The 57,671-nt window shown below is 37.2% G+C and carries 56 protein-coding genes, 1 pseudogene, 2 riboswitches and 1 other annotated feature; of the genes and pseudogenes, 25 read left to right on the top strand and 32 right to left on the bottom strand.

The window, feature by feature from the left end:
• The 5 genes and pseudogenes from ACEN3Z_RS03350 to mgtA form a co-directional block, all read left to right on the top strand.
• Positions 1–125, top strand: a pseudogene (locus ACEN3Z_RS03350) (IS256 family transposase); the annotation flags it as partial.
• Between the two features lie 125 nt (positions 126–250).
• On the top strand, positions 251–979 hold the full coding sequence (locus tag ACEN3Z_RS03355; RefSeq protein WP_407089616.1) for a glucosamine-6-phosphate deaminase: 729 nt from the start codon (positions 251–253) through the stop codon (positions 977–979).
• Positions 980–994: 15 nt separating this feature from the next.
• Positions 995–1,807 (top strand): helix-turn-helix transcriptional regulator, encoded by an 813-nt coding sequence (locus ACEN3Z_RS03360; RefSeq protein ID WP_407089617.1) that lies wholly within the window; start codon positions 995–997, stop codon positions 1,805–1,807.
• Positions 1,808–2,025: 218 nt separating this feature from the next.
• Positions 2,026–2,835: a helix-turn-helix domain-containing protein gene (locus ACEN3Z_RS03365; RefSeq protein ID WP_407089619.1), complete on the top strand. Its 810-nt coding sequence runs from the start codon at positions 2,026–2,028 to the stop codon at positions 2,833–2,835.
• A 114-nt stretch (positions 2,836–2,949) separates the two neighbouring features.
• A riboswitch (M-box (ykoK) riboswitch) is annotated at positions 2,950–3,116 on the top strand.
• A gap of 240 nt (positions 3,117–3,356) precedes the next feature.
• Positions 3,357–5,999 carry a magnesium-translocating P-type ATPase gene (mgtA, locus tag ACEN3Z_RS03370; RefSeq protein WP_407089620.1) on the top strand — a complete coding sequence of 881 codons (2,643 nt, stop codon included), beginning with the start codon at positions 3,357–3,359 and terminating at the stop codon, positions 5,997–5,999.
• A 90-nt stretch (positions 6,000–6,089) separates the two neighbouring features.
• On the opposite strand, the gene ACEN3Z_RS03375 is transcribed toward mgtA, so the two are convergent.
• From ACEN3Z_RS03375 to ACEN3Z_RS03410, 8 genes are all read right to left on the bottom strand, one after another.
• Entirely contained in the window at positions 6,090–6,914 is an 825-nt protein-coding gene (locus ACEN3Z_RS03375; RefSeq protein ID WP_407089621.1) for a helix-turn-helix domain-containing protein, read from the bottom strand.
• A 257-nt stretch (positions 6,915–7,171) separates the two neighbouring features.
• A complete protein-coding gene (locus ACEN3Z_RS03380) occupies positions 7,172–8,056 on the bottom strand; it encodes a methyltransferase domain-containing protein (RefSeq protein WP_407089622.1) in 885 nt (294 codons plus the stop codon).
• Positions 8,057–8,153: 97 nt separating this feature from the next.
• A complete protein-coding gene (gene glmM / locus ACEN3Z_RS03385; protein ID WP_407089623.1) occupies positions 8,154–9,506 on the bottom strand; it encodes a phosphoglucosamine mutase in 1,353 nt (450 codons plus the stop codon).
• A gap of 27 nt (positions 9,507–9,533) precedes the next feature.
• Complete coding sequence (locus ACEN3Z_RS03390; RefSeq protein WP_407089624.1) at positions 9,534–10,697, bottom strand: YbbR-like domain-containing protein; 1,164 nt, start codon at positions 10,695–10,697, stop codon at positions 9,534–9,536.
• A complete protein-coding gene (gene cdaA, locus ACEN3Z_RS03395; RefSeq protein ID WP_338490249.1) occupies positions 10,697–11,527 on the bottom strand; it encodes a diadenylate cyclase CdaA in 831 nt (276 codons plus the stop codon). The genes ACEN3Z_RS03390 and cdaA overlap by 1 nt, the downstream gene beginning before the upstream one ends.
• 252 nt (positions 11,528–11,779) lie before the next feature.
• Entirely contained in the window at positions 11,780–12,142 is a 363-nt protein-coding gene (locus ACEN3Z_RS03400; protein WP_407089625.1) for a hypothetical protein, read from the bottom strand.
• A 335-nt stretch (positions 12,143–12,477) separates the two neighbouring features.
• Positions 12,478–12,750 (bottom strand): membrane protein insertion efficiency factor YidD, encoded by a 273-nt coding sequence (gene yidD, locus ACEN3Z_RS03405; protein ID WP_138404757.1) that lies wholly within the window; start codon positions 12,748–12,750, stop codon positions 12,478–12,480.
• A 15-nt stretch (positions 12,751–12,765) separates the two neighbouring features.
• Complete coding sequence (locus ACEN3Z_RS03410) at positions 12,766–13,368, bottom strand: TVP38/TMEM64 family protein (protein ID WP_407089626.1); 603 nt, start codon at positions 13,366–13,368, stop codon at positions 12,766–12,768.
• A 113-nt stretch (positions 13,369–13,481) separates the two neighbouring features.
• Between ACEN3Z_RS03410 and ACEN3Z_RS03415 the strand changes: the two genes are divergently transcribed.
• Positions 13,482–14,558, top strand: coding sequence for a M24 family metallopeptidase (locus ACEN3Z_RS03415; RefSeq protein ID WP_407089627.1), 1,077 nt, complete (start codon positions 13,482–13,484; stop codon positions 14,556–14,558).
• A 45-nt stretch (positions 14,559–14,603) separates the two neighbouring features.
• Here the strand turns inward: ACEN3Z_RS03415 and ACEN3Z_RS03420 are convergent, their stop codons facing one another.
• The gene (locus ACEN3Z_RS03420; RefSeq protein ID WP_407089628.1) at positions 14,604–16,100 is read right to left on the bottom strand and encodes an amidase; all 1,497 of its coding nucleotides are present in this window, start codon (positions 16,098–16,100) and stop codon (positions 14,604–14,606) included.
• Between the two features lie 63 nt (positions 16,101–16,163).
• The gene (locus ACEN3Z_RS03425) at positions 16,164–16,973 is read right to left on the bottom strand and encodes an aldo/keto reductase family protein (protein ID WP_407089629.1); all 810 of its coding nucleotides are present in this window, start codon (positions 16,971–16,973) and stop codon (positions 16,164–16,166) included.
• A gap of 229 nt (positions 16,974–17,202) precedes the next feature.
• Between ACEN3Z_RS03425 and ACEN3Z_RS03430 the strand changes: the two genes are divergently transcribed.
• Positions 17,203–20,637: an LPXTG cell wall anchor domain-containing protein gene (locus ACEN3Z_RS03430; RefSeq protein ID WP_407089630.1), complete on the top strand. Its 3,435-nt coding sequence runs from the start codon at positions 17,203–17,205 to the stop codon at positions 20,635–20,637.
• Positions 20,638–20,893: 256 nt separating this feature from the next.
• Here the strand turns inward: ACEN3Z_RS03430 and ACEN3Z_RS03435 are convergent, their stop codons facing one another.
• Together ACEN3Z_RS03435 and ACEN3Z_RS03440 are read right to left on the bottom strand one after the other, a co-directional pair.
• Positions 20,894–21,766 (bottom strand): helix-turn-helix domain-containing protein, encoded by an 873-nt coding sequence (locus tag ACEN3Z_RS03435; protein ID WP_407089631.1) that lies wholly within the window; start codon positions 21,764–21,766, stop codon positions 20,894–20,896.
• 23 nt (positions 21,767–21,789) lie between these two features.
• A complete protein-coding gene (locus ACEN3Z_RS03440; protein ID WP_218930996.1) occupies positions 21,790–22,332 on the bottom strand; it encodes a cysteine hydrolase family protein in 543 nt (180 codons plus the stop codon).
• Positions 22,333–22,537: 205 nt separating this feature from the next.
• Here ACEN3Z_RS03440 and ACEN3Z_RS03445 point away from each other — a divergent pair, with 205 nt between their 5' ends.
• Positions 22,538–24,235 (top strand): aryl-sulfate sulfotransferase, encoded by a 1,698-nt coding sequence (locus ACEN3Z_RS03445; protein WP_407089632.1) that lies wholly within the window; start codon positions 22,538–22,540, stop codon positions 24,233–24,235.
• Between the two features lie 45 nt (positions 24,236–24,280).
• On the opposite strand, the gene ACEN3Z_RS03450 is transcribed toward ACEN3Z_RS03445, so the two are convergent.
• Positions 24,281–25,180 carry an acetamidase/formamidase family protein gene (locus ACEN3Z_RS03450; protein ID WP_407089633.1) on the bottom strand — a complete coding sequence of 300 codons (900 nt, stop codon included), beginning with the start codon at positions 25,178–25,180 and terminating at the stop codon, positions 24,281–24,283.
• 237 nt (positions 25,181–25,417) lie between these two features.
• On the opposite strand from ACEN3Z_RS03450, the gene ACEN3Z_RS03455 reads away from it, so the two are divergent.
• Positions 25,418–26,041: a hypothetical protein gene (locus ACEN3Z_RS03455; RefSeq protein ID WP_407089634.1), complete on the top strand. Its 624-nt coding sequence runs from the start codon at positions 25,418–25,420 to the stop codon at positions 26,039–26,041.
• Between the two features lie 108 nt (positions 26,042–26,149).
• On the opposite strand, the gene ACEN3Z_RS03460 is transcribed toward ACEN3Z_RS03455, so the two are convergent.
• The 4 genes from ACEN3Z_RS03460 to ACEN3Z_RS03475 all read right to left on the bottom strand — a co-directional run bounded on the left by ACEN3Z_RS03460 (position 26,150) and on the right by ACEN3Z_RS03475 (position 29,908).
• A complete protein-coding gene (locus ACEN3Z_RS03460) occupies positions 26,150–27,133 on the bottom strand; it encodes an ROK family glucokinase (protein ID WP_407089635.1) in 984 nt (327 codons plus the stop codon).
• Positions 27,134–27,282: 149 nt separating this feature from the next.
• Positions 27,283–27,849: a chromate transporter gene (locus ACEN3Z_RS03465; RefSeq protein ID WP_338490283.1), complete on the bottom strand. Its 567-nt coding sequence runs from the start codon at positions 27,847–27,849 to the stop codon at positions 27,283–27,285.
• A complete protein-coding gene (locus ACEN3Z_RS03470) occupies positions 27,846–28,433 on the bottom strand; it encodes a chromate transporter (protein ID WP_407089636.1) in 588 nt (195 codons plus the stop codon). Before ACEN3Z_RS03470 ends, ACEN3Z_RS03465 begins: the two co-directional genes overlap by 4 nt.
• 122 nt (positions 28,434–28,555) lie before the next feature.
• Positions 28,556–29,908: a LysM peptidoglycan-binding domain-containing protein gene (locus ACEN3Z_RS03475; protein ID WP_407089638.1), complete on the bottom strand. Its 1,353-nt coding sequence runs from the start codon at positions 29,906–29,908 to the stop codon at positions 28,556–28,558.
• 228 nt (positions 29,909–30,136) lie between these two features.
• A riboswitch (TPP riboswitch) is annotated at positions 30,137–30,239 on the top strand.
• Positions 30,240–30,315: 76 nt separating this feature from the next.
• On the opposite strand from ACEN3Z_RS03475, the gene thiW reads away from it, so the two are divergent.
• The 6 genes from thiW (at position 30,316) to ACEN3Z_RS03505 (ending at position 33,973) form a co-directional block, all read left to right on the top strand.
• The gene (gene thiW, locus ACEN3Z_RS03480; protein ID WP_407089639.1) at positions 30,316–30,846 is read left to right on the top strand and encodes an energy coupling factor transporter S component ThiW; all 531 of its coding nucleotides are present in this window, start codon (positions 30,316–30,318) and stop codon (positions 30,844–30,846) included.
• Positions 30,833–31,654, top strand: a complete 822-nt coding sequence (gene thiM, locus ACEN3Z_RS03485) for a hydroxyethylthiazole kinase (RefSeq protein ID WP_407089640.1) — start codon at positions 30,833–30,835, stop codon at positions 31,652–31,654. Before thiW ends, thiM begins: the two co-directional genes overlap by 14 nt.
• Positions 31,644–32,279: a thiamine phosphate synthase gene (thiE, locus tag ACEN3Z_RS03490; RefSeq protein WP_407089641.1), complete on the top strand. Its 636-nt coding sequence runs from the start codon at positions 31,644–31,646 to the stop codon at positions 32,277–32,279. Before thiM ends, thiE begins: the two co-directional genes overlap by 11 nt.
• Before the next feature lie 13 nt (positions 32,280–32,292).
• Positions 32,293–33,111 carry a bifunctional hydroxymethylpyrimidine kinase/phosphomethylpyrimidine kinase gene (gene thiD / locus ACEN3Z_RS03495; protein WP_407089642.1) on the top strand — a complete coding sequence of 273 codons (819 nt, stop codon included), beginning with the start codon at positions 32,293–32,295 and terminating at the stop codon, positions 33,109–33,111.
• Between the two features lie 184 nt (positions 33,112–33,295).
• Positions 33,296–33,457, top strand: a complete 162-nt coding sequence (locus tag ACEN3Z_RS03500; protein WP_407089643.1) for a hypothetical protein — start codon at positions 33,296–33,298, stop codon at positions 33,455–33,457.
• 63 nt (positions 33,458–33,520) lie between these two features.
• The gene (locus ACEN3Z_RS03505; protein ID WP_407089644.1) at positions 33,521–33,973 is read left to right on the top strand and encodes a hypothetical protein; all 453 of its coding nucleotides are present in this window, start codon (positions 33,521–33,523) and stop codon (positions 33,971–33,973) included.
• A 26-nt stretch (positions 33,974–33,999) separates the two neighbouring features.
• Here ACEN3Z_RS03505 and ACEN3Z_RS03510 read toward each other — a convergent pair whose 3' ends face one another.
• Together ACEN3Z_RS03510 and ACEN3Z_RS03515 are read right to left on the bottom strand one after the other, a co-directional pair.
• Positions 34,000–34,626 carry a TVP38/TMEM64 family protein gene (locus ACEN3Z_RS03510; RefSeq protein ID WP_407089645.1) on the bottom strand — a complete coding sequence of 209 codons (627 nt, stop codon included), beginning with the start codon at positions 34,624–34,626 and terminating at the stop codon, positions 34,000–34,002.
• Positions 34,627–34,862: 236 nt separating this feature from the next.
• On the bottom strand, positions 34,863–35,414 hold the full coding sequence (locus ACEN3Z_RS03515) for a 3'-5' exonuclease (RefSeq protein ID WP_407089646.1): 552 nt from the start codon (positions 35,412–35,414) through the stop codon (positions 34,863–34,865).
• A 150-nt stretch (positions 35,415–35,564) separates the two neighbouring features.
• On the opposite strand from ACEN3Z_RS03515, the gene ACEN3Z_RS03520 reads away from it, so the two are divergent.
• The 4 genes from ACEN3Z_RS03520 (at position 35,565) to ACEN3Z_RS03535 (ending at position 39,161) form a co-directional block, all read left to right on the top strand.
• Complete coding sequence (locus ACEN3Z_RS03520; protein ID WP_407089647.1) at positions 35,565–36,989, top strand: Y-family DNA polymerase; 1,425 nt, start codon at positions 35,565–35,567, stop codon at positions 36,987–36,989.
• Positions 36,986–37,354 (top strand): DUF2642 domain-containing protein, encoded by a 369-nt coding sequence (locus ACEN3Z_RS03525; RefSeq protein WP_407089648.1) that lies wholly within the window; start codon positions 36,986–36,988, stop codon positions 37,352–37,354. The genes ACEN3Z_RS03520 and ACEN3Z_RS03525 overlap by 4 nt, the downstream gene beginning before the upstream one ends.
• The gene (locus ACEN3Z_RS03530; RefSeq protein ID WP_138404755.1) at positions 37,344–37,634 is read left to right on the top strand and encodes a DUF5960 family protein; all 291 of its coding nucleotides are present in this window, start codon (positions 37,344–37,346) and stop codon (positions 37,632–37,634) included. Before ACEN3Z_RS03525 ends, ACEN3Z_RS03530 begins: the two co-directional genes overlap by 11 nt.
• Before the next feature lie 417 nt (positions 37,635–38,051).
• Positions 38,052–39,161, top strand: coding sequence for an Ldh family oxidoreductase (locus ACEN3Z_RS03535; RefSeq protein WP_338490316.1), 1,110 nt, complete (start codon positions 38,052–38,054; stop codon positions 39,159–39,161).
• 36 nt (positions 39,162–39,197) lie between these two features.
• Here the strand turns inward: ACEN3Z_RS03535 and aroD are convergent, their stop codons facing one another.
• The 8 genes from aroD to ACEN3Z_RS03575 form a co-directional block, all read right to left on the bottom strand.
• A complete protein-coding gene (aroD, locus tag ACEN3Z_RS03540; RefSeq protein WP_407089649.1) occupies positions 39,198–39,947 on the bottom strand; it encodes a type I 3-dehydroquinate dehydratase in 750 nt (249 codons plus the stop codon).
• A 118-nt stretch (positions 39,948–40,065) separates the two neighbouring features.
• The gene (locus tag ACEN3Z_RS03545; RefSeq protein WP_407089650.1) at positions 40,066–41,217 is read right to left on the bottom strand and encodes an NADP-dependent malic enzyme; all 1,152 of its coding nucleotides are present in this window, start codon (positions 41,215–41,217) and stop codon (positions 40,066–40,068) included.
• A 36-nt stretch (positions 41,218–41,253) separates the two neighbouring features.
• Entirely contained in the window at positions 41,254–41,583 is a 330-nt protein-coding gene (locus ACEN3Z_RS03550; protein WP_407089651.1) for a hypothetical protein, read from the bottom strand.
• 805 nt (positions 41,584–42,388) lie between these two features.
• A complete protein-coding gene (locus ACEN3Z_RS03555) occupies positions 42,389–43,741 on the bottom strand; it encodes a CHAP domain-containing protein (RefSeq protein ID WP_407089652.1) in 1,353 nt (450 codons plus the stop codon).
• A complete protein-coding gene (locus ACEN3Z_RS03560) occupies positions 43,716–43,946 on the bottom strand; it encodes a phage holin (protein ID WP_235956391.1) in 231 nt (76 codons plus the stop codon). Before ACEN3Z_RS03560 ends, ACEN3Z_RS03555 begins: the two co-directional genes overlap by 26 nt.
• On the bottom strand, positions 43,933–44,199 hold the full coding sequence (locus ACEN3Z_RS03565; RefSeq protein ID WP_138405217.1) for a hypothetical protein: 267 nt from the start codon (positions 44,197–44,199) through the stop codon (positions 43,933–43,935). Before ACEN3Z_RS03565 ends, ACEN3Z_RS03560 begins: the two co-directional genes overlap by 14 nt.
• Before the next feature lie 73 nt (positions 44,200–44,272).
• Positions 44,273–44,500, bottom strand: coding sequence for a DUF2922 domain-containing protein (locus ACEN3Z_RS03570; RefSeq protein ID WP_138405218.1), 228 nt, complete (start codon positions 44,498–44,500; stop codon positions 44,273–44,275).
• 48 nt (positions 44,501–44,548) lie between these two features.
• On the bottom strand, positions 44,549–44,749 hold the full coding sequence (locus ACEN3Z_RS03575) for a hypothetical protein (protein WP_138405219.1): 201 nt from the start codon (positions 44,747–44,749) through the stop codon (positions 44,549–44,551).
• A 224-nt stretch (positions 44,750–44,973) separates the two neighbouring features.
• Here ACEN3Z_RS03575 and ACEN3Z_RS03580 point away from each other — a divergent pair, with 224 nt between their 5' ends.
• Positions 44,974–46,617, top strand: coding sequence for a peptide ABC transporter substrate-binding protein (locus ACEN3Z_RS03580; RefSeq protein ID WP_407089653.1), 1,644 nt, complete (start codon positions 44,974–44,976; stop codon positions 46,615–46,617).
• A gap of 61 nt (positions 46,618–46,678) precedes the next feature.
• Here ACEN3Z_RS03580 and pepT read toward each other — a convergent pair whose 3' ends face one another.
• Positions 46,679–47,932, bottom strand: coding sequence for a peptidase T (pepT, locus tag ACEN3Z_RS03585; protein ID WP_407089671.1), 1,254 nt, complete (start codon positions 47,930–47,932; stop codon positions 46,679–46,681).
• Between the two features lie 160 nt (positions 47,933–48,092).
• Positions 48,093–48,324: a binding site (T-box leader), on the top strand.
• Positions 48,325–48,812: 488 nt separating this feature from the next.
• Between pepT and ACEN3Z_RS03590 the strand changes: the two genes are divergently transcribed.
• From ACEN3Z_RS03590 to ACEN3Z_RS03610, 5 genes are all read left to right on the top strand, one after another.
• Positions 48,813–49,052 carry a hypothetical protein gene (locus ACEN3Z_RS03590; protein WP_407089654.1) on the top strand — a complete coding sequence of 80 codons (240 nt, stop codon included), beginning with the start codon at positions 48,813–48,815 and terminating at the stop codon, positions 49,050–49,052.
• 115 nt (positions 49,053–49,167) lie between these two features.
• On the top strand, positions 49,168–50,109 hold the full coding sequence (locus ACEN3Z_RS03595; protein ID WP_407089655.1) for an ABC transporter permease: 942 nt from the start codon (positions 49,168–49,170) through the stop codon (positions 50,107–50,109).
• Positions 50,110–51,183, top strand: a complete 1,074-nt coding sequence (gene opp3C / locus ACEN3Z_RS03600; RefSeq protein ID WP_338490374.1) for an oligopeptide ABC transporter permease — start codon at positions 50,110–50,112, stop codon at positions 51,181–51,183.
• Positions 51,184–51,191: 8 nt separating this feature from the next.
• On the top strand, positions 51,192–52,241 hold the full coding sequence (locus ACEN3Z_RS03605) for an ABC transporter ATP-binding protein (protein ID WP_138405225.1): 1,050 nt from the start codon (positions 51,192–51,194) through the stop codon (positions 52,239–52,241).
• Positions 52,238–53,143: an ABC transporter ATP-binding protein gene (locus tag ACEN3Z_RS03610; protein ID WP_138405226.1), complete on the top strand. Its 906-nt coding sequence runs from the start codon at positions 52,238–52,240 to the stop codon at positions 53,141–53,143. Before ACEN3Z_RS03605 ends, ACEN3Z_RS03610 begins: the two co-directional genes overlap by 4 nt.
• Before the next feature lie 111 nt (positions 53,144–53,254).
• Here the strand turns inward: ACEN3Z_RS03610 and ACEN3Z_RS03615 are convergent, their stop codons facing one another.
• The 4 genes from ACEN3Z_RS03615 to ACEN3Z_RS03630 all read right to left on the bottom strand — a co-directional run bounded on the left by ACEN3Z_RS03615 (position 53,255) and on the right by ACEN3Z_RS03630 (position 57,100).
• Complete coding sequence (locus ACEN3Z_RS03615; RefSeq protein WP_407089672.1) at positions 53,255–53,965, bottom strand: MurR/RpiR family transcriptional regulator; 711 nt, start codon at positions 53,963–53,965, stop codon at positions 53,255–53,257.
• A 329-nt stretch (positions 53,966–54,294) separates the two neighbouring features.
• The gene (locus tag ACEN3Z_RS03620; RefSeq protein ID WP_407089656.1) at positions 54,295–55,104 is read right to left on the bottom strand and encodes an S-4TM family putative pore-forming effector; all 810 of its coding nucleotides are present in this window, start codon (positions 55,102–55,104) and stop codon (positions 54,295–54,297) included.
• A gap of 165 nt (positions 55,105–55,269) precedes the next feature.
• Positions 55,270–55,923 (bottom strand): SEC-C metal-binding domain-containing protein, encoded by a 654-nt coding sequence (locus ACEN3Z_RS03625; protein WP_407089657.1) that lies wholly within the window; start codon positions 55,921–55,923, stop codon positions 55,270–55,272.
• Between the two features lie 4 nt (positions 55,924–55,927).
• Complete coding sequence (locus tag ACEN3Z_RS03630) at positions 55,928–57,100, bottom strand: nucleotidyltransferase (protein ID WP_407089658.1); 1,173 nt, start codon at positions 57,098–57,100, stop codon at positions 55,928–55,930.
• Positions 57,101–57,671: the final 571 nt, after the last annotated feature.

The following is a 57,671-nucleotide window of genomic DNA, read 5'->3' on the forward strand; positions in this document are numbered from 1 at the left end:
TGGATCGCTTTTTAGTTTCAAATTTCGATCTTTACAATCAGAAATTTTTAACCCGAAGCCACCGCGGTTTCCAGCAAGCTGAAGCAGAGCTATGGGAAATGTTTGGAACACTAGCAGAGAGCTGATTTTTTTACAGAAGGAATTCTTTATTTACACAAACTTCTTGACGCTCCCAAAATACAAATAAAAACTTGCATAATATAGAAGTTATAAAGTAAAATAAATTATATAATTAACAAGGAGGATATACATGAATATTTTTGTATTTGAAACATCCCTAGAAGCATCACAATACGCTTACGATTTAGTGGCAAAAGCTTTAGAATCTGGCGCAAACACATTTGGTCTAGCTACAGGGTCGACGCCTGAGGAATTATACTCAATTATCCGTGACTCTGATTTAGACTTTACTGACGCTAAAGCAGTAAACTTAGATGAATATTACGGTTTACCGGCTGATAACGATCAAAGCTATGCTTACTTCATGAAAAAACATTTATTTGATGCAAAACCATTTGCACAAACGCATATTCCTAATGGAACAGCAACAGATGTTGAGAAAGAAATTGAAGATTACAACACAATTTTAAGCGAGAACCCAGTTGATTTACAAATTTTAGGTATCGGTTCAAACGGACACATTGGTTTCAACGAGCCTGGTAGTCCCTTCGATTCAAAAACGCGTTTAGTTGATTTAACTGATGAAACAATCCAAGCAAACAAACGTAACTTCGAATCCGAAGCAGATGTTCCTAAAAAAGCTTTCTCAATGGGGATTGGTTCTATCTTAGAATCCAAACAAATTATATTGATGGCTTTCGGAGAAAACAAAGCAAAAGCAATTAAAGAGACTGTCCATGGTGAAGTTACTCCTGATGTTCCAGCAAGTGTCTTAAAAAACCACTCAAATACTGTCATCTTGTTAGATAAAGCTGCAGCAAGCCAGTTAGATCCAAGTGACTACGAAGTTATTGGCTAATTTTTTCTTATAAAGATGATGAACAAAAACCTACATAACCGAATAAATCGTTCAGATTCTCTCTATTATCCTTTTCGTATTCATTCAGATACCGTTGCAGCGGGTAACTCAGTGAATTACCCAGGCTTTGCAACTTATACTTTTCTATATGTTACGCAAGGAGCAGGAGAATTAACAACAAAATATGAGACCTTCAGTTTTGAAGGTCCTTTTTGCATACTTATCCCTAAACTCATCCCCTTTAACCTATCATCTAACGAACATTTCCCATTAGATCTACACATAATTGAATACACAGTGAACCAACGGGAGCAGGATGAGAGAAATCTTGACCAATTTAAGATAGTCAATATAGATAATAATAGTCTAAAACATGTTGTAACACTCTTGTTAAATGAAATTAATTCCCCTTCGAGACATTTTAATGCTATAATGGAACATATTTTCAATTTAGTTATGATTTATGACAATATTAACACGACTCAAACGTATGATGGCCCTGAACACTTCCATATCAGCGAAAATGTTCGCCAAGCCCAGTATTTTATCGAACATAATTTTCACAAAAAAATCTCTGTCAAGGATGTTGCAGCGCAAACACAATTAAGTTCAGATTATTTTATTACTGTTTTTCATGATGAATTGGGCTTGACGCCCCATCAATATATCATTCGCTGTCGGATGAATCATTCACACTTTTTGTTAGAAAATACGCACAAATCAATACAAGACATCGCAAAAGAATGTGGTTATAAATCATCAAACCATTTTTCTACAAAATTCAAGGAATTTTTTGGGTATTCCCCACGAAATTTAAAAACAAAATAATACTTTTACAAAATATATATATTTTATTTTATTTGTTGAAGTTAGCATGTTAATATTGTTTGTGAGTCAAGACTTGAGTATGTTTTCGTAGTCATTAGCAAGATGCTGATAAAAAAATCGTAAGAATTTAGTAAAAAACATTTATATTATTCATTATGTGTAATATAATGTATTTATAAAAATGATTACTCAATTTTTGAAAAAAGGAGGTTAGGTTTATGTATATATCAAATATTAATTCGTCTTCAATTAAATTACAGTCAATCGAAACTGAAAGTATTCCAACAACAGGTAAATCTATTACTGTTTTTTCAGAAAACAATTTAACATTATTATACATCGTTAAAGGTGCGGCAGATTTCAATGTAAATGATCGAGAAGGTCAAGTTAAGAAACGCGACATGATTTTACTTAATCCTGAAACAACATTGGAATTAACAACAATCCGTAAAGTTGAGTGGATTAAAATCACTTTGACTGGCATTTTATTTACTTCAAGCCTTGATATTGATTCAAAAAGCCAGATGTTCGTAACTGAAGATACATCACAATCAATTAAACGTTACTTAGATCTTGCTATCTTAGAACATACACATCGTTTCCGTGGAACAGAATTAATTCTTAAGAAATTACTTGAATGTATTATGGTGCACGTACTTAAGAATAGTGAGTTATCAATTAAAGATGCAAGTGTTCAAGTGAAGAATGATGAAATCGAACGTATTCAACAATACATTCGTAAAAATTATTCACAAAAAATCTCATTGGATGATTTATCAAATCACGTTGGAATCAACAAGTACTATTTAATTCGTCTATTTAAGCAAAAAACGGGTCTATCACCCATTGATTACTTAATTCATGTGCGTTTAGCCGAAGCTGAGAAGTTACTCGCTACTTCAAACATTACCATTTCTAAGATTTCTGATATGGTTGGTTTTCACTCACCATCTCATTTCTCAAAGACCTTTAAAGAGTCAAATCACTGTACACCCTCTGCTTTCCGTAAGAAGCACAGTACTGATTAAAACAAAATACAAATTTTAAAAGCATTCTGTCTAACAAAATAGATAGAATGCTTATTTTTTAAAATTAAATTTGACTTTTTCTTCCTGCGTGATATGATTGAGTTTGGAAAATTTAATAAGATTTGTTAGGTGAGGCTCCTATACATACATAGGCTATTGCCCAAAAACGTCCAGAGACGCCAATGGGTATAACAGGAATTGTCGAAATAAGGCTTTTCATAATGTAGCTAACACGAATTGTTTACGATGTATAGTGCTGAAACTCCACAAAGAATCCGTATAAATTTTTTTGTGCGTTTTTTTGTGTCCTCGCTTGCATAAGTGAGGGCTTTTTCTATTTCTTATGAATTTCCAACGATTAATTAAAAAAAGGAGGGAAAACAAATGGACTCGTCCAGGATACAGAGATTTCAAATAAATATCGTCGATGCATCAGGTCGTGCCTATTTGTTGACTGTCATAATCTCCTGATGTCTCACACTTTTGAAGTCTCATTAATATTAATTAAGGAGGCAGTAACAATGAAAGACAATAAATTATTAAATTACTTTGACTTAGCAAGTCTAAGCATTCAAGATTTAATGAAACAATTAGGTATAAAACAAGAGGGCTTTACATATCAAGAAGCCGCAGATATTCAAAGTATTGATGGAAAGAACGAAATTAATTATGGTGCAGATAAACCATTATGGAAAGTGTTTATTGATGCGTTCTCTTCTCCCTTTACACTCGTACTTATTGTACTGGCATGCATTTCATTTTTAACTGAGTATATTCTAGTCAATCCAGGCGAGAAAGATGCGACCAGTGCGGTCATTATCATTTTGCTTGTTTTACTTAGTGGCATGATGTCATTTATTCAATCTGTTCGGTCAAACCGTGCGGCTCAAGCTTTAAATCAATTAGTTGAAGTTACTTCAACGGTGAAACGCGAAGGAACGTTTAGAGAAATCCCAACAGAAAATATTGTCTTAGGTGACATTGTACACCTTTCAGCCGGGGATATGATTCCGTCAGATATTCGTTTAATCCAGACGAAAGACTTATTCATCTCTCAAACATCCCTGACTGGAGAAAGTTACCCGGTTGAAAAATTCGCGAACACGATTATTACAGAATCCGAATCTGAAACGAACTACGACACGTTAGCATATATGGGAAGCGAAGTTGTGAGCGGAACTGCTGAAGGTATTGTTGTACGAACTGCAAACAATACTCTATTCGGACAAATTGCTCAAGATCTCAATCAAGAACCGGTAAAAACTAGCTTTGATAAAGGAATCGAAAGCACATCTCAATTACTTATTCGCTTCATGATGGTCCTTGCTCCAACTGTCATTCTGATTAATGGCTTAACAAAAGATGATTGGTTACAAGCTTTACTTTTTGGAATTTCAGTTGCGGTTGGCCTCACCCCAGAAATGTTACCCATGATTGTCACTTCTAACTTAGTCAAAGGTGCAAGTACTATGGCAAAAAAAGGGACAGTCATTCGAAACCTAAACTCAATTCAGAATTTTGGAGCCATAGATGTTCTTTGTACTGATAAAACAGGAACACTTACTCAAGATAAAATCGTCCTACAATATCATCTCGATATTGACGGCAATGAGAATAAACGCGTTCTCCATCATGCATTTTTAAACAGTTATTACCAAACAGGTTTAAAAAACCTCATGGATGTTGCCGTTATTGAAGCAACCGAAAAAGAATTCGAGATTGAAACTTTTAACTATAAAAAAATCGATGAAATTCCCTTTGACTTTAATCGTCGACGCATGAGCGTAGTTGTCGAAGATTTAACTGGGAAAACGCAAATGATTACCAAAGGCGCTATAGAAGAAATGCTTTCAATTAGTCAATACGTTGAAATCAATGGTGAAGTCCAACCACTCACGGAAGAAGCAAAAGTAAATGTACTGAACACAGTGGATGATTTGAATTCTAATGGTTTACGTGTTCTTGGACTTTCACAAAAAACAAATCCTGCAGGAATTGGCGAACTGTCAGTTAAAGATGAGTCTGACATGGTTCTCATTGGGTTCCTAGCCTTTTTAGATCCTCCTAAAGAATCGACGAAGGAAGCTCTGAATGCTTTAAGAGATCATAATGTTAACGTGAAAATATTGACCGGTGACAATGCTTTAGTTACTCAAGCGATTTGTTCACAAGTTGGAATTAATGCGGAACATTACTTAACTGGTGACATCGTGAGTCAAATGAGCGAAAATCAATTAGCCGAAGCTGTCGAAACTTACAATGTCTTCGTAAAACTCAATCCAACACAAAAAGCAAAAATCGTTCGCTTATTACGAAAAAATGATCATGTTGTTGGTTTTTTAGGTGATGGAATCAATGACTCACCTGCTATGAGAGCAGCTGACGTCGGTATTTCTGTAGATAATGCCGTTGATATCGCCAAAGATTCTGCAGATGTTATTCTGTTAGAAAAAGATTTAATGATCCTTGAAAAAGGGATTATTCTAGGCCGAAAAGTGTTTGGAAATATAATGAAGTATATTAATGCGACAACGAGTTCTAACTTCGGAAATATGTTCTCAGTACTGATTGCAAGTATTTTTCTACCATTCTTACCTATGCTACCCATGCAACTCTTATTCTTAAACTTACTATATGACATCTCTTGTATGTCAATGCCTTGGGATAATGTAGATGAAGAATATTTAAAAGCACCAAAAAAATGGGAATCTTCTAGTATTCAACGATTCATGATTTGGTTTGGACCAACAAGTTCAATTTTTGATATTCTGAGTTTTGCTGTTTTATTCCTAATTATCTTACCGCAGTTTTTAGGTGGTAACTATTCTAGCCTAAATTCAGAAACACAAGAATTATTCATTGCTTTATTCCATTCGGGTTGGTTTGTTGTCTCTTTATGGACACAAACTCTAGTATTATATACATTACGCACTAAAAAGTTACCGTTCATTGAAAGTCGTCCATCAACGGTTATGACCTTTTTCACGTTGTTAGGAATTGTCATTGGGACGATTGTGCCATATACACAATTAGGAACTGCCTTAGACTTAACGGCGCTTCCAGATACTTTTTGGCTTCTGCTCTTAGGTATTGTTATTGCTTACTTAATTCTAGTCACTATCGTAAAGTACTACTATGTCAAACGATACGGTGAGCTATTATAATAATTTTTAACGAGTTCTTCGGGACTCGTTTTTATTTACAAAAAAACCTAAAGTATCGGCTTTACCTTACTTTAGGGAGTGTCTGTTATATTATGAAATACGTTTATTCATTTCTTTTGTATTTTTTTTACGATATTCAGACGGCGTACAATCATTCACTTCTTTAAATGATTTTGAGAAATAGGATGGCGAATGAAAACCGACATAATCCGCAATCTTAGAAACCGTATAATTTGATTCTGCTAATAGTTTTTCCGCTTCAGCTAAACGAACTTGAATGAGATAATCAATCGGCGACAAACCTGTCCGTTGCTTAAACACACGAATAAAGTAATACTTCTTCATGCAAATATGACTCGCTAGTTGGTCTAGCGTCAAACGCTTTGAATAATTCTCTCGAATAAAACGTTGAACTAATTGAATTTCATCGTCCTCAACTTGCACATTATCATCTTTAATCGTCAAATCTTTACTTCTTAATATATGTGCTACCACACATTCAATGAGTTTTTTAGTTATTAAAGCAGTCCCTTCAAACTCATTAGCATCTTCAACAAGCGCTAAATCTAGATAAGCTTTCATTTGGCGTGAGTCATCGTGAATGATATATAGCTGTTTAGTTGAGTCGATGTCGATGCTCGAAATAAATAAGATTCCTGATAAAGTAAATTTTATCCACTCCATCTTACGAAGTGGTTTGATTGTCAGTTTCATCCCAGGATTTAATATGATTAAATTTTCTTTTTTAAATTGCCCATTGCTTAACTTGGTTTCGTAATTTCCTCCACCTTTAATGATATAAAGCAATGTCACCTGATCTTCTGAATAAATAGTTATCGGTTGTTTTGTAGTCATTTCATCTTTATTTATTGCATGTAATTTGATTGATGATGAATTGATATTTGAAATGTACATAACTATCCCCACCCTTTTCTTTAAATATAAAAAAGTGATTTTAGTTTTTAGCACTTACTGATTGACATGTCTCTTCCTAAGTCAGAATCCCATAATGAAGCAAAATCTATCCTCTATTAGTATTTTATTAGCTAGGGTTGGAGCATATCTCACTCAATAAATGTCTCATCCTAATCACTACTGAATAGCGTATCATATTCTTGCAAAAATTTCCCCTTATAATGAACAAAATGTTGTCTAATTAGTGTTGGGGATAGTTAAATCTTACTATGTAATACGATTACATCCAAGGTAATGAAACCATCAAGCTTTGTCAGTAATGTTTGGTGTTCATCATCACTTAATTGCCAAGTCAATGGCGTCATAACGACTAAATCTTCCAACTGACTGTCCGTTAACTTTTGCGTCACCTTAATTTCTTTCATCTTGGCTTCTGGATAATGCGTTTTGAAGACCTCGATAACATCTTCATTAGAGTATGGGTGGATATTTCCAATTTCCATATCTATGAGAGCTTGTCTTATCTCTTGTAAATAACCTGAGTTAGGAATAATTTTGATGAGTTCCCCTTCCGGCTTTAAAATACGCTCAAATTCCGAGTAATTTGACGGTGAAAATATTGAAAAGACGATATCTATTTGATGATTAGCTACAGGTAACTCTGCCAAATCCGCAATCATCGATAACATATGCCCATTATAATCTGTGGCTGCTTGAATCGCACTTTTTGCTAAATCAATCCCTATCAAACTGTACTCATTCTCTTTAACTTGGCGACTCATCTGCCACAAGTGACTGCCTTCTCCACTTCCTGCATCAATGATTGAAATATCTTTTCCATGATGTTCACTCAGATACTCTCCAATGTATTCATGCAGAGGTCGATACATCTTTGTATTTAAAATAATTTCACGTCTTGAGTGAAACAAGGACGCATCATATTTTGTATTCGATGCTTTCTTTGCCATGAAAAAATAGCCTTGTTTCGCCATATCAAAACGGTGATCATTCTTGCACACCAAACTATGCGAGTCTAACTTTAAGGCTTCTTGGCAATGGATACAGCTTAAATTGACAGCTTGATGAGTGTTAAGCCAATGTACTGTTCGGTCTTTCTTATTTAATTCATTTAACTGCGTCATCACGACTTTGCCTCCCATTTTTTCTACTTTTTAGATGATTTGTCTTAAAACAAAAAAGTACTGAAGAAATGACTTCTTCAGTACTAAGTTTAATTGCTTACTCCATACCACGAATGTCGCGAATCACGTCTGCGATTTGATCTACGTAACGGTCAACACGCTCAGGTGTTGAAGCTTCCGCCATCACACGTAAGATTGGCTCCGTACCACTTGGACGTACTAAGATACGACCGTCGCCATCCATTTCTGCTTCAACTTTAGCGATGATTTCTTTCACTTCTGGCTCATCCATGACAGTGTGTTTGTCGTGAACACGAATATTCACTAATTTTTGTGGGAAGATGGTCACTTCACCCGCTAATTCTGATAATTTTTTACCAGTTTCACGCATAACAGCCATTAATTGAACGGCTGTTAATAACCCGTCACCCGTTGTATTGTAGTCTAACATCACAATGTGGCCTGATTGCTCTCCACCTAAAGTGTGGTTACCTTCTAGCATTGCTTCGACAACATATCGATCTCCAACTTTAGTTTTTAAAGCTGTCATGTTATTTTCTTCAACAGCTTTATGGAATCCAATGTTACTCATAACTGTTGATACAATTGTATCATTAGCTAAGCGTCCTTGAGATTGTAAATGTTTACCTAAGATAAACATAATCTTATCACCATCAACAATGGCACCTGTCTCATCAACTGCGATTAAACGGTCTCCGTCGCCATCTAAAGCAACTCCAAGGTCTGCACTTTTTTCTTTAACCATTTCTTGTAAAGCCTCAGGGTGAGTTGATCCGACTCCATTATTGATATTAATTCCGTCGGGACGGTCTCCCATTGTATAGAAATCAGTCTCTAAATCTGCGAATAATTGGTTTACTAATGGGGCTGTTGCACCATTGGCAGCATCCACACACACTTTCAAATCATTTAAATTCGCTGAGATGGTTGATTGTAAATATTGAATATATTTGATAGAACCTTCTGGGAAATCATCTGTCACTCCTAAGCCGTCTGCACTTGGGCGAGGTAGCTCATCAGCATCACTATCTAGTAATGCTTCGATTTCTGCTTCTTGATCATCAGATAGTTTAAATCCGTTACTTCCGAAGAATTTAATTCCATTGTCTTGTGCTGGATTGTGAGAAGCACTGATCATGACTCCGGCAGCTGCTCCTTGAGTTTTTGTTAAATAAGCCACTGCTGGTGTTGAGATGACACCTAAGCGCATAACTTCGATTCCGACAGATAATAATCCTGCTGTTAAAGCGTACTCTAATAATTCTCCAGAGATACGTGTATCGCGCGCAACTAGCACGCGTGGATGTTCAACGTCAGAGTGTTGAAGTAACACATACCCTCCATAACGACCTAATTTAAAAGCTAATTCAGGTGTTAATTCACTATTTGCTACACCTCTGACACCATCTGTTCCAAAATATTTACCCATTATTGATTAATCTCCTAACTTTTCCTATTAGTTATTTCCAGATTCGTCCTCGACATCTTGCGATTCTACAACGGCTGACTCATTACTTTCAGTCGTGTTTCCTTCATCTCCATTCTCAGATTCGGGTCCGTTACTTTCTTCATTTTCTTCATTTTCTTCATTTTCTTCATTTTCTTCATTTTCTTCGCTTGTCTCATTGGTTTCTTCAGAGCTTTGCTCCTCGTTCTCACTTGAAGCGATTGGTGTGATGCGTACTTCGATTTGGACATCGCCACCATTTATCACAGTCATACCTTCAGGCACTTGTAATTCACCCATGATGGTTGTTGATTCTGTTAAACCACTGACATCAGCAACTACGCCAACTGTGTCAACATTCGGTTGACTCCCTTGAATTACCAAGCTCTGAGGCGTAGTAATCGTATATTCATACGTATACATCGCTTGGTCTTCCCCAAAAGGGATGATATGCATACCTACTTCACTTTGAGGTTGTACTACTTCAACTTTTGCTTCGATTTCCGAGACATTTGAATTCACATCTAGTACTTCACCATTGGCATTCACGATTTGTAAAACATATGATCCACTGAAGCTTCTATTGGCTGGTTGTGGATTGGTAATCGTAATATAAACTCGGTCAATTTGTTGAATCGTTTCGACGTCACCAGTTAATTGTATTTCTTGAGGATTTAATGACACACTTTCCACATTAAAGCCGTCCTGAATGGCGTTCGGATCTATTTCATATTCAATTTCAGCCGTAATTTCTTCCAACTGTGATATTTTAACATATCTTCTCGATGGTGTAACTTGGTAATCGACAGTATCCGGTAAATCAGAAACGATAAACTGGATCTGTTGCGTTCCAGACGGGATATCTGTTAAATCTTCCGTTTGGACAGTAATTTCTTTTTCTAATACTTGGTTAATGACATTACGTGGTCCAGTTAATCGTACTTGAACTGATTCTGGTAAGCCACTAATGAACGTATTTTCTGGTATCTCTCCAACGGTCACCGGGACATTATCAATTGTTTCGGTTACGTTAATACTAGCAAACTGTTGGTTTGCTGCACTTTGAAAGACGAAAGCATTGTTCTCTGATGCGACAAAAATGTACAAGAAAATGGCAATAATCAGAGAAAAGAGTCTCACGGCCCATTTATTCTCAAATAGTCCTCTATTCATTATTTATCACCTCTTTGTAAACTGTCATTAAGAAAGTCACGAATGACTTGCAATATATCTTTCGAATCCTCTTCATCTACAAACAAGTATTCTTCAAGTATGTTTCTAAATTCATTTCGGTCAAGTGCGCGGTTCATCTTATCACCTTTTACTACACTAATATCTCCAGTTTCTTCTGATACGATGACTGTTACTGCATCAGAAACTTCACTTAAACCAATGGCAGCACGATGCCTCGTTCCTAACTCTTTTGGTATTAACGTACTGTCTGATAGTGGAAGATAACATGAAGCGGCTGCGATTTGATAATCTCTAATAATCACTGCTCCGTCATGTAAAGGTGTATTGGGGATGAATATGTTAATTAACAATTGATTTGTTATTTCTGCGTCAAGTGGTATCCCGGTTGAAATATAATCCCCCAAGCCATCTTGACCTTCAATTGAAATCAAGGCACCAATTTTCCTTTTAGACATATATTGGACTGATTTCTCGATATCATTTATTAACTTCTCACTTGGATTATTCTTACTCTTACGGTTCTTAAACAAGTCACGACCTAATATTTCAAGTGCGCGTCTCAGTTCCGGTTGGAATAGAATAATCATCGCAACAACACCCCAAGATAGTACCTGCCCTAATAGCCAATCCACTGTCTGAAGTCCTGCAAGTGAACTCGCACTTTTGGCAATAAGGAAGATTCCTACCCCTTTTAAAAGGTTCATCATCTGAGTTCCACGAGCATACATTAATAAGCGATAAATTAAATACCAGACTAATAAAATATCAAGTATTCGAATTATTGGCTGATTCGCCATAAACTGATCCATAAAATCTAACACCTTGTCACCTTCTTTCTAATCACTCTCTGATATTATAGCATATCAAACTTTCATACTTAATATTTTGAAGCAGAAAATTTAAAATGATTTTCTGAGATGGGGAAGTTGTGGTGTTTGGATTGGATTGGTGGGGGTAGTTGGGTTATCGGGACTCGTCATGCGGTGACATGGGAAATTAGACGGCTAACGGGGCACGTCTTACAATGACCCGTCCCGTTAGCCAATTTACCAGTATTAAAATTACTTTGTTTTAGAATTTTTAAACGGAAACTCAACATTCCCGAACACATATTCAAAAGAACTATTTTTATTTGCATAGGTTACGTACCTTCCGCTATACATTTCCCCTAAATACTTACTAAGTGTGCGTGCGATATACTTTTTACTCACTTGGTCATCAAGAAACACTTCACATTCACTCACAGTGAGCGGTTCTTTGTAACGAATCATTCCATATTCACATAAAGTACGAACGACCGATTTCTTTTTGGCTTCATGATGGCCACATTGCTTACAGATAACTTTATACATTGTTTGCGTTATATCAAAACTGTGACATCTAGCACATTTTATACCTCGTTTCATTTGGTTGATATCTTTCATCGATTTAGGTATAGGTGGGTAAGGCTTTTCAATTTAAAATTCATTCAGAATTCGTTCTTTTAAAGCGATTGGCGAGATATTAGCTAACGGTAAATTTTGTTGATCACGGGCAATTCCTTTAATCCATCCATATTGACTTGAAACTGATCCATTTCTTTTTGAGTTAAACCTTCTTGGTAATAGCACTCTTCTTGTTGCTTAAGTTATAAATTTTTCTGTAACATCATTTTCTCCCTTTCTATAATTAGTTCCATATATAGATAGAAGAAAATAACTGTTTTCATTTTTTTATTTTAGAATAATTAAAAAACCTACGAGCATTTGTTGCTAGTAGGTTAATCTTCTGGATGTGGTGGGTCGCCGTATTTTCGAAAATACTGACGCTTCAATGTAAAGTGTTCCGGAACGTGATCAATGCCACCTTCTGCAAATGGGTGACAGCGACAAATTCGAGCCACGCCCATCGTCGTCCCCTTCACCGCGCCATGCTTTTCAACGGCTTCAATCATATAACTGGAACAAGTTGGGTAATAACGGCAACTTGATGGAAGTCCGGGTGAGATAAATTTTTGGTAAAATCTCACAGGTTTAATAATAATATTTTTAATGTTCTTCACCTTCTATTAACTAAAATAATCAAAAACAACTTGGATAAAATTCGATGTGAAATACGTATAAATAAAAACCGATACAGGTCGATAGGCAATGACCATCCCAATAAACTGTTTAAACCGCATATTGGACACCCCAGCAATCATACAAAAGATATCATCTGGGAAGATTGGCGCGAGAAAGCCAATCCGAAGTAGGCGTTTAAAACGATGGCCATGATTCATAATTCCCATATACTTTATATAATCATCGTCTGAAATAAAAGCCCGTATTACTGCGTGACCGAAACGCGCGCCAATCACAAAGTTAATCGACGAACCAATAATCATTCCCATAGTATTGAACAGAAATCCCCACAGATGCCCAAAAAGTAAATCCCCAATAACATTGGTCAGTCCTAAAGGAATAATCGGGTAAACTATTTGACTAATTTGAACTAAAATAAAGATAATCGGCGCCATAAAGCCTAATCTCCTCAATAAATCAGAAAAGCCGCCGTCTGGTTGGAAATATTCGGATTGGCTAATGTAGATTGAACCGACAATTGTAATAATAACACCAATGACTGTCGTGAAGCGAATGATGCGCCGCTTCGTTTCAATAGTTAGTTTCATACACGTACTCCTAAAATATTTTGGGGGTGAGTTGATTCTTTCATCTACTTAAAATGCATTGTATACTCTATAATATATTGTAACGCAATCAAATCTTTAAGTGGAGGGATTTTTTGGAAAAATTAAAACAACTTGTAAAAGGAATGAATAAACATGACATTAGTAACATGATTATTACAGATACATACAGTATTCGCTATTTAATCGGTTATTATACACAACCAGGTGAACGGTTATTAGCTTTCATCGCTACCGCAGCTGGTAAACATTATTTAGTGCTAAATAACTTATTCCCACGTGCTGATGAAAATGATGATTATTCAGTCATTTATTATCAAGATGGCGAAGCGATTATGGAACAAATTGCTGAAATCTTAACGGATGGTGTAACGAGTATCGATAAAGTATGGCCAAGTCACTTCTTACTTGAATTAATGGGTATCAAGAAAGACTTACAACCAACCAATGCTTCTTATATCTTAGACGATATCCGAGCAATTAAATCAGATGGAGAAATTGATATCATGCGTGAAGCTTCTCTGTTAAATGATCAAGTCATGGAAAAATTAATCGACTCTTTAACTACTGGTAAAACAGAAGCTGAATACGCTGAAGAATTAGCTCGGTACTATAAAGAATCCGGTCATTCGGGATTTTCATTTGAGCCTATTGTTGGTTACGGACCAAACGGTGCCGATCCTCATCACACAACCGACGATTCATTACCAAACGTTGGAGACCCAGTCGTTCTTGATATTGGCGGGATGTATAAAGGTTATGCTTCAGATATGACTCGAACAGTATTCTATGGTGAACCAAGTGAAGAAGCTATGGAAGTATATGATATTGTTCGCCAAGCAAATCTAGCGGGAATAGCTGCGGTTAAACCTGGTGTTCCGTTAAGTAGTATAGATTTAGCAGCACGTAAAGTGATTAACGATGCTGGTTACGGTGAATACTTTACACACCGTTTAGGACATTTCATCGGTCAAGAAGCGCATGAAGCTGGTGATGTATCACAATACAATGATGAATTAACTAAGGTAGGACAGGTATTCTCAATTGAACCTGGTGTTTATTTACCAGGTAAATTCGGTGTTCGAATTGAAGATTTAGTCGTTGTTACTGAAGATGGTTGTGAAGTTTTAAACCACGTGACAAAAGAACCTCTTATCGTCGAAGTTAATTAATCACAAAAAACTAGGATGGTCTGGAATGACCGCCCTAGTTTTTTATTATAAAGTATCTACAATTGAAGTATCTAAGTATCCAGCATCTTCTAATTGCTTAGACAGTTGAAGTAGTAAGTACTCTCCACCTTTTCGTGTTGAAAATTGAGCACCTAACGGTAACCCATTATCTAGTTTATGCACTGGTAAACTAATTGCAGGTTGACCGGTTAGATTCATTTGCTGAGTAAACGGTGTCCATGCTAAACTTTCTGCAAACATTTCCCAAACTAGATGTTGTTGCTGCTGAACATCAAACTGTTCAATATTCCTTAAGTCATTCAACAGTTTATCCCCCTTAGCAAAAGCTGTATGTAGAGGTGCTGGTCCGTTTGTTGCTGGCATTAACAGTAAATCATATTCCTTGAAGAAGGCTTCAGATACAGCGGTTATGTCATCCCAATAAGATAAAACTTCAGAATACTCTACTCCGCTAATATTTAAACCTAACTGATAAATTGCCCAACTCATTAATTCCATGTCATCTTGTGTCATTGGTCTGTTTAATACCTGTTCAAACCTTTTAAGCATCGAAGCAGTCTCAACACCATTTACATTATAGTACGTTTGCATTGCTTTAACACCATCGATTTCAGGCTCTGCTTCAACTAATGTATGTCCTAATGATTCTAATATACGAATTGTTTCTTGCATTAAACTTTGTGCTTCCTTTGTCATTGGTTCTCCGATTGGTGTATTCATTGAATATGCAATACGAAGTGGTTGCTCTAAATCTACTAGTAACTCATGTGGTATTCGCGGTAATATAAAAGGGGCTTCAAACTGTTCGGACTGCATCCATTTTAGTAATGTCCATGTATCTCGAACTGATTTAGTCAATGCAAAATTCACGGACGCCCCTTGCCAGCTTCGGTAATCGCTTGGTCCAACCGGTATGCGTCCACGACTTGTTTTTAAACCGATTAAACCACTAAAAGATGCAGGAATTCGAATAGAGCCTCCTCCATCACTCGCCGTGACGATGGGAACAATTCCTGCTTTCAATGCTGCCGCCCCTCCACCACTAGATCCTCCAGGGTTTCGTTTTAAATCTAAAGGTGAATTTACATGACCTGTCCACTCAGAATCACTGACATTCTTAAAACCAAATTCTGGAACATTCGTCCTACCTACAACAATAAAGCCAGCAGATTCAATACTCTTGGTAAAATTGTCTGTTTGTGTCGCTTCAAATTGTTCCATTAAACGGGCTCCGCTTGTTGATTTTTGTCCTGTTTGATTTTGTCCTAAATCTTTTAATAGGATGGGGACACCGAAGAATGGGGGTAAATCTCCATAGATTCCGGTGTCTAACTGTTCAAAGTAGTGATCAAATCGATTAGCTATACTCCGTGCAAATTCATATTGCTTGTGTACAACGGCATTCAATGTATCGTTCCACTCTTCAATATTTTGAATGGCTTTTTCCACTAATTCTGTCGCCGTTGTTTCACCACTTTTTATTAATTTTGCATAGTAAGTTGCATCTTCTTTAAATAACATCTCATATCTCCTTAAGTATATATAAAAACACCACTTCCCTCTTTCAATAGAAGTGGCTTGCTGTTATAGGTTGTAAATTTCTTGCTTCTCTTCTTCAGTTAATTCAAAATCGAACACTTCTAAGTTTGATTTTTGACGATCAAAGTTGTGTGATTTTGGAATGACAATGACTTCGCGGTCAATTTGGAAATTCAAGACAACTTGTGCCCAAGATTTTCCGTATTTTTCACCGATAGCATTTAGTCGTTCCCGATTAGCATCACTTACACCAGATAAAGGTGACCACGCTTCTGCGAATAACTCATGTTCGCGTCCAAATTCAATCACATCATGATTCCATTCTCCAGGATGAGATTTAATTTGGTTAACTGTCGGTTTAATCGTTGCATTATCTAATATTAATTGTAATTGATCTTTAGAGAAGTTCGATACTCCGATAGATTTTAAAATGCCAGCTTTCGCATGTTTCTCTAACACTTTCCAAGTCGCAACCATTTCTTCATCATTATCCCAAGGATGGTGAATTAAATATAAATCAATATAATCTGTTTGGAATGCCTCTAAAGAGTATTTCACAGCTTCATCAATTGTTGCTTCATCTTTCGTATACTCTGGTTTACCAGGTAATTTTGAAGTTATAAAAAATTCTTCACGAGGAACATCTGATTCTGTGATAGCTTTTCCAATTACTGCTTCATTGCGATAAGAAATAGCCGTATCGAAATGTCTGTATCCATTAGTAATTGCTGATTGTAATTCAGTTGTATCAAAATTAATGTCCGCTGAATAGTCATTATTTACTTTACCAAATGTGTTTGTACCGCTTCCGATAATTGGAATCTGCTTATTATTGTTTAATGTGATCCAGTTCATTTTACTTACACTCCCTTTAATAATATCTTTGACAAGTGTATCAGAATATCAGCTACCGTCCTACTGAAGTGCTTTCGAAGGATTTATCAAAACTTTCTTACTTTCTAATCTTTGAATATTTAATGATTTTTCATTGATTTATTGTAGTTTTATTGACTGATTTTTTACAAAGTTTTATATTTAATTGTATGAGTGTTATAATATAGTTATAAACAAGGAGGAGTTCTTTATGAAAAGTAAACGCTTACGTTATGCAATTTCTATGGCCCTCACAAGTCTTTTGGTCGCAACTCAAGTTACCCCCTTAGCCCTAGCTCAAACGGAAAGTGTTCCGCCTGAATCTGAGTCAGTTCAACAACAGCAAGAAGCAACTTATCCCGTTGGCGTTGAAGTCCGCAATATAGAAGGCACTCGTACTGAACAGGTTGGTATTAGTTTAACCGATGAAGAAGGTGATATTTATGATGGTGGTTACAATGAAAACTCTCAATGGTTAACAGGTAGTTCTTTACCAGAAGGTCAATATTATATTGAATTGACACCCCCTGAAGGAACAACGAGTCAAATTAATAACACGGCTCCACAATTTGCTGTAGCTACAGAGACACCAAATGTATACTCAATCGATGTAAATGAAGAAAACCTAGATGGCTTATCCGCTGTATACGGTGCATTCGAGCTCGTTAACGAAACGGTTAGTGAAACTTACCGCGTCGGAGCAGAAGTCCGTGGTTTAGATGGTACTCGTACAAGCGATGTTGGAATTACTGTATATGATGAAAATAGTACGGTATACGAAGGTGGATATAATGAATATGCACAATGGTTAACAACGAATGAATTACCTGAAGGGTTGTATTACATTGAATTGACAACTCCAGAAGGAACAATGAGTCAAATTAGTACAACTACAAATCAATCAGCTGTTCCAACAGAAACACCAAATCTTTATACAATTGAATTGAATGAAGAAACTTTAGGAAACTTAACTTCTGTATATGGCGCATTTGAATTAATTGAAACCGCTCCTGTTGAACAAACATTCCGATTAGGCGCTGAAGTGCGTGGATTAGATGGAAGACGTACAAGCGATGTTGGAATTACCGTTTGGGATGCCAATGAAATGTACTATGATGGAACTTACAACGAATATCTACAATGGTTAACTAATGATGAATTACCTGAAGGTGAGTACTTTATTACATTGACACCACCGGAAGGTTTCTCAACTGAACTTAACTTAAGCACTGATCAATATGCGATGGAGACGGATACCCCGAATGTTTATTCACTTTTCTTAAGTGAAGATAATTTAGGTAGTAGCTCAGCCATTTATGCTGCATTTAATTTAGTCGAAGCTCCGGCTGAAACATACCAATTAGGTGTGGAAGTGCGTGGATTAGACGGTACTAGAACCGATGAAGTAGGAATTACTGTTGCTGATGTTGATGGCGTTACATTTGAAGGTGCTTATAATGAGTATCTACAATGGCTAACAACTGAAGGATTACTTGCTGGTCAGTATACAATCACTTTAGATACTCCAGAAGATACTGTTTCAACTATCAATGATACTACGAATCAATTTGCAATCCCTGCTGATGAGACTAATGTTTATAATATCATTTTAAACGAAGAGAACTTAAGTAGTAGCTCAGCCATTTACGGCGCGTTTAACTTAGTCGAAGCTCCGGCTGAAATATACCAATTAGGTGTAGAAGTGCGTGGATTAGATGGTACTAGAACTGATGAAGTAGGAATTACTGTTGCTGATGTTGATGGCGTTACATTTGAAGGTGTTTATAATGAGTATCTACAATGGCTAACAACTGAAGGATTACTTGCTGGTCAGTATACAATCACTTTAGATACTCCAGAAGGTACTGTTTCAACTATCAATGATACTACGAATCAATTTGCAATCCCTGCTGATGAGACTAATGTTTATAATATCATTTTAAACGAAGAGAACTTAGGTAGTAGCTCAGCCATTTACGGCGCGTTTAACTTAGTCGAAGCTCCGGCTGAAACATACCAATTAGGTGTGGAAGTGCGTGGATTAGACGGTACTAGATCCGATGAAGCAGGAATTACTGTGACGGATGCTGATGGTGTTGTATTTGAAGGTGAGTATAACGAGTACTTACAATGGTTAACGAGTGAAGAATTAACTGAAGGTACTTATACAATCACTTTAGACACGCCGGCAGGTACTGTCTCTGAAATTAATGATACGACAAACCAATATGCAGTCGCTACTGATGAAGATGATGTTTATACAATAGAATTAAACGAAGATAATTTAGGTAGTAGTTCTGCAGTATATGGCGCATTTAATCTAGTTGAAGCTCCAGCTGAAACATACCAATTAGGTGTGGAAGTGCGTGGATTAGACGGTACTAGATCCGATGAAGCTGGAATTACTGTGACGGATGCTGATGGTGTTGTATTTGAAGGTGAGTATAACGAGTACTTACAATGGTTAACGAGTGAAGAATTATCTGAAGGTAATTATACAATTACTTTAGACACGCCAGAAGGTACTGTCTCTGAAATTAATGACACGACAAACCAATATGCAGTCGCTACTGATGAAGATGACGTTTATACAATTGAATTAAACGACGAAAATCTTGGTAGTAGTTCTGCGGTATACGGTGCATTTAGACTTGTCGAAGCACCAGTTCCAAACCCTGATACATTTACTTTAGGTGTGGAAGTGCGTGGATTAAACGATCAACGGACTGACGAAGTCGGAATGACTGTAACAAATAATGATGGTGACGAGTTTACTGGGTCGTATAATGAATACTTACAGTGGTTAACAGATGATGAATTGCCTGAAGGTACTTATATAATCAGTTTAGACACACCAGTAGGTACAGTCTCTGAAATCAATGATACGACAGATCAATATGCAGTCGCTACTGATGAAGACGATGTTTATACAATTGAATTAAACGACGAAAATCTTGGTAGTAGCTCAGCAATATACGGTGCAGTTAGCCTTGTCGAAGTACCAGTTCCAAACCCTGATACATTTACTTTAGGTGTGGAAGTTCGTGGATTAGACGATCGTCGTACTGATGAAGTGGGAGTTACTGTAACAAATAATGATGGTGACGAGTTTACTGGTTCATATAATGAATACTTACAATGGTTAACAGACGAAGAGTTGCCTGAAGGTACTTATATAATCACTTTAGACACACCAGCAGGTACAGTCTCTAAAATCAATGATACGACAGATCAATATGCAGTCGCTACTGATGAAGATGACGTTTATACAATTGAATTAAACGACGAAAATCTAGGTAGTAGTTCTGCAATATACGGTGCATTTAGATTGATCGAATCGGATGAAAATGGTGGTGGCGGTTCTGAGAGTTCTGATGAGTCAAGTGACGAATCAAGTGATGAATCTAGCGACGAATCTGACGGATCAGAAAGTTCTGACGAATCTAGCGATGATGAATCTGACGACGAATCAAATGGTTCAGATGAGTCAGATGATGAATCGGATGACGATGGAAACGTCATTGTAGACCAAGATGACGACATCTTACCAACAACTGGTGAAAGTAATACAATGATTATTACTGTTGTTGCTATCGGTTTACTAGCCGTTGGTGGACTTCTACTTTACCGTAGAAAACGTAGTTAATCTTGTATATAAATAACCATTAGAAAAAGAGCCTGCGGACATCATGTTCGCAGGCTCTTCTTTGTCCCCTGCAACCTTCATATAGTTGAGGCTTAAAATTTCAAAGTTTTTCGTGTAATATGGTTCCTGCGTAGATATTCTCCTTATGTTTTTGGATGGTACTTTAAATATAACGAATATCTGCGTCTTTTAGAAGACACAAAAATAGGGTTGATGACATTTCATTTTTTGTCATCAGCCCTTTTTTAGTTCAAAATTATTTAATCTCAGATGAGGTGTCTCCAATTGATTCGTCAGACTCTTTTTTCATTTTTTCTCTTTCAAAATAAACTAAACCAACGCCTATACCGATTAATATTAACACGCCTAAGACATTCCAAACGGTAAATAATGGGATATTAAACTGCATACTGATGACTAAATTAATTATAATCACAACCGGTACTAAACCAAAGGCTGCAACTGCTAAGAAACGCCATGAAGAAAGATGCATTCTTTTATAAATAAAGTATAACGCCCAAAGATAGATTAGAGAGACGAGAGTAATTGGAATAGCTACATTCACCAGTATATTATTCGCACTGATCACTAAGTTTAATAAGAATAAATATGGAATAATCAACACACTAAAAGCGATTAAACTAGACATGATTGGGGTGGTTAAACGGAAGAATAAAGGAAGTATAATTCCCCAAGCAAAAACTATTGAAACCGATGCAATACCTGACCAAGTAATCGTGTTAACACTAAGAAAATCAATGATTAAACATGCCACGATAACAAATGCTAAGACTCCGGTAATCGCGATTAACCACTCCCTTCGAGTGTGTTTAAACTGTTCACTCATATTATTATTCGCATACTCTAAGACGTTTTGAGTGACATCATGTTCTGAAGGTGCTGATTCATCGAGTGAATAACGTTCGCCACGTAATAATTCATTGACTGTGACGCCATAGAAATCTGCTACTGGCTGAACTTGGTCCATCTCTGGTAATTTACTACCATCTTCCCATTTGGCTAAATCTTCTTCACTCACATTAATTGCTTCTGCCACTTCAGTGGTCGACAATCCTTTGTCCCGACGTAATTCCAGTAAAAAATTTCCCATTCTTTCTCGTTCAAGCATTGTATATGTCTCCCTTCCTTACCTTAGTCAATAACTTCTGTATGAAAGCAACGTGTCATATGCTCTAGCATCACTTCGCCTAAATCAGTGAATGTTGCTACACCGCGGCGATGTGTCAGTGTTTTAAAGCCTTCAGCATCTGCTCCTCCAATTGTTTGGAATACACAAATATCAGTCGTAACTCCGACTACATGTACCGTATCAACATCTAAATTACGCAAGGTTTCTGCTAATTCCGTTTCAAAAAATGAATTATAATTTTGTTTAGGAAAGTAATGAACATTCTTATGTTCTTGATTCGCCTGGAACCAATCTTTTAACTCTCCATACAATTCCTGTCCCGGTGTATTTACCACATTATGCACTGGCCACAGGTCAAAGTGAGGATCATTTGGTTCGTGAGCATCCATCGCAACTACAACTTGTTTGTTAGCGCTTAAAAAATCATCCGCTAAGTTTCTGATATAAGGTACAATTTCTTGACCTGGCTTCCCTACAGTCAATCCTCCGTCATCAGCAACAAAATCATAACTCATATCTACAATTATTAAGGCCTCTTTAGTCATATTATACGGCTCCTTTGCTTTTTCTTTATTATCCCATACTCCAGGTCAAATTTAAAAGTATATATCCTTTCATACCAATAATTGTACGATATATTTTTTGTACTTAACGAAAAATTATATTTTGTATTTTCAATATTTTTTCTCACATGGTAACATAGAGTTAACTAGTAAGTTTGTTGCCATTTATAATAAATAGGAGGTTTCTATGCGACTTAAAACTCTTTATAATGACTCTCTTCCACGGATGCTGATACTTTTTACATTTTTTATTTTTGTCATGACGCCTGCGACTATTTTCGCTGAAAACAATGATGACACCGAAAATATTGACATTCGACTTTATCAGGATAGTACGACTACAGTTTATGATTTTGTCTTACCTGATTCAGAATTTATCGCACGCAATTTTAATCATACAGATCCAGACATACAAACTCAGTATGATGCTGCTGTTCAAAAGTTAAAATCGATGCATAATTTCTCTTTTGAGGATCCTCTTTTTATCTTAAACCCTTACGGTACAGTCACAAATGGTCTATATATTAATTTTAATCATCATAATGACGACGCTACAGTTAATTATACAATTACAACTGAAGGTCATAAGAATGACCACATTTTCCAAAGAACTTTAAAAAATGCGAGTGAAGATTCTGAATCGTTCGAATCACAGATTATTGGACTCGTCCCTGGTGAAGAGAATCATATTGAATTAGAATGGGTGGATAATTCGAACGAGGTGATTGATACATTATCTTTTAACATTCAGATGCCTAAAACATCTTCTTTCTATCCAAGTTACTTATCAACTCAAGATGGGGACAGCACAAGACAATTATCTGATGGACTATTCTATTTAGTAGGCACTTCACAATTTAATGGCTTTACGTATTTCTTTGATAATGAAGGCGTTCTTAGAGCTGAAATTGACACAAATTCATACCGCTTTGATAATTTATTATTCCACGAGGATTATATTATTATGGCAAATACGAGTACACAACTTATTGCCATGAATTCTTTGGGGCAAATTACACAGTACTATGATATGCCTGGCTATAACATGCATCATGATTTCATTATAGGACAAGAGGATGAAGTGTTGATACTTGCCTCTTTAAACGATAGAAAGTCGATTCGTCGAGAAGATATTATCTTATCGCTTGATTTGAATTCAGGTCAGATCAAAGAGTTACTAGATTTAAAAGATGTGTTTGGTGACTATATGCAAGTGACGGCCCCTTCATATAATCAAGATGGTGATGCCACAGATTTAGATTGGATCCACATTAATTCGATAGAAAAAGTCGACGAAGACGCTGTTCTGTTAAGTTCTCGTGAAACTTCAACAATAATTAAAGTTAGCAATCTTTATACAGATCCAAAAGTAGATTATCTCATTGGTCCAGAACCAGTTTGGACGGGAACTGACTACAGCAATTTACTATTATCACAAAAAGGAACATTCCCGCTTCACGGTGGCCAGCATTCATTGAATCTTTCTAGAACGTCAATTCAAAGTGATGGTGAATATTATGTTACATTCTTTAATAATAATTATTGGCGTTACTTAACACGTCCTGATTATATGGGTCACATTGAAGAGCACAATAGTCGCAACTTCGAGCCTAACCCTGATGAGCTTTCTTATATGTATAAATATTTAATCGATGAAAGTGAAGGAACCTTTGAACTTATTCAATCATTCCCTGTTCCTTATTCGTCAATTGTAAGTAACGTTGATCCCTTATCAAATGGGAACTATGCTATTAACAGTGGTAAAGCTAACGTGTTTAGCGAGTACGATTCAAAAGGCAACTTAATTCGTTCATATCATTATGTGAGCGAAAACTTTGCGTATAGAACATTTAAAGACAACTTTACTGACTTCTGGTTTCAATAAAATAAACGGTCTCCTTTTCAAACAGGAGACCATTTTTGTTTGCTTTTATTTAAAGTTTTTAGCTAATTCTACGAATTCCTTCAGTATTCCAACACGCATAGATGCGTCCGGATTAACCGTTTGACAAGTAGTTAAGTCTGCTTTAATCGTCATTAACATCCCAGCTTGGTTAAAAGTGAGTCCCGCTTCTTTCATTAAGAATTCAACCATATGGTCATTTGCTATTACAATGGCTTCATCAGTAGTTTTACCATAACCATATGTGTAAAAGGCTTCATCAGTTTCAACTAGTGGAACTGAATGTGGGTAATCCTTCATGACTTCAACAGTGACATGCGCTTCACCGCCTGCTTCAACGCCACAACCCCAAACTTCACCATCACCCATAGAGGCATGCATATCACCAATCGCAAGTAAGGCTCCTTCTGTATAAACTGGTAAATACACTACTGACCCTTCTGCAATCATCGTATTATCCATATTCCCACCATGAGGTCCTGGTGTCCCTGTTGTAATGCCTTCATCAGCATTAGCTGTTCCAATCACACCGATCATTTTATTTAGTGGGAATTCAACACTTTGAAATTCAAAAGTACCTTTATCTTCATGTATTGGACAAATCACTGTTTGTTCTTCCTCAATTCCCTTGCTGAACAGTTTATTTAGTCCAGGTGCTGAAACAACGACACCATAATCATTCAACTTAATCGCATTAATCGTTACTTTTAGTACATCCCCTGGCTGTGCTCCTTCAATGTATAACGGACCCGTTGCAGGGTTTACTTTATTAAAGTCAATTTCACTAATAACATCTGCTTCTGTTTTAATTGTATCTGAGAAGCAATCCTTCGTTTCGAATATCACTTGGTCTTCGCTTTTAATAGTTCCAACGGCTTGATTCTCTTTATCCATACTATAAATTACATTGTCTTTTGAAATTCTCATATTTATCCACCTTTCAAAATCATTATTATCCATATCATAGCAGACTCTAATCAAAATGACAGAAAAGACCCTGCGGTGACAGTGAATAATCATTAACCACCCTATTTTACCACTTTAAACACCTTTACTCTTGAATAATTCAATATTTTAATCAAATAATTTACTTTTTACCATTGCCTTTAAACGATTTATGGCTTAATCTTAAGTATATAAGAATATCACTAAGGAGAGAAAATCATGAGTGAATTAATCACTGTCAAACAATTAGCAGATAAGTTGGGTGTTCCTAAAAGTAAAGTATCCTACCAAAGTCGGAAACTAGATGATAGTCTCATTCTTCAACAAAATGGCACTAATTACTTAACTGAACGTGCACAGTTATTAATTACTCAAGCTATACACGACTTGATGAATCCGCCTACGGCTGAAGATGTCGAAAAAAAAGCTGCTGAAGAAGTAAATATTGATACAGAAACTGTTGAATCGAATGAATCTGAACAAACTGAACAGGCTGATCAAACTAATTCTAAGCAGTCTGAGCAAACCGACGAAACTAACCCAGAAACAGAAGAAGACGAAGAACAAGACTCTTTATCTAAAGAAACGAGTCAAGAAATGTTGGATTTACTATATGAGTGGATTGATAATCTAGACGATCAAATTGAAGTAAACCAAGAGCAATTAGAAGTGTATCATGATCAATTAAGAGCTAAAGATGAGCAAATTGATAAATTAACGCAATTATTAAATCAATCTCAACAGTTACAGTTACAACAGCAACAGCAGCAATTAAAACTTGTTGAAGACATTGAGTTTGAAAAGAGCTTGACTTGGTGGCAAAAACTTTTTGGCAAGAAATAACCCCTGTACAAAGTGTTTAAACACTTTATACAGGCACTTATATTCATTATTCTGTAAAATAAGCCCTGACTTCCAAGGAAATCAGGGCTTATTTTTTGTTATGCAATTTTATCCGACTAATTTACCATCATTCACTAACTCAGCTGCTCCTAAAACTGCTGCATCATTACCTAATGATGCAATAACTATTTCAGTCTTTCCTTTAAGTGCTGGGAAGATATAGTTATCGCAATGTCTTGCGACTAATTCACGTAGATACTCTCCCGCTTGCGCTACCCCTCCACCTAAAACAATTTTAGATGGGTTTAACATGTTCACAATATGTGAACAACCTAAGCCGAGGTACTCACCAAACTGTTCAATTACATGTTTAGCAAACACATCATGTTGTTCTGAGGCTTCAAAGATATCTTTGGCACTCAGTTCATCGCCATTATCGATACGTTGTTTGATTCCAGAGTCTCCACTATATTCTTCAGAATACTCTCGTGTTAGATTCATTAAACCAGTAGCTGAAGCTAATGCTTCTAAACAGCCAATTTTTCCACAAGTACAAGCAATACCACTATCTTTATCAATCGTCATGTGGCCAATTTCACCTGCTGCTCCTGAATTTCCGTGAACGATTTGACTATCAACAATAATACCGCCACCTACACCTGTTCCTAAAGTTACCATCACAACATCGGAAGCATTATCTCCTGATCCATGACGTTGTTCACCTAAAGCAGCAATATTAGCATCATTATCCAAGTAGAATGGTAATTTAAAGGCTTCGATAAATTGTTCTCCGACATTTTGAGTCTCCACCCAGTTTAAATTATACGCGCCTGTTACTGTTAAATCGATATGATTAACCGTTCCAGGACTTCCCATACCAATACCTAAAAAGTCTTCTGTTGTTAATTGATATAAATCCATTCTTTCTTGTATTGATTCAATCAGATTCGGAACAATTGCCTTCCCACCATTTAAAACCACTGTATTTACCGACCATTTTTGGAGTATTTCTCCATTTGTCGATACAATAGCTAATTTTGCTGATGTACCCCCTAAGTCAATTGCGATAATTTTATCTTTCGTCGTCATCATTACTCCTCCATCTTTAACTGATATATTTCACTCACTAAATAATTCTCTAGAATGATAATGCTTACTTTATTATTGTATCAAAATTTCCTTGAATAACCACTCTATAGAAAAGAATAATTACTTTTTTTTTCAAAATTAGTCTTTGCCAACTAAAATGCTCCAATGATAACTGACGCAATCACATTTAATACACCTGCAAGTAACATGACTTTTACTGGATCTACTCTCCATTTCATAAGTAAGAAAAGACAGATTCCGAAGATGATAACCGCTGTGATCTTAATCGTCTCAATGCCCATCACTTCAGTTCCCCAAAAAGATGTCACTAAAATTGAAACACCTGCCGTTGCAATCATAGCGACGACTGCGGGACGAAGTGCTCTAAGCACATATTGTAAAACATCCATCTGACGGTATTTCATATATAAAAAAGCCAAAATCGTCACCAATATAACTGAGGGAAAAACTGAACCAAGTGTCGCAGCAACTGCCCCAAAGACACCCGCAATTTGAGTTCCCACAAAGGTAGCTGAGTTAATCGCAATCGGTCCCGGCGTCATCTGAGAAATGGTAATTAAATCTGTGAATTCTTGTAAAGTCAGCCATTGATGTGAGTCAACAATTTCTGCTTGAATTAAAGGTAAAGCCGCGTATCCTCCTCCAAAACTGAAAGCACCCACTTTTAAAAAGCTGACAAATAATTGCCAATAAATCATTGAGTCATACCTCCTTTATTGCGGTTAAAGAAAAATTGAATTAATCCAATACTAGCTGCCACTAGAATAATTAACATCACATTGACATTGAAAATATAATTAGCAATAAAGGCGATAAACATCGTTGCAATAAGGAGTGGACTTTTTGCGTTGGTCACTTGTTGCCCCATTCCAATCACCACAGCTGTGATTACGGCACCAACACCCGCTTGCATCCCCTCAAGCATTAAAGCGATGAAAGTATTTTCCCGGAAAGCATCATAAAATAATGCAATGAGAGATATAATCGCGAATGGAGGAATGATCGTTGCGATTACAGCGGTTAATACTCCAAGCATCCCAGCTAATTTATAACCAACAACGATGGCTCCATTCACGGCAATCGCACCTGGAGCTGATTGTGCAATCGCGACTAAATCTAACATCTCATCTTCATCGATCCAGCCATAATCATCTACAAACCTTTTTTTCATTAGAGTGATAATGACATAGCCACCCCCAAAGGTAAAGCCACTTAACATTAAGGTTGATAAGAATAATTGCTTTAATATTTGCCCTTTTGGTTGATTTTCATTTATCTTCATATAATTCTCCTTCAATCATCTTTGTAGTTATCATATTAGCTTAAACAGAATAAAATGTGAATTAAATGATTTTAGACAACAAAAAGCTAAAGTGAATATATCACTCTAGCTTTAGTTTATTCTTAGTATGCTGGGTTGAATGAAACGTGAACATGGTCATAATGGTTGGCAGTGATACTTCCACGGTCTTCCATCGCTGTCCATTGTTGGTTCCAATCTCCATAAATTTGTTGTTCCCAAATAACGTATGAGATATCATTTTCTGCCATACTATTGATTGAGTAATTAGCAATGTCATCTCCCACTTGAGATCCAACAGGTACCATAAAGTCAACGGCTAATCCTGCACCGTGATCTTGTGCGTCACCTGGACGGTAAAGGCTGAATGAATCAGTACCATAGATTGCTGCAACTTCTTCTTTATAAGTTGCTACATGTGGTTGTAAGCCAGCGTTTTCAGGGTTAGCTGCCGGGTCTGTTGCTGGTTCTTCATAAACAGGCTCCTCGTAAACAGGCTCTTCATAGACTGGTTCTTCAGGTTCTTCGTATACTGGTTCGTCAACTACTGGTGTTTCTTCTTCTACTGGTTCCCAAGCTTGACTGTTTTCGTCAACAGTTAAATCAGTTTCGTAAGTTGGCTCTTCATAAACAGGTGCCTCAACTGGGACTTCCTCTACAGGAGCCGCTTCGATAGGCGTTTCCTCAATTGGAGCTTCTTCTACTGGTACTTCTTCTACTGGTACTTCTCCGTAAACAGGTTCTTCGTAAACAGGTTCTTCGTAAACAGGTGCCGTTTCAGCTGGAACTTCTGTCGCTGGTGCTTCTGTATAAGCGGCCGCTTCGACAACTGGAGCTTCTTCAACAACTTCTGTTTCAACAGGTGCTTCTTCAACCAGCGCTTCTACCGCTGGCTCTTCTTCTACCCATGCTGGAACTTCTTCAATAATTGTATTTGATGGTGCAGCACCACCTGCTGATGATTCCGTTTCTGTTTCTGAAACTGTTTCTTCAGGAACAATAACTTCTTCAACAACTTCTGTTTCTGTTTCAGCTTCAGGCATTGCTTCTGGAGCAACTTCTTCTACTTCTGGAATATCTGATAAGTTGACTGGAATACTTACTTCTAAAGTATCTCCATTTGGTGCATCAACTGTTAAGTTGCTTGCGCGGTCATTCGCATCATATTGAGCTGTTAAAACTGTCTCAGGGAAGATTAAGTCAACATCTTCAATATTATTAATTTCTGCTAAATAACGTGATTCAATATTCATCGCTTCAGAAATGACACTCAATGTATCTCCGTATTTTACTGTATAAGATAATTCATTTTCTTCAGTCACAACGATTTCTTCAAGCACTTCTTCTAACTGGCGAGCTTGCCATGTAATATCTGAATCAATCGCCATTGCGATTGGGCCATGTGACATCAATGCTAAGATTGATGATCCAAGCCATAATTTCTTTTTAAAGTTCATATATAAGTTCACCTTTTTTTAATTTATTTTTTTGACATGAACTACTTTAGCATAGTCAATTCTGGAAGCCAATGACATTTCAGCCATTTAAATGAACTGTATTTTGTCTGTAACATAACATTTGCGTGTACATTTGATTGTAACAATTGACCCTATTCTAATAGCTTTTTGTTTGCATACGTTTGCAACCAACCTTACACTGTTGTACAATACTCCATAGATTACAACATTAAAAATACGGGGAGCTTTTGAAAGTAGAGCTGAGAGGAATGTAATATTCGACCCGCTGAACCTGGCTGCTTGCAGTGTAGGGATCATAATTTGCCTTAAAAGCGATTGGCGGAGATGACCTATACTGGATATCTCTGCCTTTTTGTCTATTTAAATAAATTTAGAGGAGTGAGAATTTGAAAACATTAAAAACACAAAAACTTGTCTTAGCTGGTATCCTATCTGGACTAGCCGTCATTGGAAGCTTAATTTCTTTCCCAATTCTAGGCTCGCGAGCGTCACCGATTCAACATATTATTAATATGATTTGCGCAGTGCTTTTAGGACCTAGTTATGGCGTTGCTGTCGCTTTTATTGCTAGTCTATTACGAAATTTATTCGGTTTAGGTACGATTATGGCCTTTCCCGGAAGCATGATTGGTGCCTTTTTATGTGGCATCATCTTTAGCAAAACAAAGAATCTTTTTCTCACTAGCCTGGGTGAAATAGTTGGAACCGGAATTCTAGGTGGGCTTGTCGCATGGCCACTCGCGATTTTATTTTTAGGAGAAAGTGTTGGAACGCTAGCCTTTTACGCTTACGTAATTCCTTTTCTTATTTCCACGATTACTGGAACAATCATTGCCGTTGGAATTATTAACATACTTAAACGAAATAATCGCCTCACCTGGCTAGAAAGAAGTGACCGATCAAATGATAGAGATTAATCATTTATGGGGAAAAGTTCGAGAAGCCCATCCACTTGTGCATACGATTAGTAATCTAGTTAGTGCCAATGACTGTGCTAACTTACTCCTTGCTGTGGGGGCAAGCCCAATCATGGCGAGCGCCATCCAAGAGATGGAAGATATTACCCGAATTAGTCAAGCAACAGTTTTAAACTTAGGCACACCCAATGATTCAAAATACGCTACTTGTACCAAAGCCGGCGTATATGCAAATAAATATGCCCATCCTGTGATTGTCGATCCCGTCGGCATTGGGGCGAGCCTTTATCGAAAAGAAAAAGTCACACAACTTTTAAAAGAAGTTCAACCAACCATTATTAGAGCCAATGTTGGAGAAGTCCAAAGTTTGTTAGGGTCTAAAAGCCAAGCACGAGGCGTTGATAGTTTCGCTCAATCCCATTCTGATGATGGACAATCAGATGCCGTCGTCTTAGCCCAACAGTTGGATTGTGTTGTCTTGATGACTGGAAAAGATGACTTTGTTACCAACGGTACTCACTCTTACTTAATCGAAGGAGGTAGCTCAATTCTCACCAAAGTTACCGGAACAGGTGATATGCTTTCTGTCCTATGTGGCGCTCTATCCGATGTGACTGACCCGCTAACAGCTGCGCTTAGCGCTTCCTATAGTTGGAAAGTCATAGGTAAACTGGTTAAAGAAAGTTCCGCAGGTTTGGGTCAAGCACACAGACAACTCTTCGATTATGCTAGTCAAATTGAACAAATTACCAAAATTCAACATACCGTGACGATTCACGAATCAGGAGGCCGTAAACATGTCAATTAAACCTGAACAACTCACCTTATATGCCATTACAGACCGCACTTGGTTAAATGGGGCTACCTTAGAAGACCATGTCAAAGAAGCTCTCGAGGGGGGCGCAACGATTTTACAGCTTCGAGAAAAGACTCTTTCTGAAGCAGAGTTTCTTGAACAAGCTAAACGATTAAAACCTTTATGTCAGTCTTACAATGTCCCATTAATTATCAATGATCGCGTGGATATTGCCCTTGAAGCTGATGCTGATGGCGTTCACGTAGGTCAAAACGATATGCAAGCCAGTCAAGTCCGCGAAAAATTAGGCCCAAATAAGTTACTCGGTGTATCTTGCCGAACGGTTGAACATGCTTTAGCCGCTCAAGAGCATGGTGCTGATTACATCGGCGTTGGAGCTATGTTTCCCACTCAAACAAAGACTGATACTGAGCCCGTTTCAATTGAAACACTTAAAGCCATTTGTCAATCAGTAAACATTCCCGTTGTTGCTATTGGTGGCGTTACATTATCGAATGTTTCTCAGTTACAAGATACTGATATTGCAGGTATTGTCGCCATCAGTGCGATTTTTGCTCAAGATGATATTCAAGAAGCGGCACACAATTTAAAAGAAGCAGTTTCAAACTTACTTTAAGGAGGTAACATGTATGAAAACTGTATTAACCATTGCCGGAAGCGATTCGAGTGGAGGCGCTGGCATTCAAGCAGACTTAAAGACGATGATTAGTCATGGGGTTTATGGCATGAGTGCGATTACTGCTTTAACTGCTCAAAATACTTTAGGTGTCACTGATGTCTTAGAATCAACGCCCGAATTTTTAGCTGCCCAGCTTGATGCTGTGTTCACAGATATTTACCCCGATGCGGTTAAAATTGGAATGGTCTCAAGTGCGCCGTTAATTAAAGTCATTGCGGATAAATTAAATGAGTACGACGTGCCTTTAGTCGTAGTAGATCCTGTCATGGTGGCAACCAGTGGTTCTACTTTGATGGAATCCGACGCTACCGAGACGTTGAAACAAGAATTACTCCCTATCGCGACTGTTCTCACACCAAATATCGCGGAAGCTGAAGCATTATCTGGCCTTAAAATTAAAACCCATGACGACATGGTCGCAGCTGCAAAACATATTGGCGATACTTATCATTGTGCTGTCCTTTGTAAAGGTGGACACCGTCAAACGGATGCCAATGATGTTCTATATCATGAAGGAAAGGTTCATTGGTTCGAGAGCGAACGCGTGGATAATCCAAATGCCCATGGAACAGGTTGTACTCTAGCAAGTGCTATCGCCTCTAACTTAGCGAAAGATTTTGATTTAATTACTTCTATTGAACGCTCAAAAGCCTATTTAACGGATGCATTAAGAGCAGGACTTGATTTAGGTAAAGGGTCTGGGCCTTTAGACCACGGCTTTGATATCCATTCTAAATACAGTGAGATGAATAATCATGACCATATATAAGATGAAATTAAACTCAGAACCTTTTGATATGATTAAACAGGGACAAAAAACGATTGAACTCCGTCTAAATGATGAAAAGCGTCGCTAAGTTCAAGTTGGTGCTCAAGTTGTATTTGAGCACTCAAATGATTTAACACAAACAATTCAGGAGGATGTAATTGCTTTACATCCGTTCCCTTCTTTCGTGGAACTATATCAGGCTCTTCCTTTACTAAAATGTGGCTATACTTCTAATAATGTGGAGGCTGCTTCTCCAGAAGATATGGAAGCTCATTATTCATTAGAGCAACAAGCGCACTATGGTGTTCTTGGGATTGAAATTAGTTTGCCTGATCATTTTTCTTAACCTTGCTCAGCTTCTATATATTTTCTGTTATAATATCTAAACAAAGGAGTTGTTTGCTTTTCCATGTTAACGATCATTATTTTAATTTTAATCGCCCTCTTGGGCTACACCCTTTTTCATCAATTCAATGCTTTTCGCCAGATACAAATTCGCGAGAATCATCAGCGATTATTTTATGCAACGCCTGTGATTATTGCGATTGTATTTCTAGAGGTTGGATTCGAATTTGGTGAGACTTTTATTCAATACGGCTTATTTATTTTAATCGCTATTAATTTTGTTGCGATTCCTTTTACGTCAGGCCTTTCAAAAGATTTTATCTATTATAAGTCTAATAAAAGAGGCATCGCCGGTTTGATTCCTAAAAGTAAAGCTTTAACCGACGTTATCGGGAGTCAGATTGAAAAAGAGGATGATTATTTTACTGTTGATTTGTCTTTTGAAAAGGAGATTATCAGTTTACGTTTTTCAATTGAACAATTTGACGCTGTACATCAAATAATTTCACGTACATAAAAAGCCAGGCACTCGCCTGGCTTCTTTTATGAGAATAAATTTGAGAGTAAACCTAAGAAATTGTGCACCCCGGCCATAAATAAAAACATCGTGACCGGTTTAAATATCAATTGGATGATGACCATTCGCTTGTAAGTCAAATCACTTAAGCCACTGATCATGATGAATAACTCATCCGGCAATCCTGGTACTACAAGCACCACCGCAAGTATCCACTCAATGTAATAACCTCTATCTAAATAACTCAAACCTTTTTCAACTAATTTTTCATCTAAAAAAGCATATAAAATTGGCTGCCCGAAGCGTTTCGCCAACCAAAATAATATCAATGACCCGAGAAAATTCGCTGAAAACGCCAAAATAAAGCCCAGTAGTGGCCCAAATGCGGCATAAGCAATCACACTCCCGAGCCCGCCGGGAACGATTGGATACACGGTATTGATGATAGATAGAAGGAAAAAGACAATCGGTGCGAATGCCCCAGTTCTCTCGAGTCTTTCTTGAAGAATTTCTGGATGATTAAATAAATCAATTTTGAAAAAATAGGCAAATATGATGAACGTAATCACCGCTCCGACAATGGCTCCCCACTTTAACACTTGCTTATTTCTTTTGAAAAACATAATATCTTTTGACAGTGGTGCCATATCCATAAAACCTACCCTCTCTGATTGAAACAAATCGTCTTTTATTAACTTTACAGTATTATATTTATAGCTAAACTTCATAGGGCTAAAGGACCAAATTTTATCATCCGCCCAATAAAAAAAGAGAGTCACGCTCTCTTTTCGCTATAATAAACATATCATAAATCATCAGATATTTTTAGGGTGAATTCGGAAAAAAATGGCCAGCCGGGTATGGATGGCGGGAGGTTGGGTTTTCGTTTCTACAATCTATAAAACTGCTTCACATTTCCTACTTTCAACAAATCCTCAACAGTCTGCGTCTTCGAGTACATCGTTAAAGCGTGGATGACATAAGCAGCGGCTCGCGCATCTTCTAGAGCATTATGATGATTAAATTCAAATTTTATTTGCTGGCATAATGATTTCAAACTAAAACTTGAGAGCTTTCCGCGCCATAAATTACGGGCCAGCTGACAAGAGTCAAAATAATTCATACCTAACTCTGGGAGACTGAATTTTTCATTGGCTGATCGAATCACACCTCGGTCAAATTGAGTATGACTCACAACTGGTGCTTCTCCTACAAATTCTTGAAATCGCCCAATCACTTCATCATATGCTGGTTTTCCTTGAACTTGTTCGGGTGTTATTCCGTGAATACGAATATTGTTCGGTGCAAAAGAAGTCAGTGGATCAATTAATTCGTAAAAATGCTTAACCATAATTCCGTCGACAACTTTTACTGCCCCAAGTGAACAAGCTGACCAGCGCTGACCGTTGGCTGTTTCAAAGTCAAATGCAACATATTCCATTGAATAACCCCTTCCTTATAATCTTAATCTCCATATCAGTATATACACTTCTTACCTCTCGTCAAGTCACAGTTTTTAAAATATTCCACTTGCTTATACGAACGTTTGTTCGTATAATGGACTCAAGGTTTTATCAAAAGGAGGATTATAATGGGAAACATTCAGTATGATAAAGAGCCTAAATCTGACATAGCTTTCATTGATATGAAATCCTTTTATGCCAGCGTTGAGTGCGTGGAACGTGGCCTCCACCCCCTCTATACTTCTTTATGTGTGATGAGTCGAGCCGATAATGCAAACGGTTTGATTCTCGCCTCTTCACCAACGTTTAAGAAAGTTTTCGGTAAGGAGAATGTGGGGAGAAGCTATGATTTACCCTTTAATATTCAGACTCGGCGATTCAATTACTATGTTGCCAAACGTCAAAATTTACCCACAAATCGAGAATATGTTCGCTTTATTGAGAGTTGGGCACGAAAAACACTCATCGTTCCTCCAAGAATGAGCTTATATATTGAGAAAAATATGATTATTCATGACATTCTTCAAAATTATGCCCCTAAGGAGGAAATTCTGCCCTACTCTATTGATGAAAGTTTCATTGATCTAACACGTTCGCTAGATTATTTTACTAAGCAAAAAAATATCTCTCGCCGTGCTAAACTCGATGGGATTTCTGAACAGATTCAACGAGAAATCTGGAAAGCAACCGGTGTTTTTTCAACAGTCGGTATGAGTAATGCGAACCCACTTCTTGCTAAATTAGCACTAGATAATGAAGCAAAATATACACCAAACATGCGTGCTAATTGGTCTTATGAAGATGTTGAAACGAAAGTCTGGAACATTAAAAAACTCACTGACTTTTGGGGAATCGGACGGCGAACAGCCATTCGTCTTGAACGAATGAAAATTTACTCTATTAGAGATTTAGCTAACAGTAACCCTGAACTACTCAAACAAGAGTTTGGCGTTATTGGTCTGCAACTCTGGTTTCATGCTAATGGAGTGGATGAAAGTGATGTGCGTTACCCTTATAAAGCCAAATCCACAGGTTTAGGTAACTCGCAAGTTCTGCACAAGGATTACTATAAGCAATCCGACATCGAACTCGTCTTAAGCGAAATGGCTGAGCAAGTAGCTATCCGTTTGCGTAAAGCTCATAAAAAGACAACCAGTGTGGCAATATCTATTGGCTTCTCTCACACTGCTGAACGATCATCCATTCATGTTCAAAGAAAAGTCGACCCCACTCAAAATACAAAAGTGCTCATCGGTCATGTCATCAGTCTTTTTCGTTCAAAATATAATGGCGGTGCCGTTCGAAATATCGCTGTTCGCTATAATAATTTTGTTGATGAGAAATATGCTTTTATATCTTTATTTGATAATTTTGAACAAGTTGAGAAAGAAGAAACCCTTGAAAAAACAATTGATGATGTTCGTGAACGATTTGGCTTCTTGTCCGTGCAACGTGCAACTGTACTTAAAGAAAACTCCAGAAGTAAAGCGCGTAGTCAACTTATCGGTGGCCATGCGGCAGGTGGCGCTGGTGGCTTGGATGGGTTAGCATGACAGTTGATCGAAGCTATCTTCCTTACCGTTCTGCTCGGAATTACCAAGACCGGAAGATGGCTAAATGGATGGGCTTTTTCCTATCAGAACACACCACCGCGCTCACAACTGAAGCCGAGACGATTGATTTTAGCCAATCGCTCCCTTTAGGAGAGAAACTTCTCTTACTCAACCAATTATACTTGCAAAAGCTATCTGGTATTTTTCAAATCATACAGGACGAAAAGTCTAAAGAAATACGCGGGAAAATCGATTCCGTACAAGCAGATCAAGTTGGTATACAAAGTGAGAATGCCCACTACTTTATATCTATTAAACACATCATATCAATCAAATTAGAGGAGGAATTGGACGATGGATTCTAGAAACATACAGAATAGTAGTGTTCAATTCGATTATTTTAGTGAGAATTTTATGCGATTTGAACAAGATTTTAATGCTTATTCAAATTTGGTCGTCCCTTTAACATTTATGGTCGATGACATTCTTTTTACTATGAATGAGTCACAAACCAATTACTTTAAGCTCCCCGCAATGAAAGCAAAAGATAATAAAAATCATTACTTTATCTTCAGAGTGAAAATGCAAGAAAGCAATTCGCAAGTCCGCATTTATGAATATATTCGACACACCTCATCCTTTTAAATGTCACTTTAATGTAGCTCATCTTCTCATAAAAAATATAAGCGACAAAGTATCTTATTATCTTGATACTTTGTCGCTTTTGTTGTGCTTTTCGGGGGTTGGGTCGGGAAGCTGCGGTGATTTGCCAGCTCAAGTGGGCGAGCTGGCGAAGTTGGCCTGGATTCGCTAGCTCAGATGCGCGAACTGGCGAAGTTGTCTTGGATTCGCCAGCTCAGGTGGGCGAGCTGGAGAAGTTCTCTTGCATTCACTAGCTCAGGTGAGGGAGCTGGCGTATCCTCTGTTTCTACATTTATAATTTTTTTGCACCTTTTATAAATACTTTTTATAAATTCCTTGTTATTTAAACCTGAATATGCTAATTTTAAAGTGCCAGGAAACGCTTACAAAGCCAGTTAAAATTACTAGGAGGAATAGAAAATGGGTCAAACTTTTACTGTTGAATGGGATTGGGTAACAAAGTTTGTCAAAGATGTCTTTATGGCTTATGGGATTCCAGAAGAAGATGCGGATATTTGTACAGATGTGCTACTTGCGTCTGACCGCAAAGGGATTGAATCACATGGGGTAAACCGCTTTAAACCAATTTATCTTGATCGAATTAAGGCAGGTATTCAACATCCGGAGACGAATTTTGAAGTTGTTCGTGAAACACCGACAACAGCAGTTGTGGACGGACATGATGGGATGGGACAAGTCATTGGATATAAAGCCATGCAGATGGCGATCGATAAAGCGAAAGAGTTCGGAATGGGTATGGTTGCGGTTCGAAACTCAACTCACTACGGAATTGCGGGTTATTACACAGATATGGCTGCAAAAGCAGGTTGTATCGGCATGACCGGGACGAATGCGCGCCCTTCGATTGCGCCTACTTTTGGAGTTGAGAATATGTTAGGTACAAACCCACTCACACTCGGTTTCCCAACCGATGAGGATTTTCCATTTTCATTAGATTGTGCGACTTCAATTAGTCAACGCGGAAAGATTGAATATTACGCACGTATTGGTCAAGATACACCTGCAGGAATGGTGATTGGTCGTGACGGAAAAGCAATGACTGACTCGCCTGAAATTCTAGAAGCGTTAGTTAATGGTCAAGCAGCGCTAGCACCACTTGGGGGTATCGGTGAAGAACTCGCTGGATATAAAGGTTATGGTTATGCAACTTTTGTAGAAGTATTATCAGCTGCCCTACAACAAGGTAACTTCTTACATATGTTATCAGGCATTGGGAAAAATGGCGAGAAACAGAAGTTCCATCTAGGACATTTCTTTATTGCTATTGATACCGAAGCTTTCGTTGGTTTAGACAGCTTCAAGAAGACAGCCGGAGATATCTTAAGAGCTTTAAGAAATTCAGAAGTGGCGCCAGGCGAAGAACGCATTTATACTGCCGGTGAAAAAGAACACCTCGTGTGGTTAGAACGCAAAGATACCGGTCTCCCTCTAAATGAAGGGGTGCAACAAGAAATGATTACTATTCGTGATGAACTAGGCTGGACAGATTACAAACTACCATTTGAATAAGCATTAAAGAAGGGGAGCAATCCATGCTCCCTTTTTTTATAAACTCAAATTCTTTAAAGCGACTGCTAAATCTTCAACAGCCATTTGACCGGGAGCAGATGCTTTTCCTAAAGAACCGAAAGTTGCTGCAGAGCCAAATACTTCGCCAGCAAGGCGACTAACCATTCCTAAATTACCCATAGACATTGTTATTAAAGGTACTTTGGAAAATTGTTGACGTCGATGTGTTGCTTTCAATAGTGTTAATACATCTTCTGGCGTTTGTGGCATAACAGCTATCTTGCAAATATCTGCCCCTTTACTCTCCATCAACTCAAGACGACGAATAATCTCTTCCTCTGGAGGTGTTCGTTCAAAGTCATGATTACATAGCACCACATAAATCCCTTGACTGCGACACTCTTGAATAAGACCGTCTAACTTTTCTTCTGGGATAAATAACTCAATATCTAATAAATCAACGTGTCCTTCATTAATAATTTCTTGATAAAGGGCAACATATTGCTCATAGGATAGCTCGCGTTCCCCACCTTCTTCAAAAGTACGGAAGGTAATTAACAACGACTTATTCACCAGCTGTTTGACAACTTTAGAAAGTTCGCTCACTGCGCCCGATTTTTCCACATCTTCATAAAAATCAATGCGCCATTCCACTAAATCACCTGATGACTCACCTGCCTCTTTTGCAGCTTTAATAATCTCCGCACGAGTTTTACCAATAATCGGTACAATTATTTTAGGTCTCCCTTGACCAATGGATACATTATCTATCGTCACTCGCTTCATCTTCCACCCTCCCTTACTTGATGTAATTATCTCTACATTTGATAATAGCTTATACAGAAGCAAAAGGCTAAAAAAACCAATGAACCTTCACGAGATCTATTAGTTTTAATATTAAATATTATTTTGTCGCATTGCGAACACTGTCCGCAACGACTTCTGCTACTTTAGGGTTAAAGGCATCTGGAATAATATTATCCACACTTAACTCTGATTCTGGAATCACACTCGCAATTCCTTGAGCTGACGCGATTTGCATTTCATCTGTAATATCACTTGCGCGTGCATCTAAAGCTCCACGAAAAATACCAGGGAAAGCTAGAACGTTATTAATTTGGTTAGGGAAATCGCTGCGCCCCGTTGCGACGATAAATGCGCCACCTTCCTTCGCTTCATCCGGCATGATTTCTGGTGTTGGGTTCGCCATCGCGAAGATAATCGGCTTTTCACTCATTGTTGCAATCCATTCTTTCTTCAACACACCTGGCGCTGACACACCAATGAAAACATCCGCATCTTTCACAGCTTCTTGTAAATCCCCTTTCAAGTTATCAGGATTTGTTAAACTAGCTAAGTCTTTGTGCCGCTCATCTAAAGCAGGATCATCTAAAGCAATCATACCATCGATATCACAGACGATAACATTTTTAGCACCTGCGGCTAACATTTTCTTAGCAATTGCCGTTCCGGCAGATCCACCACCATTGATAATAATTTTTGCTGACTCGATTTTCTTATCAGCAACTTTCAATGCATTGTATAAAGCACCTAATACGACAATCGCTGTCCCATGTTGGTCATCGTGGAATACTGGGATATCCAATTCTTCTTTCAAACGTCTTTCAATTTCAAAACAACGCGGTGCAGAAATATCTTCTAAGTTAATTCCACCAAAAGAAGGAGCAATTGCTTTAACATGTGAGATAATCTCTTCAACATCTTGTGTATCTAATGAAATTGGAACAGCGTCCACATCTGCGAACGCTTTGAATAAAGCAGCTTTCCCTTCCATCACTGGAATCGCAGCTTCAGGTCCGATATTTCCTAGTCCTAATACAGCTGATCCATCAGTGACAACTGCGACTAAATTACGTTTCGTTGTATATTTATAGACATCTTCTTTATTCTCCGCAATCGCTGAACTAACTGCCGCCACACCTGGTGTGTATGCTACGGATAATTCTTCCATATTTGTAATGGATACTTTAGGATTAACCTCAATCTTCCCGCCTAGTTCCTCGCTTAATCTAAGAGCTTCTTTCCTCACGTCCATGTATCTTGCTTCCTTTCTATGATTGAACTCTACTCATTACCACTCTGCATTCTCAAGTTCCCACTCTGTCCAAGGATATGGTGCTACTAAAATCTCCTCGCCTGTTTCAGGATGTGTGACTGTTATCACAGTTGTTGTTAAATTATTTTGATGCCTAAAACCCTCCACATGAAAATACCCATTACTATCAGCTACGGCATTTTCCATAGTTGTAGCATAACCATTTACATGTGTTACTTTCACTTCAGCATTCGGGTAAGTATAACCTTCGACATATCCTTGATCCACAAAATATCTTTCAAGCGTTAAGTAGCCTGACTCATGTTCGAGTGCTGTTGGACGATACTGGTAAATACCTAATTCCATCCCATACATATTCAGACCATTCTCATTTAAGTCTCTAATTGTCGGTGAGATTGATCTCCAGCTATTCCGTAATCATAACTCTTATAAGATTTCACTGTTATTGTTGCTAGGGCCTCTGCTTCTTGTTTACTCACATATGCCTCAACTTACTCAAATGTATAATTCTATGTACCTTCCTTATAAAGTCGAATTGCTTCTTCTCGCTGCTCTTCAAGTGACTGAGTATGCCCAACTTCTCCCGCAAAAATTAAAAAATAAATGCCAATATCAATTTCATCAATCTCTTAATCATTGCTACTGTCTATTATGTGTTTTAGTATAAATATATTATATAGTTTTATTATAGCATGTTAGGAAGCGCTTTAATAAATTAAATGCAAAAAGAACACAGAAACTAATTTAACTTAGCTTACCGTGTTCTTATGAAACCTTTCAATAACGAGCTTAATCTACTAGAACTTTTGACCGGCTGTTTCCTCCGATGATCCATCATTACTAAATCCATCGGCATCAATGCTTTTCTTAGTAGCTTATGTGATATACCCATCTACTCCGCCCCCTCTTTAGTCGTCAAATTCCTTAAAACTTGTGACTTCTTGAAATCATTGAAATGATTCTCTAAACTCATTATATGCTTTATCAAACCGCTTACAATTTTATTGTCCCAACATTCTCATGATTCATAGAAATAAGACACTCACAAGCAAAAAACGATCCTTGTCCCATCAATTAAATTTCATTTAAATGCGAAATTATCTTAAATAAAAAAACTTCCCGCAATCGCGAGAAGTTCTTCCTATTTCAATTAAGCACTCAACACATCTGACTCTAATAGCCAACCTAACACGGTCCCATTATCCGCTAATAGAAAAGCTTTTTGCATTACTTCTTTCGTTTCTAATACATCAAAAGCCTTGCCTTTGACCCAAGTCGCTATCCGCTCACCGGTCTGCCAAGTGGTCGCATCGGTCGATACAATCACTTTCTCATTTCCTTCACTTCCAGCAAACCAGTCTGCATCTAGCTTCTTCAAGACGCCCGGATTGGCTTTATCTATCCCAACTCTTCTTGCTTCCATGCGTTCTAAGTACTTCGTGTATCCTAAAGCAGCATAGTCGTACTTAGATCCACCAACCTGAAATAAGCCTTTGACTGCATCCTTGAAATTCCTCTGGCCACTCACTTTATATATCCCACCGGGTCGCAGTAAATATATCCAGTCTTCAAAGAAATCCTCCTCCGATGCATAGCGAAGATAGTAACCACCTTCGCTCTTAGGACGTGGACTGCCCTTCGTTTTCTTAATATCAGGATTGCCAATATAGTTGACTGACCAGGTCATCCCGCCCCAATTTTGATCTAATTTTGCGACATTGGACTGACCCCAAACCCCTTCAAAATGCAACATAACAATAAGTAGACTGGGTAAAATTTGATACTGCTTTGATAAGGCGAGTAACTTATCTAGATGTGCCTTCGATAACTGAGCATCTTGATATATTAGAGCAGCTTCTGACACAACTACAGTCGGCGTCTGAATTTTATCTACAAAGATTTGATTGACCTTACTCTGCACATGGTTAAAGTCATAACCCGCAGCAGCGAGTTGAGCCATTCTTGCTTGGCCGACACCCCATTTTCCTGCGATAACTTCTTGAACCAACTCATCAATGGTCTTCTTCACTTCACCGACCACTTGATACTTCGGTCTAGCGTAGCCCATAATGCGCTTATCATTCCATTGAAAAGTATTCCGCTTCACTTTGGCTTGGCTATTGCCTTCAATGGTCTTCACTTGGTTATGCTCAACCGACTCCACAAACCCAATGTGATCAGCCCAACCATTCCCATCCCAATCAAAAGTAATAATGTCACCCGCTTTAGGGAACTGTCTTCCTAACCAAATCCCTTTCGCTTTGAAGATGTTGATATGACGTTGGACACCACACTCTCGCCCAATCAAATCACTCATCCCAGCCTGATCGGAAACAACCGTTACAAACACGTCACACCAATCATCAGTCAACTTGACCTGATACCCCATCGGGATGGGACGTATTGAATTATAGGCTGCAATTAAATTATTGAAAGTGTTCGTCCCCTCACTCACACCAATATAACTTTGTGCGACTTTAAGCAACGACTGTACTGTGGCCATTCCCGTCACCTCCATTGTAATATTTACTTGAAATTTGTAAGATCGTCCCGAGAAAAACGGCGAATAAGTTAATGGTCGAAACGAGTATTTCCACATCCGCATAGCTATACAACTCTCCCAAACCTTGGAAAAGTACCGCCACAGCTGGTAAAACCACTAAGACAAACCACTTCAGTAAATCATACGTTCGATTAGTTAAACGCATAAGAGGTCAGCTCCTTTACTTGATTCGACAACGATATCTGTTCCATCTCTAAGGTATGAAGCTTCATATCATGGTTATTGACCCGTTGGGTTAAATCACTTAAACCATGTTTATTCGCTTCCAGCTCTGTTTGCATCGTATCTAGGCGGTTAATTAAATTTTGAATCGAAGTAATTAAACGAATCATCTTGGAGATGAGCGTTATTACCGTAATCATTGCCCCAGCCAAACTACCTAATTCAATCACAGACATGCCTTTTCCTCCTTTTTCGCAAAAAAATAAGCCTCGCTAATAACTATAGCGAGGCGTTGGGGGTGCGCTGCGATTAAGCAGCGTAAATGTCTTCAACCGTACGACGAACGTAGCGAGCTCCTACTGCTTGCGCGTAAGCATCACCATTCTCATTAACAAAGATTTCAGCGCCAGCAATTGCGTCCAATGCTGCTTGAGCCTCTTGTGCTGTTAGGCCCAACTTAGGGTTACGAAGTGTGACCTTTTTGTTTGATCCTGCTTCGTCTTTGAATAACAATTCTAAATTATTTGTTTCTTCCATTGTGTATACCACCCTTCTTTTCACTTAAGCATCTTTATCTGACACTATTTACGCAAACGCGAATGTGTGAACCGCTTCTACCGTTGCGATTGGCTCCTCAATCACACTTTGCAGTGCATTGCGAACAGCCTCAACATCCTCTACTGGCGCATCCTGAGTTAAATCATTCAACGTCACCGTTGTCTTCTTCTCCGTCACCGGATTAATCGCAGTAAGCTTTAAGCTTGCTGATAGGAATTCTTTGTTCATCGTACCCCTCCTCGTTTTTGTTTGTAAGTAAAACTACTTACACCCCTATAAACGTATTTTTTAGAAAAAGTGTCACCCCTATTTTGGGAAATGTTAAAAATCCCTCAAACTTATTTATTTATCATTCTTCTAATTATTTATTAATTGTAATCTTTATCATTGACTTATTATTAGAAAGTGCTAAATTGAAAGAAATATTATTTAGAAAAGGATGAGTGTTGAGAATGAAATTAAAAAGGAAAGTTGTATCTCTTTTTGTTAGTGCTTTGGCCTTAGGTAGCGTGTTTTCTAGTGTTCCTGTTTCTGCTCAAGATGCACCAGAGGTGGATCCTTCTGTTGAACAAACATTAAGTATCGCAACTAATGGAGAATTATCGACTTTAGATAGTGCATTATACAATGATGTCCCTACATCAGATATGATCGGTCAAATCAATGAAGGGCTGTACCGCGTAACAACGGGGAGTGAAGTTGAATTAGGTCAAGCTGAGGATGTTAATGTTAGTGATGATGGTCTCGTTTATACATTCACACTAAGAGATGGATTAACTTGGAGTAATGGAGATCCTCTCACGGCGCATGACTTTGTGTATAGTTACCAACGTTTGGTTGATCCTAATTCAGGTTCAGTTGCTTCAACGACGGTTGAAATCTTTAAAAATGCTGCAAGTATCCGAAACGGTGACATGGAACTGGATGAATTGGGCGTCGTAGCCTTAGATGATTTAACACTAGAAATTACACTTGAATATCCAGCGCCTTACTTACCAAAGCTGCTAACAGGAAGTCGATTCTTACCAGTTAGCAAAGCTTTCGTAGAAGAAGTGGGTAGTAGCTATGCTACTTCGTCAGAAAACCTTGTAAGTAATGGACCCTTCACATTAGAAAACTGGAACGGTTCAAACCTCGAATGGAATCTAGTGAAAAATCCTAACTACTGGGATGCTGATAATGTTTACTTAGAAGATGTTCTTGTTCAAGTAGTGAAAGAAACAGGTACGGGAGCTGATTTATTTGATGCGCAACAACTCGACTATGCTGTCTTAACAGATGACTTTGTACAACAATATGCTGGAAGTGACTTTTTCTACTCCGTACCTAAATCTACTGTTGGATATCTAAGTTATAATACAACTAGAGAAGCTACTGGTAACGCGAATATCCGTCGTGCTTTGTCACAAGCATTCGATAAAGAATTATATGCAGAATCGGTTATTCAAGATGGTTCAACACCATTAAATGGTTTAGTACCTGTCGGATTTGATGTGAGTGAAGACGGGGTTGATTTCCGTGATGAGCAAGGAGATATCTTAGTTTATGATGTCGAACAAGCTCAAGCAGATTGGCAAGCGGGACTTGATGAGTTAGGTGTGGATTCATTAGAACTTGAATTATTAACATCAGATGTTGACCTATCAGGTCGTACGGCTGAATATTTACAAGCTCAATTACAAGAAAACTTACCTGGTTTAACATTAACAATTCGTAGTGTCCCATTACAAAACCGTATTGAATTCCAAAGAAATCTAGAATTTGATATCTTCTATGGAACGTGGGCACCTGATTACCAAGATGCAATTAACTTTATTGAACAATATCGCACGGATGGCGGAATCAACTTTGCTGAATATTCAAATGAAGAGTACGATGCTCTCGTAGAAGCAGCACAGGTTGAATACGCAACTGATTCTCAACAACGTCGTGAAGCATTGCTAGAAGCTGAACGCATTGGTGTTGCAGAAGATGCAGTCACTGCACCGATTTACCAAGCTTCATCGTCATACTTACTAGATCCACGTGTTCAAAACTTTGAAGTCTATCCATTTGGTCGTACAATTAACTTACGTACAACTTATGTTACTGAATAACATGCCACAATAAAAGGTCGAACAAGGAGCTTAGCGCTCTTTGTTCGACCTTTTTTCTTGTTTAGATGTGATAAACCACTGGTTGTTCTTGGACGAGTTCAATTATAGATAGTATGACATCACTCGCTAATTTCATTCTTTCCACGGTAACAAATTCGTATTGCCCATGAGAATTCTCAGACCCTTTAAATAAATTAGGTGTCGCAATGCCTTTAAAAGCGAGATGACTCCCGTCTGTTCCACCACGCATAGGGTTAATTCTCGGTGTCACACCAACTGCTGCGTAAGCTTGCTTCGCTAAATCAAATGATCTTGAATCATTTTTTATTATATTTCCCATATTTGCATATTGATTTGTAATCACACATGATATTCTTGGATAAGCATAAGTAGCGTTTTGTTCATCGACCCATTTCTTGATTTGTGCTTTTCGCTCTTCGAACTTATCAAAGTCATGATCGCGAATATTATAAATCGCAGTCACTGAGTTTAAGTCCCCAGTTTGACCTCCTAACATATAGTATCCTTCATAACCACTAGTAGTTTCAGGAGTTTCATTCGCTGGGATTTTTTGGTAAAACTTCGCTGCTTCCGCTAATGGATTTACCATGACATCTTTAGCTGCCCCTGGGTGAACACTCGTACCAGTAAAAGTTAAAACCGCTTGCGCCGCATTAAATGTTTCATAATCGAGTTGCCCAGTTCGTCCTCCATCAATGGTATAAGCAAATTCAACGGGCCATTTTTCTGCAATGAAGCGACTTGCGCCAATCCCAATCTCCTCATCCGGTCCAAATGCTACCCAAATATCTCCATGAGGAATCTCAGGATTCTCGATAAGATGTTTCATCACCTCAACAATTGATGCCATTCCTGCTTTACAATCCGCTCCTAATAAAGTTGTCCCATCCGTTGTCACTAATGTTTCGCCAACATAATCTTTTAAATTAGGAAATTCTTTGACGGTCATCACAATATCTAACTCTTTGTTTAAGACAACATCTTTCCCATCATAATTGTAATGAACTTGTGGGTTTACATTCTCAGATGGGAAGTCAGCTGTATCTATGTGAGCCATAAAACCAATTGCTGGAATATCTTCGTCTGGTTGGTTGCTAGATACTTTAGCTGTGACGAAACCATCACGTTCATCATAGAATACCTCCTCTAGCCCTAATAAATTCAATTCGTTCTCAAGCTTCAAAGCAAATTCGACTTGTTCTGGTGATGAAGGGATCATATGTTTATTGGCTGGGTTACTTCGTGTATTAAACCGAGCGTATCGGATAAATCGTTCAAGTATTGTTGAGTACATCATAGTCCTTCTTTCTTTTCGTAATATAATTAAGATGTATTATAAAAGAACAAATATATATTGCAACTTTTATTAAAAATAACTGAATAAAATTAAAAACAAAAACAGAACTATTGACTAACGCTTTTATAATTAGTACTATATCATTAATATTCCATGAGGAAATGCGACGAAGAGAAGAGTAATTCACTTAATTAACTTTATTAGAGAGTCTGGCTGGTGAAAACAGATAGTTAAAAGTGAATGAAGATGAACTTGGAGCATTCGAATGATTCAAATTAAATCGACGGGTGCGCCCGATAACGCGCAAAGTATTCATTGATACTTATTGAGCGATTACTTGTGAAAGTAATTCGGAACCTGGGTGGTAACACGATAAATTCGTCCCTTCTGTTAGATTATTTCTGACAGAAGGGACTTTTTTCATCGAAAGAGGTGATGGCTTTGGATGAAAAGACACTTGAAATTATTCTTGAATACCAGGCTGATTACTTTCCAAAGTTATTTTTAGCGACTCGCTTCTTGCCTGTGAAGAGGTTGGATCGGTGTAAACTTGGAATGGGCTTTTGTCAAAAATGATAATTATTAGGACGCTGAAAATGTATACCTTGATGTAGCTCACATATCTGTGATAAAAGAAATCGGAACTGGGATTGACTGATTCGAAGTTAGTGAACAGGAAGTGATATTCTTCATACCCTTCCAATAGCAAAGTTTGGTTACTTAGGTTTCAATACAGCTCGTGAAAACACGGGCAACATTGCTTTAAGACGTGCGATTTCTCAAGTCTTCGATAAAGAACTTTATAATTAATCGGATTGGAATACTGCCAAAGAAGAACTAGAATTTGATACAATAGACTTAGAACTACTTGTCTCTGATGATGACCTGTCGAGAAGAACTTATTCGTTCAGCTAAATATGACATCGTAAATAACTTAGATGGCCGTTGGGAAACTTTAATTGAAGCTGAAACACTAAGTATTAAAGAAGAAGCAGCTGTAGCTCCGATTTACCAAAGAGCCAATCCTTTCTGGCTTACTCCAGAAGTAAAAGGCTTGAGAGTGTTACCTTTGGGTCGAAGTTATGATTTACGTCAAGTATATATTTCTGCTCAGTAGTTCAACGGACTTACGTCGCTAGTTCTTAAGATGTTGCTAGTGTAGTCAATTGTCAAATTGTATCATGATCGTATACCGATTCATGACACAGTTATATAATAGAAAGAGGTTTAGAATGACACAATATTTTCGTTATATATTACGAAGAGTTGCATTAATGGCAGTTACATTATTTATTATTATTTCTGTAACTTTTTTATTGGTGCAATTTTTACCAGGGTCACCTTTTGCCAACGAAGAATTATTAACTGAGACTCAACTTGCCTTATTATATGAAAAGTATGGATTAAACGAACCCATTCATATTCAATACTTTAATTATATAAGGAATGTACTCAAAGGAGACTTCGGTGTTTCCTTCCAGTTCAATAATATCCCTGTGACACAAATTCTTGCAGATAGAGCCGGACCTTCGATTCAGTTAGGACTCCAAGCGATGGTGCTTGGAACAACTGTGGGAACCATTCTGGGTATTATCGCAGCAGTTAAACAAAACACTTGGATTGATACATTAACTTCAACGGTCGCTATTGGTGGACGATCTGTACCAAACTTTGTCTTTGCTGTATTACTTCAATTCATCTTTGCTGTTGTCTTAGAATGGCTACCGATTGCTTTTTGGCGAGATGGCTTCTTATCGAGCATCCTGCCGACGATTGCTTTAGCAATCTCACCGACGGCTGAAGCTGCCCGGTTCATTCGTACGGAGATGATTGAAGTGCTTAATAGTGATTATATTGAACTCGCCAAAGCCAAAGGTTTTTCAAAAATATATATTATCAGTAAACACGCGTTAAGAAATGCAATTATTCCTTTATTAACTATCTTAGGACCGGTAACTGCTAGTTTAATGACTGGATCACTCGTTATTGAGAACATCTTCTCCATTCCTGGAATTGGAGAACAGTTCACAAAATCGATTCTAGTGAACGATTATCCAACTATTATGGGTGTGACAATCATGTATTCAGTTATTCTTGTTGTCATTATCCTCATTGTAGATATTCTTTACGGATTGATCGATCCTAAGATGCGTGTTACACAAGGAGGTAAGTAAATGTCACATACAGAGATTCCTAATACAAACTATAATCAAAAAATTGTAGAACACACAAAAGATATAGACGACTCACTATTTACAACAAAAGTTCAATTAGAATCTGATCGAAATGAGGAAATTGTCGCTCCTACACTAAACTTCCTCCAAGATTCTTGGCGTCGTCTCAAAAAGAATAAAGGCGCGATGATATCATTCTTTGTTATTTCTTTGATTATCATTATCGCTGTGTTTGCACCCTTCTTTGCGCCACATGATCCAAATGCGCAAAACCCTGCATGGTCAAATCTACCACCAAAAATTCCTGGTTTAGAAGGGTTTAGTTGGTTCAATGGAACGTCTGTAAACCGTGGGGGTGCATTAATTGATAGTTATGACCAATCTGGTGTACCTGAAGGAGTTTATTATTATCTTGGAACTGACAGTTTAGGTCGAGACCTATTGTCTCGCATCATCTTCGGGACGCGGATTTCCTTAATCGTTGCCTTCGCAGCAGCGCTAATAAACTTAATATTCGGAATTGCATACGGTATGATTTCTGGATGGATGGGCGGACGCGTGGATAACCTCATGCAACGAGTGCTTGAAATTCTATCAGGTGTTCCTAACTTAGTTATTGTCGTACTCATGCTTTTAGTTATGAATCCCGGTTTGGTTTCGATTATTATTACCATTGCTTTAACCAGTTGGATTACGATGTCTCGGGTTGTGCGAGCTCAAACAATTCGACTCAAGCAACAGGAATATGTTTTAGCTGCACAAGTGTTAGGTCAACCCACTATTAAGATTATGTTCAAACATATCTTACCAAATATGATGGGCTTGATTATCGTACAAGTCATGTTTGCCTTACCGTCAGCAATATTCTTTGAAGCCTTTTTAAGCTTCATTGGTATCGGAATTCCAGCGCCTAACGCATCCCTTGGAACTCTTATTAATGACGGTTACAAGACATTCCGATTCTTACCTCATCTCATGTGGTATCCAGCAGCAGTGATTTCGATTATTATGCTTTCATTTAACCTTTTAGCTGATGGTTTAAGAGATGCATTCGATCCGAAAATGAAAGAATAGGTGATATTTTGAAGGAAGAAGTATTAACAGTAAAAGACTTAGCCATTAGTTTCCAAACTTTTTCTGGGAAATTACAAGCAATCAGAGGCTTGTCTTTTAATCTTTATCAAGGAGAAACCTTAGCCATTGTTGGTGAATCGGGATCAGGTAAGACTGTAACGGCTCGCTCAATTATAGGACTATTAAGCAAAAATTCGATGATTGAAAGTGGCCAGGTTATCTTCAAAAATAATGACTTATTAAAGTATACAAACAAGCAAATGGAAGCGATTCGTGGAAATCAAATTGCGATGATTTTCCAAGATCCTATGACCGCTTTGAATCCAACACTTTCAATCGGAAGACAAATTACAGAAGTGCTTGAGAAGAAAAGAAAGATGAGCCGTAAAGATGCGGTGGATGAAGCAATCAATCTCTTAGATTTATGTGGTTTAGTCAATCCTAAAGAACGAATGAAGCAATATCCACATGAGTTTTCTGGAGGACAAAGACAAAGAATCGTTATTGCGATTGCCCTTGCGGGAGACCCTGAGATATTAATCGCAGATGAACCCACCACAGCACTCGATGTAACCATTCAAGCTCAAATTATTGAACTACTTAAAAAGATTCAAAAAGAGAAACAAATGACTATTATCTTTATTACACATGACTTAGGTGTCGTCGCCAATGTGGCTGACCGAGTTGCCGTAATGTATGCAGGTAAGATTGTTGAAATTGGATCGGTCGATGATATTTACTATCATCCGCAGCACCCTTATACTTGGGGCTTATTAAGCTCAATGCCAACCCCGGATTCGAAGGGAAGCTTGTATGCAATACCTGGAACACCTCCGGACTTATTAAATCCACCTGAAGGAGATGCTTTTGCCTTTCGGAATGAATACTCATTGGCCATTGATTTTGTTAAACAACCACCCTTATTCGAAGTAAGACAGGGACATTACGCTGCAACTTGGCTCTTACATCCAAAGGCGCCAGCAATTACAGTGCCAGAGCCCATTCAAAAACGCCATGAACACTTTGAATTGAAACTAAAGAGAGGGGAGATTCAATGACAGACAAGCCAATAAAGAAACAACCTCTTGTTCAGATTAAACAGTTAAAACAATACTATAATGAAGGTACTCGTAATGAAGTCAAAGCGGTCGACGGTGTCAGCTTTGATATCTACCGCGGTGAAACATTTGGTTTAGTTGGTGAATCAGGCAGTGGTAAATCAACAATTGGGCGTGCCATCGTTAATTTATATCAACCAACTGATGGGGATATTATCTTTGACGGTAAGTCATGGACCGAAAGACAATCCACTCAAAGTAAATTAGCCTTCAATAAAGAAGTTCAGATGATCTTCCAAGACCCTTACGCATCACTTAACCCGCGTATGAAGGTTAACGATATTATTGCGGAAGGCTTGGATGTACACAATCTAGTAGGAAACAAGAAGGAACGGGCTGAACGTGTCTATGAATTACTTGAGGCCGTAGGTTTAAACAAAGACCATGCTACGCGATATCCTTATGAGTTCTCTGGCGGACAGCGTCAAAGAATTGGTATTGCTCGGGCCTTAGCCGTTGAACCAACCTTCATCGTCTGTGATGAACCGATTTCTGCTTTAGACGTTTCAATCCAAGCACAAATTATTAACTTGCTAGAGGAGTTACAAGTCAAACATAACTTAACTTACTTATTCATTGCCCATGATTTATCAATGGTAAAGTACTTTAGTGACCGAATCGGTATGATGTACCAAGGAAAAATTGTTGAAGTCGCGGACGCTGATACTTTGTATGATCATCCGAAGCATCCTTATACACAAAGTTTGCTATCAGCCATCCCATTACCAGATCCAGATTATGAAAAAGAACGTCATCGAATTATTTATAAACCAGATGAAGCGTTCTATAATCCTGAGAATCAATTAATTGAGACAGAGCCTAATCATTGGGTGTATCAGTGATTTGAAGGTTTAATATCGTATAAAATTAAAACCATCCCGCTAAATTCACGTAACATGAATTTAGCGGGATAGTTTTATATATCATAATTAAAGTTAGATGCTCTAATTGCTTTATTCCACTACCTCATCAATCACTGCAGTATATAAAGCGAAGTCTTCATCTGAAACATCGCCACCCATTTGAAGTAATATATCTCCTTTTGAATAAGTATGAGAATATAACATAGCTGCTTCTTTCCCTAAATCATCATACACAGCCTTTATAGTTTGAAGATCATTTTCATCTCTCACTAAAAATAATCTTGTCTCACCTGAATAAGATATTAATATAAAGCAAGTATCTGGTCTCCCTTGAGCAGCTGCAATATATGCAAGGTCTCCTCTTTGGAACACTTCAACATGCTTTCCAAGTCGCACTAATTTGTTCTTAAAGTTATAAGCAGGAACAATCGCATCTCCAGCTGAAAAGATACAAATTGTATCATGATGTGTCAAGATATGCTTCACCTTTTCAAGTAATTCGAATTGAACTAAACTGAGCGTATCACTCACTGTCTCTCGATAGAGATACCCGATTTTATTTGCAATATGCCAGTCGCTATCTTCACTAGCAAAAGGCTTATTCGTATCAATCTCATTAAAGTGTGAATCCAAGTATTTTACTTCTTCTAGATATTTCTTGCGAAAACTGTCATAACCAGAAAAACCTAACTTCTGACAGAATCGTACGATCGTCGAAGGTGAGATAAACAACTCATTAGCGATTCTTCGTGTACTCATCTCTTCCAATTCTCGGCGATGATCTCGAAAGTATGTCGCAATACTTTACTCAACCTCAGATAATCTATCAACCTCTTTTAACTGATCTGTAATTAACATCCCATCCCCCCTCTTATATGAATTATATACTGAATACTTTAAAGAGTCTTTAAAATATGCTTTGTTTGATGGGGATTAACATGTAGGAGGCGGTTAAGGGAGCTTAAAATCAATTCCATTGCTTATTAGAATGAATTTTGAAATTCGAAAATTTGCGGAAAATTAATTAGCAGGTTTTATTGATATATATTTGATAGCAATAAATTCGGCCAAATCAACGTTTAAACAAGTGCTTAATCTTTAATTATGCAAACTCATTGTTCTGAATTTCACTACAAGTTCGAGACCTCTTTATGTATATTTTTTGTACGAAAATAATATATAAACTTATTTGATGTTCTTGAAATAGCTCTTTTTTTGTCAATTTCAGTTTGTAAATACAGTAAATCGACTTCTTTATCATTTAGTAATATATCAATATTTTCATTTATTTTTTCCACTCTTTTTAAATTAAAATATGTTGAGTATAGTTTCTTTGTAAATGAGGCAAATAATACAAAAGAAGCATATAAAACTTCGTAAAAGGTCAAATCAGAGACAGATAAAAGTATTACTACAAATATCACAAAAGCAACTATAATCCCATAAGCAAGATTATTAATTCCTTTATCAAAATAAATGTTTTCTTTCATTGCCTTTTCTATAGCCATTTCCTGTGGCATGTTCTCTTCTATTTTTGTATACCAATTTTTAACTCCCCTTGGATTATCTGTTCCTGTATTATTAACTTGTCTTTCAAAGAAACTAGCATTTTTTACTTTATGTTTTTTTGAAAGTGAGATTAATTTTTTATTAATCTCTTTACTCCAACCATAAACATAATAATCAAAACCTTTTTTTAATTCTGCTGCTGAAACAGTATTCTTTTCTATAAAATAGTCAAAAACAAAAGAAAGAAAAAACCAGAACATCATTATATAATTCAGTATTATAGAATTTGGGAATATAATTTTTAAGATAGGGAGCAGCAAAATTATTATCCATTCTATCAAATCTATATTATCTGCCCTATCGTATAATAATCTCGCTGTCGCTTGTATTTCTAAAGATTCCTTCTCATTTTGTCTATTTAGCAAGTCCATATCTTACCCTCCATTTAATTGTAGATTGCATATTCTAAAGGTGTTGAACGAATGATTTTCAACACCTAGACCAACATTTATAAATTTGCTACTTTAACATAACTCAACATTTCGAAAATCAGCATATTTAAAGCTTCTTTACTATTTTGTTTATTAATAGGTATTTTACTGAGTTACACCTAACCTTTCCAAATCTTCATTAAACACTCTTTTTAAGTATGCATTATTCAGAATTCTATCAAATTTTCCTTTATGACAATTTTTAAATTTTCGCCCTGACCCACAATAACATAATTTATTATTCATCCTATTGCCCGTATTGTACAAATGCTCGACCACAATCTGTAAGTCATGAAGAGAATTCACTGAAAAATATTCAAAATATGTTTCTTTTATACCAACTTGAAAATGAGATCGATCTCCCATAGGAAAATCTCTATGTATTGAATAATACGCTTCATCCACGAGAAACCATGCAATTATAGATAAAAACATATCGAATTTATATAAAGGTGCTAATCTCTCATAAATATCAAAATCTGTACCTAAACAAAAAGTGTTGTTTTCATCATTGTAAATATGACGATAATGTTTAATAGTTTTCTCACCATCTTCATAAACTTTTGGGAGTCTGATAGGATAATCCTTATATACACAGATTTTAATTTTCTTATCAACAGTAAGTGTCTGATCACTAATATCCTGCGAAAAAATAAAATTACAGGACAAAATGATTTCATCCTGTTTTTCTTCACAGCTTTTTAATGAAGCAAACTCGACTTTTTCAAAAGACTTTTGTATATTTTCAACTGTTTTCACCTTACTAGCCCCTCCATGGTTTAATATGAGCTTTAGGAGTTAATTCTACTTTTGGCACGTAAAATTTTGTTATATCAGTCGAAGACGCAAACGCTTTTTTGATAATTTCATAGTTTTCTTTCGTTTCTTGCCCGTTTAAAGAAGGAAGTATTGTATTTTGTAAATACTTTATGAATTCGATAAAGTTTTCAGGAGCAGAACTGTCTGAATTCCATGAATCAATTAAATTATCATTTCCGTTACATGGATTTTCCATTACCCATTGTCCATCCTCTTTCCTGATGATATTTGATATTTCTTCAGTACGGTGTCTAGAACTCATTTCTTTGCGATAATTTGAAAACAATCCTATGTTTTCGATAATATACTTAAGGTGTTCGAATTCATCTAATGAAAACTGGTTTTGTGATAATTTTGCAACAATAGTGCTAATGATGATAGACGGTGGTTTATTTATATAACCCTGATGATCGTAAAATACGGCCATCATCCTTTTTAAGGCTTTTACAATGTTTTTGACTTGGTTAACGTCACTCCCATCAGGTAACTCCTCTATCGAACTATATATTACTCCACTTCTTAATTCATATTTTCGTAAGATAACTGAACGATAAACATAATTAAACCATTCCGCATAACCCTTTGGATTATTTGTCACCCATTCATCATCTTTAGTCGTTGATAGTGATGCTGTGATTGCAATTGATGTATCAACCCTCTCACTCTCTTCTGTTATTTTTGCAAGTTGTTGTTTGGTTGTAAAATCCTCAGAAATTGATGGAACCACATCTATAGAAAATTTATAACTCCCCATTGAAGCATAATTAATAGTAAAACACTTATCCCATTCTTCAAAATCATCTCGATATCTTGAGTCTTCTAATGCTTCTCTTATTATTCTCTTTAATTCTGAGGAACTGTATTCCTGTTTTGTTGCATTTAATTCTATAATAGTATCTACATCATAAGATCTATCTTTTCCCTCAGTATATGGTCGAACAACAGTCTCTGTTGCAAAGGATCCCTGAGAATAGATTTTTACGTCTATATTATAATTGTCTAAAAAATACTCTTCTAAGTATTCTCCAATTGCATTATATTTGTCCCGTGCATTATCATATGCAGAGTTTGATAATGTCGTATCGTCTAAACATTTATTAAAAAATTCTTTTATCATATTATGCTCCTTATCTATTGAAATATAAGCATATTTTTGGGATAATTACCTAAAGTATTGTTATATCCCATATGCTTTGTTGCCGTTTTGTTGCCCCAAAACGGTTTTTTATCGTTGTTATTTTTTTGATGATCATTTCTTAATCTACCCTTTGCCCCTTAGTATTATTGTTAGCAACTTGAAACATTGACAATCATAGTCAATATTACGTTTTATAAGTAACACACTCCTCCCATGCTTGAATTAAGATTCAATTAAAATCAGAGAAAATAAATCTTTCCTGGATGATATAAAAATTTCTATTTTCTGGGGGTATTCAATTAAATCTCACTTATATACTATCATACTATTCTTTAAATATAAGCATGATTGACACTAAATATTGTGCTTCCCTCATAACAAAGTACTACATATAGTAGCATTTACTGACATTTTATCTATTAAATATATTTTAAAAAAATCATTAACATTATATTTGCATTTAAATTTAAAATGATTCCAGGCACCTATACTATATTCATGCTCACTATAATTACTCAGACCAAATAACCTGATACCAATTTCTCGATTC

This window comes from Ruoffia sp. FAM 26254 (genome assembly GCF_045528545.1).
GTDB classification, from domain to species: domain Bacteria; phylum Bacillota; class Bacilli; order Lactobacillales; family Aerococcaceae; genus Ruoffia; species Ruoffia halotolerans.

Bases quoted from the DNA above. Each gene is read 5' to 3' on its own strand.
- ACEN3Z_RS03355 (WP_407089616.1), top strand. From the start codon at position 251: ATGAATATTTTTGTATTTGAAACATCCCTAGAAGCATCACAATACGCT.
- ACEN3Z_RS03360 (WP_407089617.1), top strand. From the start codon at position 995: ATGATGAACAAAAACCTACATAACCGAATAAATCGTTCAGATTCTCTC.
- ACEN3Z_RS03365 (WP_407089619.1), top strand. From the start codon at position 2,026: ATGTATATATCAAATATTAATTCGTCTTCAATTAAATTACAGTCAATC.
- mgtA (WP_407089620.1), top strand. From the start codon at position 3,357: ATGAAAGACAATAAATTATTAAATTACTTTGACTTAGCAAGTCTAAGC.
- ACEN3Z_RS03375 (WP_407089621.1), bottom strand. From the start codon at position 6,914: ATGTACATTTCAAATATCAATTCATCATCAATCAAATTACATGCAATA.
- ACEN3Z_RS03380 (WP_407089622.1), bottom strand. From the start codon at position 8,056: ATGACGCAGTTAAATGAATTAAATAAGAAAGACCGAACAGTACATTGG.
- glmM (WP_407089623.1), bottom strand. From the start codon at position 9,506: ATGGGTAAATATTTTGGAACAGATGGTGTCAGAGGTGTAGCAAATAGT.
- ACEN3Z_RS03390 (WP_407089624.1), bottom strand. From the start codon at position 10,697: ATGAATAGAGGACTATTTGAGAATAAATGGGCCGTGAGACTCTTTTCT.
- cdaA (WP_338490249.1), bottom strand. From the start codon at position 11,527: ATGGATCAGTTTATGGCGAATCAGCCAATAATTCGAATACTTGATATT.
- ACEN3Z_RS03400 (WP_407089625.1), bottom strand. From the start codon at position 12,142: ATGAAAGATATCAACCAAATGAAACGAGGTATAAAATGTGCTAGATGT.
- ACEN3Z_RS03410 (WP_407089626.1), bottom strand. From the start codon at position 13,368: ATGAAACTAACTATTGAAACGAAGCGGCGCATCATTCGCTTCACGACA.
- ACEN3Z_RS03420 (WP_407089628.1), bottom strand. From the start codon at position 16,100: ATGTTATTTAAAGAAGATGCAACTTACTATGCAAAATTAATAAAAAGT.
- ACEN3Z_RS03425 (WP_407089629.1), bottom strand. From the start codon at position 16,973: ATGAACTGGATCACATTAAACAATAATAAGCAGATTCCAATTATCGGA.
- ACEN3Z_RS03430 (WP_407089630.1), top strand. From the start codon at position 17,203: ATGAAAAGTAAACGCTTACGTTATGCAATTTCTATGGCCCTCACAAGT.
- ACEN3Z_RS03435 (WP_407089631.1), bottom strand. From the start codon at position 21,766: ATGCTTGAACGAGAAAGAATGGGAAATTTTTTACTGGAATTACGTCGG.
- ACEN3Z_RS03440 (WP_218930996.1), bottom strand. From the start codon at position 22,332: ATGACTAAAGAGGCCTTAATAATTGTAGATATGAGTTATGATTTTGTT.
- ACEN3Z_RS03445 (WP_407089632.1), top strand. From the start codon at position 22,538: ATGCGACTTAAAACTCTTTATAATGACTCTCTTCCACGGATGCTGATA.
- ACEN3Z_RS03450 (WP_407089633.1), bottom strand. From the start codon at position 25,180: ATGAGAATTTCAAAAGACAATGTAATTTATAGTATGGATAAAGAGAAT.
- ACEN3Z_RS03455 (WP_407089634.1), top strand. From the start codon at position 25,418: ATGAGTGAATTAATCACTGTCAAACAATTAGCAGATAAGTTGGGTGTT.
- ACEN3Z_RS03460 (WP_407089635.1), bottom strand. From the start codon at position 27,133: ATGATGACGACGAAAGATAAAATTATCGCAATTGACTTAGGGGGTACA.
- ACEN3Z_RS03465 (WP_338490283.1), bottom strand. From the start codon at position 27,849: ATGATTTATTGGCAATTATTTGTCAGCTTTTTAAAAGTGGGTGCTTTC.
- ACEN3Z_RS03470 (WP_407089636.1), bottom strand. From the start codon at position 28,433: ATGAAGATAAATGAAAATCAACCAAAAGGGCAAATATTAAAGCAATTA.
- ACEN3Z_RS03475 (WP_407089638.1), bottom strand. From the start codon at position 29,908: ATGAACTTTAAAAAGAAATTATGGCTTGGATCATCAATCTTAGCATTG.
- thiM (WP_407089640.1), top strand. From the start codon at position 30,833: ATGATAGAGATTAATCATTTATGGGGAAAAGTTCGAGAAGCCCATCCA.
- thiE (WP_407089641.1), top strand. From the start codon at position 31,644: ATGTCAATTAAACCTGAACAACTCACCTTATATGCCATTACAGACCGC.
- thiD (WP_407089642.1), top strand. From the start codon at position 32,293: ATGAAAACTGTATTAACCATTGCCGGAAGCGATTCGAGTGGAGGCGCT.
- ACEN3Z_RS03505 (WP_407089644.1), top strand. From the start codon at position 33,521: ATGTTAACGATCATTATTTTAATTTTAATCGCCCTCTTGGGCTACACC.
- ACEN3Z_RS03510 (WP_407089645.1), bottom strand. From the start codon at position 34,626: ATGGATATGGCACCACTGTCAAAAGATATTATGTTTTTCAAAAGAAAT.
- ACEN3Z_RS03515 (WP_407089646.1), bottom strand. From the start codon at position 35,414: ATGGAATATGTTGCATTTGACTTTGAAACAGCCAACGGTCAGCGCTGG.
- ACEN3Z_RS03520 (WP_407089647.1), top strand. From the start codon at position 35,565: ATGGGAAACATTCAGTATGATAAAGAGCCTAAATCTGACATAGCTTTC.
- ACEN3Z_RS03525 (WP_407089648.1), top strand. From the start codon at position 36,986: ATGACAGTTGATCGAAGCTATCTTCCTTACCGTTCTGCTCGGAATTAC.
- ACEN3Z_RS03530 (WP_138404755.1), top strand. From the start codon at position 37,344: ATGGATTCTAGAAACATACAGAATAGTAGTGTTCAATTCGATTATTTT.
- ACEN3Z_RS03535 (WP_338490316.1), top strand. From the start codon at position 38,052: ATGGGTCAAACTTTTACTGTTGAATGGGATTGGGTAACAAAGTTTGTC.
- aroD (WP_407089649.1), bottom strand. From the start codon at position 39,947: ATGAAGCGAGTGACGATAGATAATGTATCCATTGGTCAAGGGAGACCT.
- ACEN3Z_RS03545 (WP_407089650.1), bottom strand. From the start codon at position 41,217: ATGGACGTGAGGAAAGAAGCTCTTAGATTAAGCGAGGAACTAGGCGGG.
- ACEN3Z_RS03550 (WP_407089651.1), bottom strand. From the start codon at position 41,583: ATGGAATTAGGTATTTACCAGTATCGTCCAACAGCACTCGAACATGAG.
- ACEN3Z_RS03555 (WP_407089652.1), bottom strand. From the start codon at position 43,741: ATGGCCACAGTACAGTCGTTGCTTAAAGTCGCACAAAGTTATATTGGT.
- ACEN3Z_RS03560 (WP_235956391.1), bottom strand. From the start codon at position 43,946: ATGCGTTTAACTAATCGAACGTATGATTTACTGAAGTGGTTTGTCTTA.
- ACEN3Z_RS03565 (WP_138405217.1), bottom strand. From the start codon at position 44,199: ATGTCTGTGATTGAATTAGGTAGTTTGGCTGGGGCAATGATTACGGTA.
- ACEN3Z_RS03570 (WP_138405218.1), bottom strand. From the start codon at position 44,500: ATGGAAGAAACAAATAATTTAGAATTGTTATTCAAAGACGAAGCAGGA.
- ACEN3Z_RS03575 (WP_138405219.1), bottom strand. From the start codon at position 44,749: ATGAACAAAGAATTCCTATCAGCAAGCTTAAAGCTTACTGCGATTAAT.
- ACEN3Z_RS03580 (WP_407089653.1), top strand. From the start codon at position 44,974: ATGAAATTAAAAAGGAAAGTTGTATCTCTTTTTGTTAGTGCTTTGGCC.
- pepT (WP_407089671.1), bottom strand. From the start codon at position 47,932: ATGTACTCAACAATACTTGAACGATTTATCCGATACGCTCGGTTTAAT.
- ACEN3Z_RS03590 (WP_407089654.1), top strand. From the start codon at position 48,813: ATGATGACCTGTCGAGAAGAACTTATTCGTTCAGCTAAATATGACATC.
- ACEN3Z_RS03595 (WP_407089655.1), top strand. From the start codon at position 49,168: ATGACACAATATTTTCGTTATATATTACGAAGAGTTGCATTAATGGCA.
- opp3C (WP_338490374.1), top strand. From the start codon at position 50,110: ATGTCACATACAGAGATTCCTAATACAAACTATAATCAAAAAATTGTA.
- ACEN3Z_RS03610 (WP_138405226.1), top strand. From the start codon at position 52,238: ATGACAGACAAGCCAATAAAGAAACAACCTCTTGTTCAGATTAAACAG.
- ACEN3Z_RS03620 (WP_407089656.1), bottom strand. From the start codon at position 55,104: ATGGACTTGCTAAATAGACAAAATGAGAAGGAATCTTTAGAAATACAA.
- ACEN3Z_RS03630 (WP_407089658.1), bottom strand. From the start codon at position 57,100: ATGATAAAAGAATTTTTTAATAAATGTTTAGACGATACGACATTATCA.